Source organism: Streptomyces sp. 150FB (assembly GCF_000818195.1).
Taxonomy (GTDB): domain Bacteria; phylum Actinomycetota; class Actinomycetes; order Streptomycetales; family Streptomycetaceae; genus Streptomyces.
Map to the genome: position 1 here is coordinate 2935961 of NZ_JTHL01000001.1, position 51131 is coordinate 2987091.

At 70.6% G+C, this 51131-nt stretch carries 49 protein-coding genes, 2 tRNA genes and 3 pseudogenes; 31 read left to right on the top strand and 23 right to left on the bottom strand.

Translation table 11 applies throughout. The features are described 5' to 3' along the window. Positions 1 to 100 precede the first annotated feature (100 nt). The 5 genes and pseudogenes from QR77_RS12365 to QR77_RS42130 form a co-directional block, all read left to right on the top strand. A pseudogene (locus QR77_RS12365) lies at positions 101 to 1714 on the top strand (hypothetical protein); the annotation flags it as partial. Between the two features lie 163 nt (positions 1715 to 1877). Then, positions 1878 to 3230, top strand: a complete 1353-nt coding sequence (locus QR77_RS12370) for an AAA family ATPase (protein WP_040021671.1) — start codon at positions 1878 to 1880, stop codon at positions 3228 to 3230. Positions 3231 to 3399: 169 nt separating this feature from the next. Continuing rightward, the gene (locus tag QR77_RS12375; protein WP_040027780.1) at positions 3400 to 3942 is read left to right on the top strand and encodes a DUF6879 family protein; all 543 of its coding nucleotides are present in this window, start codon (positions 3400 to 3402) and stop codon (positions 3940 to 3942) included. A gap of 883 nt (positions 3943 to 4825) precedes the next feature. After that, positions 4826 to 5023 carry a hypothetical protein gene (locus tag QR77_RS12385; protein ID WP_236710614.1) on the top strand — a complete coding sequence of 66 codons (198 nt, stop codon included), beginning with the start codon at positions 4826 to 4828 and terminating at the stop codon, positions 5021 to 5023. A 4-nt stretch (positions 5024 to 5027) separates the two neighbouring features. After that, positions 5028 to 5704, top strand: a pseudogene (locus tag QR77_RS42130) (IS5 family transposase). Between the two features lie 19 nt (positions 5705 to 5723). Here the strand turns inward: QR77_RS42130 and QR77_RS12395 are convergent. After that, positions 5724 to 6533 (bottom strand): SDR family NAD(P)-dependent oxidoreductase, encoded by an 810-nt coding sequence (locus QR77_RS12395; protein WP_040027782.1) that lies wholly within the window; start codon positions 6531 to 6533, stop codon positions 5724 to 5726. A 76-nt stretch (positions 6534 to 6609) separates the two neighbouring features. On the opposite strand from QR77_RS12395, the gene QR77_RS12400 reads away from it, so the two are divergent. The 4 genes from QR77_RS12400 (at position 6610) to QR77_RS12415 (ending at position 8721) form a co-directional block, all read left to right on the top strand. Further along, positions 6610 to 6987 (top strand): MerR family transcriptional regulator, encoded by a 378-nt coding sequence (locus QR77_RS12400; protein ID WP_040021674.1) that lies wholly within the window; start codon positions 6610 to 6612, stop codon positions 6985 to 6987. A gap of 246 nt (positions 6988 to 7233) precedes the next feature. After that, entirely contained in the window at positions 7234 to 7581 is a 348-nt protein-coding gene (locus QR77_RS12405; RefSeq protein WP_040021682.1) for a hypothetical protein, read from the top strand. A gap of 260 nt (positions 7582 to 7841) precedes the next feature. Then, positions 7842 to 8540 carry a bifunctional DNA primase/polymerase gene (locus QR77_RS12410; protein ID WP_236710616.1) on the top strand — a complete coding sequence of 233 codons (699 nt, stop codon included), beginning with the start codon at positions 7842 to 7844 and terminating at the stop codon, positions 8538 to 8540. Positions 8541 to 8647: 107 nt separating this feature from the next. Beyond that, a tRNA-Lys gene (locus QR77_RS12415) sits at positions 8648 to 8721 on the top strand. A gap of 178 nt (positions 8722 to 8899) precedes the next feature. Here the strand turns inward: QR77_RS12415 and QR77_RS12420 are convergent. Further along, on the bottom strand, positions 8900 to 9229 hold the full coding sequence (locus tag QR77_RS12420) for an SDR family NAD(P)-dependent oxidoreductase (protein WP_201778803.1): 330 nt from the start codon (positions 9227 to 9229) through the stop codon (positions 8900 to 8902). A 329-nt stretch (positions 9230 to 9558) separates the two neighbouring features. Here QR77_RS12420 and QR77_RS12425 point away from each other — a divergent pair, with 329 nt between their 5' ends. From QR77_RS12425 to QR77_RS12435, 3 genes are all read left to right on the top strand, one after another. Continuing rightward, positions 9559 to 10590: a DUF4331 family protein gene (locus tag QR77_RS12425; RefSeq protein ID WP_040021683.1), complete on the top strand. Its 1032-nt coding sequence runs from the start codon at positions 9559 to 9561 to the stop codon at positions 10588 to 10590. A 126-nt stretch (positions 10591 to 10716) separates the two neighbouring features. Next, positions 10717 to 11628 (top strand): helix-turn-helix transcriptional regulator, encoded by a 912-nt coding sequence (locus QR77_RS12430; protein ID WP_040021684.1) that lies wholly within the window; start codon positions 10717 to 10719, stop codon positions 11626 to 11628. Between the two features lie 75 nt (positions 11629 to 11703). Beyond that, positions 11704 to 12678: a hypothetical protein gene (locus QR77_RS12435; RefSeq protein ID WP_040021685.1), complete on the top strand. Its 975-nt coding sequence runs from the start codon at positions 11704 to 11706 to the stop codon at positions 12676 to 12678. A 96-nt stretch (positions 12679 to 12774) separates the two neighbouring features. On the opposite strand, the gene QR77_RS12440 is transcribed toward QR77_RS12435, so the two are convergent. Further along, the gene (locus QR77_RS12440) at positions 12775 to 14043 is read right to left on the bottom strand and encodes a M6 family metalloprotease domain-containing protein (protein ID WP_040021686.1); all 1269 of its coding nucleotides are present in this window, start codon (positions 14041 to 14043) and stop codon (positions 12775 to 12777) included. A gap of 323 nt (positions 14044 to 14366) precedes the next feature. Here QR77_RS12440 and QR77_RS12445 point away from each other — a divergent pair, with 323 nt between their 5' ends. Continuing rightward, positions 14367 to 16325 carry an EAL domain-containing protein gene (locus QR77_RS12445; protein ID WP_040021688.1) on the top strand — a complete coding sequence of 653 codons (1959 nt, stop codon included), beginning with the start codon at positions 14367 to 14369 and terminating at the stop codon, positions 16323 to 16325. 57 nt (positions 16326 to 16382) lie between these two features. Here QR77_RS12445 and QR77_RS12450 read toward each other — a convergent pair whose 3' ends face one another. Beyond that, positions 16383 to 17351 (bottom strand): LysR family transcriptional regulator, encoded by a 969-nt coding sequence (locus QR77_RS12450; RefSeq protein ID WP_052488699.1) that lies wholly within the window; start codon positions 17349 to 17351, stop codon positions 16383 to 16385. A 138-nt stretch (positions 17352 to 17489) separates the two neighbouring features. On the opposite strand from QR77_RS12450, the gene QR77_RS12455 reads away from it, so the two are divergent. Together QR77_RS12455 and QR77_RS12460 are read left to right on the top strand one after the other, a co-directional pair. Next, entirely contained in the window at positions 17490 to 18923 is a 1434-nt protein-coding gene (locus QR77_RS12455; RefSeq protein ID WP_040021690.1) for an MFS transporter, read from the top strand. A gap of 138 nt (positions 18924 to 19061) precedes the next feature. Next, on the top strand, positions 19062 to 20645 hold the full coding sequence (locus QR77_RS12460; RefSeq protein ID WP_040021691.1) for an FAD-dependent monooxygenase: 1584 nt from the start codon (positions 19062 to 19064) through the stop codon (positions 20643 to 20645). 68 nt (positions 20646 to 20713) lie between these two features. Here QR77_RS12460 and QR77_RS12465 read toward each other — a convergent pair whose 3' ends face one another. Continuing rightward, positions 20714 to 21121, bottom strand: a complete 408-nt coding sequence (locus QR77_RS12465) for a nuclear transport factor 2 family protein (protein WP_040021692.1) — start codon at positions 21119 to 21121, stop codon at positions 20714 to 20716. 78 nt (positions 21122 to 21199) lie between these two features. On the opposite strand from QR77_RS12465, the gene QR77_RS12470 reads away from it, so the two are divergent. The 4 genes from QR77_RS12470 to QR77_RS12485 all read left to right on the top strand — a co-directional run bounded on the left by QR77_RS12470 (position 21200) and on the right by QR77_RS12485 (position 24724). Continuing rightward, entirely contained in the window at positions 21200 to 21592 is a 393-nt protein-coding gene (locus QR77_RS12470; RefSeq protein WP_040021693.1) for a VOC family protein, read from the top strand. 73 nt (positions 21593 to 21665) lie between these two features. Next, complete coding sequence (locus QR77_RS12475; protein WP_040021695.1) at positions 21666 to 23774, top strand: helix-turn-helix transcriptional regulator; 2109 nt, start codon at positions 21666 to 21668, stop codon at positions 23772 to 23774. After that, positions 23775 to 24332 carry a helix-turn-helix domain-containing protein gene (locus tag QR77_RS12480; protein WP_040021697.1) on the top strand — a complete coding sequence of 186 codons (558 nt, stop codon included), beginning with the start codon at positions 23775 to 23777 and terminating at the stop codon, positions 24330 to 24332. A 197-nt stretch (positions 24333 to 24529) separates the two neighbouring features. Continuing rightward, positions 24530 to 24724, top strand: a complete 195-nt coding sequence (locus QR77_RS12485) for a hypothetical protein (protein ID WP_173476298.1) — start codon at positions 24530 to 24532, stop codon at positions 24722 to 24724. Between the two features lie 207 nt (positions 24725 to 24931). Here the strand turns inward: QR77_RS12485 and QR77_RS12490 are convergent, their stop codons facing one another. Next, positions 24932 to 25339, bottom strand: coding sequence for an ATP-binding protein (locus QR77_RS12490; protein ID WP_063798024.1), 408 nt, complete (start codon positions 25337 to 25339; stop codon positions 24932 to 24934). Positions 25340 to 25633: 294 nt separating this feature from the next. Here QR77_RS12490 and QR77_RS43460 point away from each other — a divergent pair, with 294 nt between their 5' ends. From QR77_RS43460 to QR77_RS12510, 4 genes are read left to right on the top strand one after another with little or no spacing between them, the layout of a single operon-like run. Continuing rightward, on the top strand, positions 25634 to 25996 hold the full coding sequence (locus tag QR77_RS43460) for an STAS domain-containing protein (protein WP_160310900.1): 363 nt from the start codon (positions 25634 to 25636) through the stop codon (positions 25994 to 25996). Next, the gene (locus QR77_RS12500) at positions 25997 to 26680 is read left to right on the top strand and encodes a response regulator transcription factor (RefSeq protein WP_040021698.1); all 684 of its coding nucleotides are present in this window, start codon (positions 25997 to 25999) and stop codon (positions 26678 to 26680) included. Continuing rightward, positions 26677 to 27816, top strand: a complete 1140-nt coding sequence (locus QR77_RS12505) for a PAS domain S-box protein (protein ID WP_063798025.1) — start codon at positions 26677 to 26679, stop codon at positions 27814 to 27816. Before QR77_RS12500 ends, QR77_RS12505 begins: the two co-directional genes overlap by 4 nt. Then, positions 27813 to 28262: a response regulator transcription factor gene (locus QR77_RS12510; RefSeq protein WP_052488701.1), complete on the top strand. Its 450-nt coding sequence runs from the start codon at positions 27813 to 27815 to the stop codon at positions 28260 to 28262. Before QR77_RS12505 ends, QR77_RS12510 begins: the two co-directional genes overlap by 4 nt. Before the next feature lie 51 nt (positions 28263 to 28313). Here QR77_RS12510 and QR77_RS12515 read toward each other — a convergent pair whose 3' ends face one another. From QR77_RS12515 to QR77_RS12545, 7 genes are all read right to left on the bottom strand, one after another. Continuing rightward, complete coding sequence (locus QR77_RS12515; RefSeq protein ID WP_040021700.1) at positions 28314 to 29213, bottom strand: aminoglycoside phosphotransferase family protein; 900 nt, start codon at positions 29211 to 29213, stop codon at positions 28314 to 28316. 27 nt (positions 29214 to 29240) lie between these two features. After that, complete coding sequence (locus QR77_RS12520; RefSeq protein ID WP_052489590.1) at positions 29241 to 29579, bottom strand: hypothetical protein; 339 nt, start codon at positions 29577 to 29579, stop codon at positions 29241 to 29243. A 70-nt stretch (positions 29580 to 29649) separates the two neighbouring features. Further along, a complete protein-coding gene (locus QR77_RS12525; protein ID WP_040021702.1) occupies positions 29650 to 30240 on the bottom strand; it encodes a hypothetical protein in 591 nt (196 codons plus the stop codon). A 110-nt stretch (positions 30241 to 30350) separates the two neighbouring features. Beyond that, complete coding sequence (locus QR77_RS12530) at positions 30351 to 31238, bottom strand: MBL fold metallo-hydrolase (protein ID WP_040021703.1); 888 nt, start codon at positions 31236 to 31238, stop codon at positions 30351 to 30353. Positions 31239 to 31358: 120 nt separating this feature from the next. Next, a complete protein-coding gene (locus QR77_RS12535) occupies positions 31359 to 32438 on the bottom strand; it encodes an LLM class flavin-dependent oxidoreductase (protein ID WP_040021704.1) in 1080 nt (359 codons plus the stop codon). Positions 32439 to 32657: 219 nt separating this feature from the next. After that, complete coding sequence (locus tag QR77_RS12540) at positions 32658 to 33377, bottom strand: aspartate/glutamate racemase family protein (protein WP_040021705.1); 720 nt, start codon at positions 33375 to 33377, stop codon at positions 32658 to 32660. Beyond that, positions 33374 to 34393 (bottom strand): decarboxylase, encoded by a 1020-nt coding sequence (locus QR77_RS12545; protein WP_160310901.1) that lies wholly within the window; start codon positions 34391 to 34393, stop codon positions 33374 to 33376. The genes QR77_RS12540 and QR77_RS12545 overlap by 4 nt, the downstream gene beginning before the upstream one ends. 169 nt (positions 34394 to 34562) lie before the next feature. Between QR77_RS12545 and QR77_RS12550 the strand changes: the two genes are divergently transcribed. Both QR77_RS12550 and QR77_RS12555 read left to right on the top strand, forming a co-directional pair. Next, positions 34563 to 35513: a D-2-hydroxyacid dehydrogenase gene (locus QR77_RS12550; RefSeq protein WP_040021706.1), complete on the top strand. Its 951-nt coding sequence runs from the start codon at positions 34563 to 34565 to the stop codon at positions 35511 to 35513. Beyond that, positions 35506 to 36942 carry an amidase gene (locus QR77_RS12555; RefSeq protein ID WP_040021712.1) on the top strand — a complete coding sequence of 479 codons (1437 nt, stop codon included), beginning with the start codon at positions 35506 to 35508 and terminating at the stop codon, positions 36940 to 36942. The genes QR77_RS12550 and QR77_RS12555 overlap by 8 nt, the downstream gene beginning before the upstream one ends. Positions 36943 to 36990: 48 nt before the next feature. Here QR77_RS12555 and QR77_RS12560 read toward each other — a convergent pair whose 3' ends face one another. Beyond that, positions 36991 to 37488 carry a DUF3830 family protein gene (locus QR77_RS12560; RefSeq protein ID WP_040021722.1) on the bottom strand — a complete coding sequence of 166 codons (498 nt, stop codon included), beginning with the start codon at positions 37486 to 37488 and terminating at the stop codon, positions 36991 to 36993. A gap of 190 nt (positions 37489 to 37678) precedes the next feature. Here QR77_RS12560 and ehuB point away from each other — a divergent pair, with 190 nt between their 5' ends. The 6 genes from ehuB to QR77_RS12590 all read left to right on the top strand — a co-directional run bounded on the left by ehuB (position 37679) and on the right by QR77_RS12590 (position 42388). Continuing rightward, complete coding sequence (ehuB, locus tag QR77_RS12565) at positions 37679 to 38581, top strand: ectoine/hydroxyectoine ABC transporter substrate-binding protein EhuB (protein WP_040021724.1); 903 nt, start codon at positions 37679 to 37681, stop codon at positions 38579 to 38581. Positions 38582 to 38596: 15 nt separating this feature from the next. Beyond that, a complete protein-coding gene (gene ehuC / locus QR77_RS12570; protein ID WP_040021725.1) occupies positions 38597 to 39334 on the top strand; it encodes an ectoine/hydroxyectoine ABC transporter permease subunit EhuC in 738 nt (245 codons plus the stop codon). Then, a complete protein-coding gene (gene ehuD / locus QR77_RS12575; protein WP_040021726.1) occupies positions 39331 to 39972 on the top strand; it encodes an ectoine/hydroxyectoine ABC transporter permease subunit EhuD in 642 nt (213 codons plus the stop codon). Before ehuC ends, ehuD begins: the two co-directional genes overlap by 4 nt. Continuing rightward, positions 39962 to 40870 (top strand): ectoine/hydroxyectoine ABC transporter ATP-binding protein EhuA, encoded by a 909-nt coding sequence (gene ehuA / locus QR77_RS12580; RefSeq protein WP_236710618.1) that lies wholly within the window; start codon positions 39962 to 39964, stop codon positions 40868 to 40870. The genes ehuD and ehuA overlap by 11 nt, the downstream gene beginning before the upstream one ends. A gap of 598 nt (positions 40871 to 41468) precedes the next feature. Further along, positions 41469 to 42227 (top strand): IclR family transcriptional regulator C-terminal domain-containing protein, encoded by a 759-nt coding sequence (locus QR77_RS12585; protein WP_040021728.1) that lies wholly within the window; start codon positions 41469 to 41471, stop codon positions 42225 to 42227. A gap of 87 nt (positions 42228 to 42314) precedes the next feature. Continuing rightward, positions 42315 to 42388: transfer RNA gene (locus tag QR77_RS12590), tRNA-Lys, on the top strand. 108 nt (positions 42389 to 42496) lie between these two features. Here the strand turns inward: QR77_RS12590 and QR77_RS12595 are convergent. The 9 genes and pseudogenes from QR77_RS12595 to QR77_RS46595 form a co-directional block, all read right to left on the bottom strand. After that, positions 42497 to 42988, bottom strand: coding sequence for a phospholipase (locus tag QR77_RS12595; protein WP_040021730.1), 492 nt, complete (start codon positions 42986 to 42988; stop codon positions 42497 to 42499). 330 nt (positions 42989 to 43318) lie between these two features. After that, positions 43319 to 43906 (bottom strand): lytic polysaccharide monooxygenase, encoded by a 588-nt coding sequence (locus tag QR77_RS12600; protein ID WP_040021732.1) that lies wholly within the window; start codon positions 43904 to 43906, stop codon positions 43319 to 43321. A gap of 135 nt (positions 43907 to 44041) precedes the next feature. Beyond that, on the bottom strand, positions 44042 to 45784 hold the full coding sequence (locus QR77_RS12605) for an SPFH domain-containing protein (protein WP_052488702.1): 1743 nt from the start codon (positions 45782 to 45784) through the stop codon (positions 44042 to 44044). Between the two features lie 11 nt (positions 45785 to 45795). Continuing rightward, positions 45796 to 47175, bottom strand: coding sequence for a peptidoglycan-binding protein (locus tag QR77_RS12610; RefSeq protein ID WP_040021734.1), 1380 nt, complete (start codon positions 47173 to 47175; stop codon positions 45796 to 45798). Positions 47176 to 47444: 269 nt separating this feature from the next. Continuing rightward, on the bottom strand, positions 47445 to 48485 hold the full coding sequence (locus QR77_RS12615) for a glycoside hydrolase family 6 protein (protein WP_040021736.1): 1041 nt from the start codon (positions 48483 to 48485) through the stop codon (positions 47445 to 47447). Positions 48486 to 48521: 36 nt separating this feature from the next. Continuing rightward, positions 48522 to 49274, bottom strand: coding sequence for a class F sortase (locus QR77_RS12620; RefSeq protein ID WP_052488703.1), 753 nt, complete (start codon positions 49272 to 49274; stop codon positions 48522 to 48524). A 1-nt stretch (position 49275) separates the two neighbouring features. Beyond that, the gene (locus QR77_RS12625) at positions 49276 to 49863 is read right to left on the bottom strand and encodes a hypothetical protein (protein WP_040021738.1); all 588 of its coding nucleotides are present in this window, start codon (positions 49861 to 49863) and stop codon (positions 49276 to 49278) included. 93 nt (positions 49864 to 49956) lie between these two features. Next, on the bottom strand, positions 49957 to 50736 hold the full coding sequence (locus QR77_RS12630) for an HAD-IIA family hydrolase (protein ID WP_040021739.1): 780 nt from the start codon (positions 50734 to 50736) through the stop codon (positions 49957 to 49959). A 145-nt stretch (positions 50737 to 50881) separates the two neighbouring features. Next, a pseudogene (locus tag QR77_RS46595) lies at positions 50882 to 51131 on the bottom strand (sortase-dependent protein); the annotation flags it as partial.

The following is a 51131-nucleotide window of genomic DNA, read 5'->3' on the forward strand; positions in this document are numbered from 1 at the left end:
CGCTGCGGAGCGAGGCGCTGACAGAGGCGGGGCTGCCGGTGCCGGCCGCGCCATCGTCGACTCTTTCCTCAGTCGCGGACCGGACCGGGGCGGCGGCCGCATGTCGCTGATCAGTACGCTCGCGCGGCTCGAAGCGGTCGAGAGCGGGCATGCCCAGCCGCTGGTCACCGTGCGCCACCGGCGGGTCTCCGAGCGGCCGTTCGTGATCGTGCCCCTGACCACGGCGGGCGAGGCGGGCGCACCGCTCGGCGCGCTCGTCGGTACGGACAGGGAGGCGCCGCGCCTGCTCACGGTGGCGCAGCCGCGCGACCGGGATCTGCGGTTCGCCTTCCTCGCCGAGCTGGCGGAGGCGGTTCTTCCCTATATCGACGGGTACACCGGGGTGGTGGAGGCCGCCGAGCGCAACGAGACCGATCCCGCGACCGGGAAGCGCGTCAAGGTCGAGGTCGAGCTCTGCGCCGACGCCCCGCAGTTGATCGTGCCGAGCCGGCCGGGCATCGACCTCGTACGGCTGCTGGGCCGGTCGATGCGGTTCCGGCGTACGGTCGACGACGACCCGGACACGCCGTATCCGGCGCCGCCGCGCGTACCGCTCCTCGGGCGCTGGCTGACGCATTACGGCGAGCGCGCCCGGGTGCCGGGGTCCTCGCTGCTGCTCGCGACGACCGACCTGCTGAACAGGCACTGGGCGACCGGCCAGTCGAATCTGGAGGACCAGCACCTGGGGGCGCTGCTCGCCTGGATCGACCCGCCGGACGGGCTCCGGGGCGCGGAAGCGGCGCTGCGGGCCGAGGTGGAGCGGGACGGCGGCGGGCAGTTGCTGTGCCCGCCGGCCGGTCCGGCGACGGACCCGGCGTTCGACAACAGGCTGCTGTCCCCGGCGATCGACCGGTACGACGCGGCCCGCAACGGCCTGGCGGCCGCGGAGGACGGCCATGGCGCCGACGAGCAACTGGCGCTGCTGACGGCGGCCGAGCGGGAGATCCGCGAGCTGCTCGCCGGGGTGATGCGGCCGACCTGGGACGCGGTGTGGCACGGCCTGGACCTGCTGCGGGCGCTGCCCGAGGGGGCGAGGGTCACGGACCGGTGGACGCGCGACCGCTGGTCGTTCACCGGCCACCGCGACCGGGTCGCCGCCGGAGAGCCGCCGCAGCCGCGCAGGGACGACGCGGTGACGGCGGCGCAGAAACTGGCCTCACGCGAGACCGCGCAGGCGCAACTGGAGGCGCAGGAGGCCCTGGACGATCCGCTGGTGCTGGCGGGGCGGCGGCTCTCGGGGGAGGCGTTCCTGGGCGAGGTGACGGAGGTGGTCATGGCGTACAGCGAGAGCAAGCGGCCGTCGCCGCGCCCGCTGCTCACGGTCCGCACGGACGACCGGCCGCATCTCGGCGCGGGGGTGAAGGTGTACCGCTCGCTGGAGGGCAAGCCGCAGTCGGCGGAGTTCGTACGGGCGGTGGAGTCCGAGGACGGGGACGTTGTCAACGGGGAGGCGGGCGCGGCGGGCGGCGGGGGTCCGGGGGCGGACGGGGCGGCGGGCGGGGGGCTCCTGCTGCTGCGTCTCACGGACCGGATGGGCCGGAGCAAGGAGCCGGCGCCGGGGACGGTGCCGGAGAAGGGCGACCGGTTCGCCTGGACGCTCTTCGAGCACGACCAGCGCGGCGGCCCGAAGTTGCCCGACCCGGAGGAGACACCGTGGACCCACGGTGGCCCGCCGGTCAGGGACGACGCCGTGGGTGACGCGGCCCCGGACGTGGGTGCGGGGGCGGGGGCCGGGGCGCGTACCGAGGCGCGGGCGGGGGCGCGTGAGCGGCCGGACCCGGTGACCGAGGAGGACTTCCTGTGACCGTCAACTGTCCGCCGTCCGTACGGAGGCTCCGATGACCGCGCCCGCCACCACCCTGCCCGGCTTCGATCCGGGCGCCGAGGCCACCCGAGCCACGGACGCGATCCTGCGGGACACGCTGCACGGCTCGTACCGCGGTGTGGTCGTCGACTCGCCGCCGGGGGCCGGGAAGTCGACCCTCGTCGTCCGGGCGGCTCTCGAACTCGCCGCGGCCGGACGGCCGTTGATGGTCGTCGCGCAGACCAACGCGCAGGTCGACGATCTGGTGACGCGGCTCGCCGAGAAGCAGCCCGACCTGCCGGTCGGGCGGCTGCACAGCAACGACCCGGACCCGTACGACAAGGTGCTGGACGAGCTGCCGAACGTACGCAAGTCGGCCAAGGCCGCCGACCTCGCCGGTCTGGACGTGGTGATCTCGACGGCGGCGAAGTGGGCGCATGTCCAGGGCGTCGAGCAGTGGCAGCACGCCATTGTGGACGAGGCGTACCAGATGCGTTCCGACGCGCTGCTCGCCGTCGCCGGGCTCTTCGAGCGCGCGCTGTTCGTCGGCGATCCGGGGCAGCTCGACCCGTTCAGCATCGTGGGCGCCGACCAGTGGGCGGGCCTCTCCTACGACCCGTCGGCGAGCGCGGTGACCACGCTCCTCGCGCACAACCCCGAACTGCCCCAGCACCGGCTGCCGGTCTCGTGGCGGCTGCCCGCCACGGCGGCGCCGCTGGTGTCGGACGCGTTCTACCCGTACACCCGGTTCCGCAGCGGTACGGGCCCCGGCGACCGCCGTCTCACCTTCGGCGTCCCGTCCGACGGCTCGGGCCCCGACCGGGTGCTCGACGAGGCCGCCGAGGCGGGCTGGGGACTCCTGGAACTGCCGGCCCGCCGCACCCCGCGCACGGATCCCGAGGCGGTACGCGCCGTCGCCCTGGTGGTACGCCGGCTGCTGGACCGAGGGGGCGCGGCGCTCAGCGAGCGTTCCCCCGGCCCCGTACCGCTGACCGCCGACCGGATCGCGGTCGGCACGGCGCACCGCGACCAGGCGGCGGCGATCAGGGCGGCGCTCGGCGACCTGGGAGTGACCGGAGTCGCCGTGGACACGGCGAACCGCCTCCAGGGCCGCGAGTTCGACGTCACGGTCGTCCTGCACCCGCTGTCGGGGCGCCCGGACGCGACAGCGTTCCACCTGGAGACGGGCAGACTCTGCGTACTGGCGTCCCGCCACCGGCACGCATGCGTCGTGGTCTGCCGCGCGGGCGTGGCCGAACTGCTCGACGAACACCCGTCGACGGAACCGGTCCAGCTCGGGGTGGCGGTGAAGTTCCCCGACGGCTGGGAAGCCAACCACGCGGTCCTGTCCCACTTGTCGGAACACCGAGTGACCTGGCGCCCATAACCCGCGCGGCCCGACCAACCATCCCAACTGACCAGCCCAACTGACGACCCCGGCCGGTCTTTATGCGAAGACGCGCATAGTCGCGTTCCCGCATGGACGGCTCACCCGCCCCGCTCGTACTGTCATGACGACCGGCCCGCAAGGGGCCCGCATCAGGGGGTTCACGGCTATGGCTCGTGAGGAACTGACTCGACTGACCGGCAATGAGTGGAAAGCCAAGATTCAGGGCTTCAAGCGTGAGGCGTGGCGACTCGAAACCCTCCCCGTGTACCGGGTCCCAAGCGAAGACGGTGACATCCAGGACTTCCTGGCAGGGCAGCGAATCGACCCGCGGGACTACTCTTCCGGCTACACAGAGGGCCTACGGAGGATCAGGGAAGAGGGGAAGTGCAAAGGGCGCGTCCATATCATCAGGCAGCCGCTCACGGACTATCTCCGCTTTGAGTTCATGTACTACGACGCACATTCGCGAGCCGGAGACGACATCCGCATCCTGGACGTGACCGACCGACCCAACCCCCTTGAAGGGGTACCGGACTTCTGGCTCTTCGACCGGTCTGAAGTTGTCCTCATGATCTATGAGGCGGACGGTACACAGACCGGCCGGGACCTGTACGACGGCGATCCGGCACCGTACATCGAGTACCAGCGGATCGCGCTCGCGGAATCCGTACCGTTCAGGGAGTACGTCAACGGTGGCCATCGAGCCTGACGAGCTGGACCAGTCGGGGCGTGAACTCGCGGCCATGCTCAAGCGTCTCCGCAAGCAAGCCGGACTCTCTGGAGTCCTCAGCCGAAGACCTTGATCTTGCTGGTCGGTGTGACTGAGCGTTTTAGCGGGCGAATGACCGCTTGAGACAGTGAGACTTGTCAGCGCTATGCCTGTGGTCGTGAAGGCTGTTGCTGCCGGCGGCGACGGGCGGTCCACAACCATTTGTGGCGGCGGGTGCGACCAGCGATGTCAGCACTGTGCACGGCGGCCACCACTGTCATCACCGGCCATGCGAGCACGGTCGCCACCATCTCAAGGGGTCCCGTGTTCGTGCCCAGTGCGACGACCAAAATCTCCGCGGGGAACGCCACGGCCGCGAGTAGTGCCCCTACGAGGGCGAGCTCCCATGCGCGGCTATTGACCGCCGCCCTCTGCGATGCGAGAGCCAGCCCTCCACCGATGAACACTCCCACCAGGACCCCCGTCGCCGTACTCCCGACAAGGAGTATCCCGCCGTCGCGGAAAGCGGTCAGCGCCGCCTGCGCGTTGCCTCTTGCCATGAAGGCGAGCCCGGCCCCGAACGCGAAAGTGACCCAAATTCCCCCCGGAACCCCTGCCATCAGCATGCCTACCCTCACACCGCGGCCCAGCACATCCCGCCTGCTCATAGGCAAACGTCTACCAGCAGCGGTCGACGCATGCCCAGGGGGTAGCCACTAGACCCTGTCTGACAAATGATCATCGCTCTGATGAGCCGGGGGTTGCCGGGGCTGTGCAGCCCAGCAATGCTGGGCCGATGTCAGGGCAGCGGAAGAGGCGTCAGCGACAAGACCAGGGACGCCGGGCCACCGGTTCACCGGCTTTTGAGGTCGGCCGTTGGGAGGTGCTCTTCGAGACTCAGGAGGAGTCGGAATACCGGGCTCACCTACGTGGCCTGCGCGCCGCCGGCGGCCAGATCGACTGGGCGATGACCCGGATCGACATGTTGTGTGGTCGGTTGAGCCAGCCGACCACCTATCGGTTGAGCCTGTTCGTGCCGGATCCAGAGGACGGTCCGGGCCGAAGCGGCCCCGATAGTTGATCTGGTGTCTGGTCGTGGAGAGTTGACGGATTGGGCGTGGGAGCGGATAGCGCCACTGTTGCCGGTGCTGGATGGCCGGGGGCGGCCCTGGCGTGACCACCGGCAGATGATCGACGGGGTGCTGTGGCGCTTGCGGACGGGGGCTCCGTGGCGGGATCTGCCGGAGCGGTATGGGCCGTGGCAGGCGGTTTACGAGCGGTTCGCCCGGTGGGAGTCAGACGGTACGTGGGCCCGGTTGCTGGAACAGGTTCAGGTCCGTGACGACGCGGTCGGCCACGTGGAGTGGACGGTTTCGGTGGACTCCGCCATCAACCGGGCTCACCAACATGCCGCCGGTGCTCGGAGAAAGGGGACCCGGTCCCGCGGCGGGCTGACCACGAAGGTCCACCTGGCGGCGGACGGCTGTGGCCTGCCCCTGTCGTTGGTCGACGCGGTATCAGGGCCATCACCCCCGAACGCTCCGACCAGGTGGCCAACCGCAAGCGACGCGGCGCACGCGGCGGCCGGCCACCGGCCTTCGACAAAAAGCAGTAAAAGGGCCGCAACGTGGTCGAGCGCTGCTTCAACCGCCTCAAGCGATTCCGCGCGATCGCGATTCGCTTCGACAAGCTCGCCGTTCGCTACCAGTCGGGACTGCACCTGGCCTCGCTCATCTTGTGGCTTCGCGACACCACAGCATGATCATTTATCAGAACACTGCCTAGGCGTGCGTGCGCTGGGCCGCTTTGCGGAAGAAGTTTCCGGTGAGCCTGGCCGCGGTCCGCGACGGGAGTACTCGGCTGAATACGAAGGTCTGGAGCACGTAGGCCCGGCCGTCGACGACCGCGGGGGCGTGGCCGCGCAGGGCTGTCATGACGGTTTCCGCGACCTGCTCGGGCCGGCGTTTGCCTCGAGCGCGGCCGGGATTCATCGGGGTCTCGATCGCGCCGGGGCTGACCGCCACCACCCGGACGCCCGTACCGCGGGTCTCGTGCCAGAGCGCCTGGGTGAAGGAGAGAACGAACGCCTTCGATGCCGCGTACGCGGCGTTGTAGGGCGCGGGCGCGTACGCGGCGGTGCTCGCGATGTTCACGATCGCGCCCCGTCCTCGGGCGAGCATGGCGGGCAGGAAGAGCGCGGTCGTTTCCGCGACCGCACCGGCGTTCAGATCGACCAGCCCCCGTATCCGCGCCGGACCGATGTCACCGACCGGCCCGACGACGGCAACACCCGCGTTGTTGACCAGGATGTCGACCTCGACCCCCGAACTCTTCAGGTGCTCGGCCAGGTGTGCGGGCGCGTCCGGCAGCGACAGGTCCAGCGGTACGGTCAGCACGTCGACCCGGTGCTCGGCGCGCAGCCGCACGGCCGCTGCCTCCAGCCGTACGGAGTCGCGCGCCACCAGCACCAGATCCCTGCCCCGCGCCGCCAGTCTTTCCGTGATCGCGGCCCCAATACCCGTTCCGGCCCCGGTGACGAGCGCCGCGCCCCGGTCGGTCGCCCGCTGTCCGCTTCGTTCAGTCGATGTCATGCCCGTCACGCTAAACTTTCACGTTGACGTCAATGTCAAGCCGACGAGTCGGGGTGGATGGAGGAGGTGGCGGAAGGTGCGGATCGGGGAGCTTGCCGAGGCGGCCGGAATCAGCACACGCGCACTGCGGTACTACGAGGAACAGGGACTGCTGCGGGCCGAACGCCGTGCCAACGGATATCGGGAGTACGACAAGCAGGCGGTGCTCCAGGTCGCCTTCATCCAGGACCTGTACCGGGCGGGCCTGTCGTCCGAGATCATCCGGGAAATCATCCCGTGTGCGGGGTCGAAGCGGCCGGAGGGTGACTGCGACGCACTTGTCGGCCGCGTCCGGCAGGTCCGCGACCAACTCGCCCAGCAGGAGAAGCAGCTCGCCGAGCGGCGCGAAATGCTGGAGCGCTACCTCTCCGGCGCCGCGATCCCGGCCGGCCTCGACTCCCACCTGCAGGACTAGTTTTCGCACGGCTGTGCGAATCTGTCCTCCCTGTCGGAACATCGGGTGAGCCGAGGGCCGTAAAGGGGAAGTCATCAGGGGAGCCATGGGTGGCGGCTCTGTGCGAGGCCCGGTTTTACGGGCCCCCGGCAGGGCTCCGAGCGGGTGTGCACTCCGTTCACGGGCGCCCCCTGAGGCCCACTTGCGGGGCGCGGGACAATGGTCGGTGGCCCGATGGCCTCACACAGATCAGCAGGAGGAACAGAGATGGCGGATCCCGAGCGGAGTCAGCGGCGGCTACGGCCGGCACCGCTGCTCTTCGAGCCCTCGGAGGCGGTCACCGACCCCGAGCACTTCTTCGACCTCGAGTCGATCGACGACCCGGCGGCGCTCCTGGACAGGGCCACGGAGCTGACGCTGGCGTTCCGCGCGGCGACGGACCGGGCGCTGGAGTTCCAGGCCGTCGCCGCCGCCCAGCTCGCCGATCCGCGGCGCTTCGACCGGCTCACGGCCGCGGACATCGCCGAGCGGGCCGAGTGGACCGAGGACTACGCGAAGAAGATGGTCGAATTCGGGCGGGATCTGCTGCGGGGCGACGGTCTGGCCGGGAAGTAGGCCCCCGGTCGGGCGGACGGACGGACGTGGCGCGGCGTGGCGCGGAGGTGACGCGGCGCGGACGGGGTGCGGACGCGGCCCGGCGCAGACGCGGCGCAGGAAGCACGCCGGAGGCCGCCGGGAGCCCGCCCGGGGTCCGCCGCCATACGCGGCCTGTTTGGCATATGCCGGGCGGCAGGCTACCCCTTACCGCCCCACCCTGTCCCGGTTTCTGCGAACTCTGCGGGACAGGATCGTTACTGCCGGTAGACCTTGACGTCATGAGCCCTTGGCCGCGAGATGAATCCCCGCTGATCCCCGACACGGACGACGACGAAATCCGCACCGACATCTTCGGCCTCCTCGGCGCTGCGGGAGCCCGCCGGATCGCGCAGGTGACCCCGGCCGGCGCCGACTGGCTCGCCTCCGCCGTGCCCCATCCGCGCTCCACGCTCACGCTCTGGGCCGCCAGGCCCACCGCGCCGAGCGTGCTCCCCTGCGGCTCCGCCTTCGACGTGGTGAACGCGCCGGCGATCTTCGGCCGCCGGATGCTGGACCGGCTGTGGGAGGAAGGTCCCGGCTCGGGTCCGGTCGCCGCCTACCGGGGCAGGACGCTGCTCTTCGCCGCGCCCGGTACGGCCCAGCGGTTACCGGCCCTCCTCTCGTGGGAGGAGTGGGGTGCCACCGGCTCCGACAGGGCCGAGGAGGACGGCGACGGCGAAGCGGGCGCCTGCGGCGAGGGCGCCGTACCGCCGCCGCTGCTCTGTCATGGCGCGGGCGACGCGGTGACCGTACCGCCGCTGACGCCCGGAGCCGCTTCAGGGCCGCGCTGGGTGGTCGCGCCCGACACCCGCCACCCGTGGCTGCCGGGTCCCGAGGTGCTTCTGTGGGCCTGCGTACGGGCGGCGAGGGCGACCGTACGGGCGGCCAGGCAGGCCGCCGCCGCGCCGGTCGGCATGCTGCCGCGGCCGTGCTCCTGACCACGGGATACCCGCCGGATACGGATCGGGAGGGCCTCTCGCGCCCGGTCCCGTATATCGATTTTTCTTCGCACCGATCCGGATGCTAATGTCTACGACGTCAGCAGGCGCCGCTAGCTCAGTTGGTTAGAGCAGCTGACTCTTAATCAGCGGGTCCGGGGTTCGAGTCCCTGGCGGCGCACAGACAGAAAAAGCCCCTCGCTCACGCGAGGGGCTTTTTCGTTGGCCGGGCTCGGGGCCGCCGGGATCAGCGTCAGGACCGGTCGATCGGGCCCGTACGGTCGATGAAGCGCCCCGAGCCGGTGCCGGGCCCCTCGGTCAGGTCACTGACTTGCTGACCGCGTTCAGCCCGCCCTTGGTCAGGGACGCGAGGCCCCGGCCACCGGTGCGTCGTCGTCGTTGTCGTTGTCGTTGTCGTTGTCGTTGTCGACCATGCTCGTGGAGATGTTCACGACATGCCCACCTCCGTCGCGGGAGAGCATCGCGGCGATCGCGCCGCGCGACATCTCGAAGAAACCGCGCGCATTCACCCCCACCACCGACTCGTAGTCCTCGTCGGTGTACTCGATGAACGGCTTGGAGACGAGCAGCCCAGCGCCGTAGATCAACGTATCGACGCGGCCGAAGCGGTCCATGGTGGCCCCGACCACCCGTGCGCCGGTGCCGGGTCCGGCCACGTCTCCGGACACGGCCGGCACCTCGTGGTCGCTCGGCGACTCGATGGAGCGCCGGCGTGGGAGGCGCGTCAACCGCGATGACAGCCTCATCGTGGACGCGTTCGCGGCCGGCCGATCAGGGCGTGGGTGCCAGAGGACTGCTGTGCGCTCACCAAGGCGGAGCCGTACCGTTGTCAGTACGAGTGGATCCGGCCAGGGCCGCAGGCTCTGACTCGGGCACCAGGCGCCATGAGTGCGCGCACGGCATGCGACCGTCAGGCCTGCCTCGGCAATCAGCGAGGTGTGGCGGGCGTCAAAGGTGTCGCTGCGTCTGCCCGCCGCAACGTTCTGGAGCAAGCGCTATGTCCCATCACCTCGATTCGCCTGCGGCCAGGGCCGATGCCCGGCTGAACATCACGGATATGTACGTTTTCCATGGTGAAGTAGGCACCGTTTTCGTAATGAACGTAAGTTCGGATGCTGCCGGACCGGACGCCCCGAAGGGGTTCCACCCGGAAGCAAGGTACGAGTTCAAGATCGACGTTTCAGGTGACGCCGTCGAGGACCTGGTGTACCGCCTCACGTTCGCAGTGCCGGACAGTGCTGGGGAACAGCACGTGAAGTTGAGTCAGGTCGTCGGACCGGAGGCAGGCGACGACAGGGTCTCCGGCATCGAACTCCTCAATGGGGATACGAATAAAATACTTACCGCCAGCAGCGGCCTGCGATTGTGGGCAGGCCGGGCGAGTGACCCGTTCTGGATGAATCCCGAGGTTGTGGAGGCCGTAGGCCAGGCATTTCGACATGGCATGGACGTCACCGTTCCAGAACAGGACCCTTCACAGGTCAAGAGCCTGTTCTCAGGGCAGAAGGTGTATTCCATCGTGCTTGAGGTACCAGACTTCGAACTCCTGGCGTTGACCGGTGCCCGACATATAAACGTATGGGGCGTCACAGCATTGGCCACTGACGCCGGAGGCTGGCGGCGTATCAATCGGTTTGGGCTGCCCATGGTCTCGCCGATCTTTGCCCAGTTCGACGACGACCTGGCCGAGAGGCTGAACCAGACGCCCCCCGCCGAGGACGCCCGTACCTTCAACAGGGAGATCACCGGCCTGGTGACCTCGGTCATCGCCGCCGGCGCCACAGCCGCCGATCCACCTGCCTACGGGTGGGACGTAGCCCAACGCGTTCTGCCCAATGTCCTGCCCTACATGATCGGCACACCCGGAGGGTTCGGCTTCGCCAGGTTCAACGGCCGAACCCTCACGGACAATGCGGGCGAAGTTATGTTCTCCCTCGTCACCAACAGCGCGTTGAGCGTCGGTCTGACCAACGAAGCGGCAGACGCGGCCCCCACCGCGTCCTTCCCGTACGTGCCCGCTGCAGCCTGACCGCAAGGGGCCGGGGCCGTCCTACAGTCCGCCCGCGCCCGCCTTCTGACGCCTGCCCTCTGACAGCGGCTGCCTATCCCCCGCAGGGAGAGGCTGCGCGGATCCCGTCGGACCATACTCGGATTCATGAACGCACAGGTGCGGCTAGGGGACTTCCTCCACTCACGGCGCTCCCAACTGCGCCCCGAGGACGTCGGGGTGCCGACCTACGGGGAGCGGCGGCGGGTGCCAGGGCTACGGCGCGAGGAGTTGGCGCTGCTGGCGGGTGTGAGTGCTTCCTACTACGCACGGTTGGAGCAGGGGCATTCGATGAACGCCTCGCCGGAGGTGCTGGACGCGATAGCCCGCGCTCTGCAACTGAACGACCCCGAGCGGCTGCACCTGCACGCGCTGGCCCGCTCGACCAAGCACCGCAGCCGGGGGCGGCGGCCCGCGCCCGAGCAAGTGCCTTCCGCAGCGCGCCAGTTGCTGGACTCGCTGACGGACGTCCCGGCGATCGTGGTCGGCCGCCGGAGTGACGTACTGGCGTGGAACCGCCCGGGACACGCGCTGTTCGCCGGACACCTCGACCCCACAAGCCCCGAACGGCCCCCGGAGCGGCCCAACTTGGCGAGGCTGGTGTTCCTCGACGCCCATACGCGCGATCTGTACGCGGACTGGCCGAGCAAGGCCCGCGCGGTGGTGGGGAATCTGCGCCTGGTGGCCGGTCAGTACCCGGACGACGCCGCGCTGCACGAACTCGTCGGCGAACTGAGCGCGAAGAGCGGGGACTTCGCATCGATGTGGGCCGACCATCGCGTCAAGAACCACACCGTCGCCGTCTACGAGATGCGGCACCCGCTGGTCGGCTCGCTGACCGTCACCCAGCAGACCCTGAGCTACGGGCCGGGCCCCGGCGTCGTGGTCGCCACCGCCGGGACCGGCTCGCCCTCGCGGACCGCGCTGGCCCTGCTCGCCCAGGCCATCGCTCAGCCCAGCGCCGAGGCCATCGCCCCCGCAGCTCCGGTACGGCCGGAGGCCCAGGCCGGCGTCAACTGACCCACCCCACCACACGATCCACCCCTACGTGCGTCGGCGTACCGCTGCCGCACGCCCGAAAACAGTGAGGCAACCATGTTCAAGAAGCTGTCCAGAACCGCCGTGTCCGCAGCCGTCCTGACCGTCGCAGCCGTCGTCGCGATCGGTCCGGTTCCGGCGTCGGCCGCCTCCACCCCCGTGAGCAACGCCGGCGACGCCCGGATCGCCGTGCATTTCGACCTGGCCAAGGGCCAGTTGCCGGAGAACATCGCCCTGGCCCCGAGCGGGGGCGCGTACGTCACCCTCGCCGCCGCCCGCCAGGTGGCACAGATCACCCCCGGCGGCGCCACCCGTATCCTCGCCACGCTTCCCGCGCCAGCCGACGGCGGCGTCCACACGCCGGTCCTGGGCTTCGCGCTGACCACCGGCATCGTCCGCGCCGACGACGGCACCCTGTACTTCCTGTACGCCACCGGCACCGACGACCTCACCGGGCTGTGGAGCCTGCGCCCCGGCGGCGTACCGCGGCGCATCGCCGCGCTGCCCGGCACCGGTCTGCCCAACGGCCTTGCCCTGGACGAGCGCACCCGTACCTTCTACGTCACCGACTCCGTACTCGGCACCATCTGGAGCGTGCCCGCCGCCGGCGGCGCCCCCGCCGCCTGGTCCACCGCCCCCGAACTGGCCTCCACCGGCTTCCTCGGCGCCAACGGCCTGAAGATCCACAACGGCGCGGTATGGGCCACCAACCTCGACCGGGGCACCGTCCTGCGCATCCCCGTCCTCCCGGGTGGGCGCGCCGGCCAGGTCAGGACCCGGGCCACCGGCCTGACCGGCATCGACGACTTCGCCTTCACCGGCCGTGGCGACCGGATCGTGGCCGCGCTCAACGGCCCCAGCGAGGTCGCGCTCATCCAGCCCGACGGCACCCACTCCACCGTCCTGACCGCCGACGACGGCCTCCAGAACCCCACCTCCGTCGCCCTGCGCGGCGACACCCTCTACGTCCCGAGCGCGGCCTACACCACCGCCACCGACCCCAACCTGGTCCTCGCCCACCTGCACCACTGACCACAACGTCCCGACGCCGCCCCTGCGATGCTCCCCGAGACTCCAAGGCTCCGATGCTCCCCGAGGCCCACCCGCCCCGGGGAGCATCGGGGAGCATCACCCCGTGCCCGCCTCCTTCATGTCCCCGCTCCCCGTCGTGATCTTGACCGTCCACGCCCCCGCCGGAGTCCGGTCGGCCACCTCCACCCGCGTACGCTCTCCCGGCACCGTGAACGTCTCCCCGACCCCCAACGGCGCGTCGGCCAGCGGCGGGTAGACCGAGTTGTCGTCGCAGGCCTCCGTGTGCGGATGTGTGTCGATCACGTCGACCGGGCCGCCGCCCGAGGCCGTGTCGTTGCGCACCCGGTAGATCAGCACACCCTCCGTACAGGTCCGGTCGTCGTTGCCGGTCGCGCCGCGCGCCTCCATGGCGAGTACGGAGTCCTTGCCCGTCCGTACAACGGCGAGCCGCGTCCCCGCCTCCCCGCCCACGTCCTGCGCGGCGGCGATCGGCTCCAGCGTGAGCAGCGTGGTGCCCGTGGTCGACACGCACCGCACCTGCCGCCGGTCGATCCAGCCCAGCTTCCACTTGTGCCAGCCGAAGAAGTCCGGTGAGAGCCCGAACTGGCTTCCCATCACATCCCAGTCACCGACGTACGTGTCCCAGTCGCCCTTGCCGTCGGCCGGCCGGTGGTAGAGGTCGGCCAGGTCGAACACGTGCCCGGTCTCGTGGGCCAGTACGTTGCGGTCCGGCGGGTGGTGCTCGAAGACCGTGACGACGCGCTTGATGTCCGTACCGTCCGCCCTCATCGGGTGCTCGAAGTTGACGACCTTCGTGGCGTCGGAGTCGACGCCCGGCGCGTCCGGGTCGGCGACGAAGTAGACGACGTCGTAGCGCGAGAAGTCGACCACCGGGTCGGCGACACCCAGCGCGTCGCGCAGGTAGTCCGTGCGGCGGCCCGGGTTCCAGTCGCGCCGTATCCCGTACGAGGTGGAGGCGCGCGGCATCGGGAGCCACCGGTGCAGTGGGTGGGCGCGCAGGGTGAACTTTCCGTACGAGGCCCGCCGGTAGAAGTCGGTGGTGGACGGGAAGTGGTCGGCGGCGAGTTCGGCGGGGTCGGCGCGCGGCACGGAGTCCGGGAAGGACAGGAAGATCATGACCGCGTTGAGCGCCCGCTTCGGACGCGCGTAGTCGCCGTTCCAGGTGTCGAGGCCGAGCGAGTGATGTGCGGCCGTACGGGGCAGCGCGCAGGGGTCCTGGGGGTGGGCCGCCACAGCCGGTCCGGCGACCAGCGACGTCGCAGCGAACGCCACGAGCGAGGTGAAGGCCGCCGCTGTCGAGCGCAGGCGTCGGTCCACTCCCCCGGGTGTCTGCTGACGCTCCACGTGGACCTCCGGCCGGTAATGCGGGACACGTCACCACCCTGTGCTGTTTTGTAGTGAAATGCCCTGTTCCGCTGCCCCACCTGGGTGAGAGGCCCGACACCCCGATGGATCACAGAAAGTCACAACCGATCAGGACGGAGTCGCCCGAGGCCAGAGGCGTGCAGAAACGATCGTCCCGCGACACACCATCAGCCCCCGCCGCACCATTCCGTGCGACAGAGCTGGAACGGCCACCCGGACAGCCTCTATGATCGGCACACTTTCCCTGGCAGACCCGTCCCCACCACCCCTTGTACGACACGACTGCACCGCGGGAGCGAGCCGTGAGCGGAACCTCCGAAGGACCGCGGCCTGCGGCACTCGCAGCGCCCGACAGCGCCCGCCCACCGATCACGGAGAGTCAGCCTGTCGGCAGAACTATCGCCGATACGCCCGACTACCGCGCCGCGTTCCACATCGCCCAACTCGCCATGGCCGTCCTCGACCACGAGGGCGGCATCGTCGCCGCCAACGAGTCCCTGGCCGAGCTGCTCGGCACCGACCCCGCCGCGTTACGCGAACAGCCGGCGGCCGACCTCGTCGACCTCGCGTCCGACACCCGCACCTGGCACGCCTACCGCGAGGTGCTGCGCGGCCGGCGCGCCCGCTTCCGCTGCACGCGCCGCCTCAAACACTCCGACGGCCGCGCGCTGTGGGCCGAGGTGACCGTGGCCCCCGTGCCGGAGAGCGGGAACGTCCTGCTCTCCATCACCGACATCAGCGACCGGCGCGAGCTCCAGGCGCGGCTGCGCCACCTCCAGATGCACGACCCGGTGACCCGGCTGCCCAACCGCACCCTGTTCTTCGAGCGGCTGTCGTCGGCGCTGGAGACGTCGGCGTACAGCCAGGCGTACGACCGGCCGTACGACGATCCGTACGAGCCGTACGACCCGGCCCCCGACCAGCCGCACGGCTTGCGCGACGACCCCGGCACCGACCGCGCCGGGGTTCCCGGCCGCCGTACCCTCCCGTCCTACGGGCATGGCAGAACAGGGCGGATCGGTCTCTGCTACCTGGATCTCGACGGCTTCAAGGCCGTCAACGACACCCTCGGCCACCGCACGGGGGACCGGCTGCTCGCCGCCGTCGCGAGCCGGCTCACCGAGTGCGCCGACCGCGACGGCTACACCCGTAACGGCGGTCATCTCGTGGCGCGGCTCGGCGGCGACGAGTTCGCGATCCTGGTCGAGGACTCCATCGGTACGGAGCAACTCACCGATCTCGCACGGTCCGTGCTCGCCGCGCTCCAGCTCCCCTTCGACCTCGCCGGGCAGCGGCTCTCGGTCTCGGCGTCGATCGGGGTGGTCGAGCGGTCGGCCGCCGGCACCAGCCCCACCGAGCTGATGCAGGCCGCCGACACCACGCTGTACTGGGCGAAGGCCGACGGCAAGGCGCGCTGGACCCTCTTCGACCCGGAGCGCAACGCGCACCGCATGACGCGGCAGGCGCTCTCGTCGACGCTCCGACCGGCCGTGGAGCGCGAGGAGTTCGTACTCCAGTACCAGCCGCTGGTGGGCATGGCGGACGGGACGGTGCGGGGCGTCGAGGCACTGGTGCGCTGGCAGCACCCGCAGTTCGGCATGCTCGCGCCGAACCGGTTCATCGGGATCGCCGAGGAGGACGGCTCGATCGTGCAGCTCGGGCGGTGGGTGCTGCGTACGGCGTGCCTCCAGGCGAGCCGGTGGCAGCGCGAACACCCGCACGAGCGGCCGCTGTTCGTCAGCGTCAATGTCGCCGTACGCCAGGTCTGGGACTCCGACCTGGTGGCCGACGTGGCGGAGATCCTCGCCGAGACCGGTCTCGCACCGTGCCTGCTGCAACTGGAGTTGACCGAATCCGCCGTGATGGGCTCGGCGGGCCGGCCGCTCCAGGCGCTCCAGGCGCTGAGCGACATGGGCGTACGGATCGCCATCGACGACTTCGGCACCGGCTACTCGAACCTGGCCTACCTCAGCAGGCTGCCGGTGTCCGTGCTGAAGCTGGACGGCTCGTTCGTACGGGGGTTCAGGTACGACGAGGGCGTCCACCCCAGCCCGGCCGACGAGATGATCGTCGAGGCCCTGGTCCAGCTCGCGCACCGGCTCGGCCTCACGGTCACGGCGGAGTGCGTGGAGACGGCGGGGCAGGCCGAACGGCTGGGGCGGATCGGGTGCGACACGGGGCAGGGGTGGCTGTACTCGCGGCCGGTGGCGCCGGAGCGGATCGCGGAGATGATCGCGGGGGGCGGGCGGGGAGGGGCGTGACGGGGACGGCGCGTCGTGGTGCGGCCGTCAGCCGGTTCGCGATCCGCTGGGTGACTGTCAGCCGGTTGGCTGTCTGCCGGTCGGCTCTCCGCCCGTTTCCTGTCCGCCGGTTGGCTCTCCGCCGGTCCCTTCGCCGCCGGTTCTGACGGCGACGCAGGCGCGTACGAACTCCTGCACGGCGTCCGGTACTTGGTTCGCCTTGGGCCACGCCACCCCGACCCGCGACGGGCCCACGCCGGTCACCGGGCGGTAGACCACGTCCGGGCGACGGTAGAAGCGGGCGGTGGCCTCGGGGGTGAGGCTGATGCCGTAGCCGTTGGCGATGGCGTTGAGCCACTCGTCGGGGTTGTGCGCCACCGCGCCGATCGTGACCGGACGGCCCTCGCGCTCGTCCTTCGCCAGCCAGAAGTCGCGCCACCAGCCTGACGATTCGGGAGTGGCGACGTACGGCTCGTCGAGCAGCTCGTCGAACGCGATGATCTCGTGATCCGCGAGGCGGTGGGAGGCCGGCAGGCAGACCCAGCGGTCCTCGGTGATGAGCACCTCGATCCCGAAGGCGTCCTGCCCCGGGCAGGGCAGCCGCAACAGCGCGGCGTCCGCCTCGCCGGACGCGAGACCGGCCGTCGGGTCGTCCCAGGCGGTCTGCCGCATCTGCACCCGCCAGCCGGGCCGGCGCCGGGTGAACTCCGCGATGATGAGCTGCGTCAGCTCGTTGGCCGCGCTCGCGACAAAGCCGACGCGCAGCACCTGCGCCGAGCGCGCGGCCGCACCCTTCGTACCGCGCAGGGCCCAGTCCCAGGTGTCCAGTACGGCGGGAGCGCACCCGGCGAGAGCCGTGCCGGCCTCGGTGAGCGCCATGCCCGTACGGGACCTCACGAACAGCGGCACCCCGACCTGCGCCTCAAGTTGCTTGATCTGCTTGGTCAGCGCGGGCTGTGAGATGAACAACCGCTCGGCGGCGCGCGTGAGATGGCCCTCGTCGGCGACCGCGACGAAGTAGCGGAGCAGCCGGGTGTCGATGTCCATGCCGTCAGGTTATGGAAACGGGTATTGGACCGGGGCGCCGGGGCGGTCGCAGGCTCGGAACATACCCCCCTCGCATCACCGACCTCTCGCCTCCGTCTGTCACTTCTCGCCTGCTGGGCGGCCTACCGAAAGACACCGATGAACGGATCGACGAACACCCGGACACCCGACCGGCCGGCCGCCGCATCCCCGGAAGACTCGTCCGGGCTCGGCGCGCGCGGCCGGCTGATCCTGATCACCCTGTGCGGCGCGACCTTCATGACCGGCGTGGACTACTCGATCGTGACGGTCGCGCTCCCCGAGATCGGCCGCGATCTGCGCTTCGCCTCCGCCGCCGACCTCCAATGGGTCGCCACCGCCTGCCTGTTGCCGACCGCCGGACTGCTGCCGCTCTTCGGCCGGCTCTCCGATCTGGTCGGCAGGCGGCGGCTGTTCACCCTGGGCGCCGCGCTGTTCGGGGCCCTGTCGCTCCTCGCCGGGCTGGCACCGACGCCCGGTGTGCTGATCGCCGCACGTGCCGGGCAGGGCGTCGCCGCCGCGATGGTCGGGCCGACCGCGCTCGCGCTGATGACCGCCGCGTTCCCCGAAGGCCCCAGGCGCACCAAGGCACTTGGCATCAACGGCGCACTGCTCTCGCTCGGCTTCGTCGTCGGCACCATCGGCGGCGGGCTGATCACCAGTGGCCTGAGCTGGCGCTGGACGATGCTGCTGCTGGCGCTGTTCGGCGCGGTCGTCCTGGTCGGCGCGCTGACGCTGCTGCCGGGGACCGGGGACGTACGGACCGCGAAGCGCCTCGACGTACCGGGCGCCCTGCTCTCCAGCGCGGGGCTGTTCGCCCTGGTGTACGGGATCTCGACGGGCGGCGCCGCCGGCTGGGCCTCGGCTCCGACGCTCGGGGCGCTGATCGGCGCGGCGGTCCTGCTGGCCGCGTTCCTGGTGGCGGAGTCGCGCCATGCCGACCCGCTGCTGCCGCTCGGGCTGCTGAACCGCCGTACGGTCAAGTGGAGTGCGCTGACCGGGCTGATCACCTTCTCGATGTGCGGCGGTACGACGCTGCTGCTCAGCCTCTACACACAGGACGTGCTGGGCTGGTCGCCGCTGGCCACCGGCTTCGGTTTCCTGGCCGAAGGCGCGCTGGCCCTGGCCGGCGGGACGGTGGCGGCGCGGGTGATCGCCCGGCGCGGTACGACCGCCACGATCGCGACCGGTCTGCTGATCCAGGCCGTGGGCACGGCGGGGATGGTGCTGCTGCCCGCCCACGGCGACCTGCCGCTGCTGCTGGTGACTTCGGGGTTGATGGGACTGGGTCATGTCCTCGCCGTGGTCGCCTTTGTCACCACGCTGACCTCGGGACTGCGGGACGACGAGCAGGGAGTCGCGGGCAGCATCGCGCAGATGCCGCAGTTCGTCGGGGCGATCGGGGTGGCGGGGCTGACGGCCGTTGCCTCGGCGAACGGTTCGCTGCTCGACGGGCTCCACACGGCGATGGGTGCGGCGGCCGTTGTCGTCCTGGCGGGGATCGCGGTGGCGGTGGTGGGGCTGCGCGCACCGGCTGGGGCGCGTACGGCCTGAGCGCCCGCCCCACCCTTGTGGAAAACATTACCGAGTTGCTATCTTTACTCAGTAACGTTTCCTGATGGCTCGCGCCGCGCCGCACCACACCGCGCCGAGCCGCACCGCACAGAAACAACGAGGGGATGAGGGCTGCTCATGACCGACAGGACCAGCGTGCTGATCGTGGGTTCGGGACCGACCGGGCTGACCCTGGCGTGCGATCTCGCCAGGAGGGGTATCGCGGTGAGGATCATCGAGAAGTCCCCGCGGTTCCCGCGCAGTTCGCGGGCGAAGGGGCCCAACAGCCGCAGTCTTGAGGTCTTCGCGGACCTGGGAATCGTCGACGCCGTTCTGGCGGCGGGCTCGGAGCCTCCGGTCATGCGCAAGTACCGGGACGGGCGGCCGATCGCCGACGCCCGTCCGTACGCGGGATCGAAACCCACGCCCGGTGCCCCGTACGACCGTGCCTGCCTCATCGCGCAGTGGCAGTTGGAGGAGATCCTGCGGGATCGGCTCGCCGAGTACGGCGTACGGGTGGAACTGGGCACCGAAATGGCGGAGTTGACCCAGGACGACGGCACGGGCGTGACCGCCACGCTCGCCGACGGCGGTCTGATCGAGGCGAGTTACCTGGTGGGCTGCGACGGCGGCCACAGCACGACCCGCAAGCTGCTCGGGATCCCCTTCGAGGGGAGGACCGCCGAGTCGCCGCCGGCTGCCGAACAGGCGGCTGCCGAACAGGCGGCCGCGGCGCGGGCAGCCGCCGAGCAGCCGATGGTCTGTGGTGACGTCGAGCTGACCGGGCCCGACCGGGCCTACTGGCACCAGTGGTTCGACGAGGACGGGGGTGTGATGCTCTGCCCGATCCCCGGGACGCCGACGGGGTGGTGGTTCCAGGCGGCCATCGAGAAGGACGCCGACGGCCGGCTCGTCGAACCGTCGCTCGACAGCTTCCAGCGGCTCTTCGACCGGCACGCCAGGATGCCGGGCGTCCAACTGCGCGACGCCACCGCGCTGTCGACGTACCGGGTCAACGCGCGGATGGCCGACCGGTTCCGCGTGGGCCGCACGTTCCTGGCGGGCGACGCGGCGCACGTCCATCCGATCGCCGGCGGGCTCGGCATGAACTCCGGTATCCAGGACGCGTTCAACCTGGGCTGGAAGCTCGCCCTCGTCCTGGCGGGGCAGGCAGGGGACGGGCTGCTCGACACGTACGAGGAGGAGCGCCTCCCGGTCGCCGCCTGGACCCTGGACATCACCTCGGGCCTGCTGACCACCGTGATGGAAGCGACGAGGAAGCCCGGCGGCGGGCTCGATGCGGTGATCACGCCCGAGACGACGACGCTGGGGCTCGGCTACCGGTGGAGCTCGCTCTCCCGCGAGCGCGACGGCCGGACCGTGCACGACGCCCCGCTGCGCGCGGGCGACCGCGCCCCGGACGCGCCGACCCCCGTACGCCTCTTCGAGGTCTTCGCAGGACCGCACTTCACCCTGCTCGGCCTCGGCGCCGACACGGCCGACGCGCTGCGGCGGGTGGCGTCGGCCGCGGGCGGCACCGTACGCGCGCACGCGGTGCCCGAGGAGGCGGAGGAGGCCCGAAGGATGTACGGGACAGGAACAGGGGCCGGGGCGGGCGGAGTTGGCGGGTCGCTCGTCCTGATCCGCCCGGACAACCATGTGGCCGTGACGGCGCGGGCCGACGACGCGCGGGGGGTGCTCGACTACCTGAGGGACCTTTGAGCGGACGGCCGGACCACGCCTGATCACGCCTGATCACGGCCACCGCGGCGGGTCCCTCCGGGCGGATGTCACACCTTTCCGCCCAGCGGCGCCCGCCGCGCGAGGACCTTCCGCCGGCTGATGCGCCACCCCCGCACGGTGCGCGAGACGGTGTCCTCGTAGACGACGCTTCCGCTCGTACCGTCCGCCCTGATCCCGATGCCCTTGGACCGGGCGCGCACCTCGTCGTCGGAGATCTGGCTGAGGATCACGTTCGTGACGTGGTGGCCGACGGGGTTCAGCTCGCCCATCGCGATCGACGCGTCCCGGATCGCGGCCACCCCCTCCAGCGATCCACCGCCCAGGTCACTGACGTCGTACACGATGTCGGCGGTGAACAGCTCGTCGAGCCGGTCCAGTTCGCCGTCGTCGATGAGATGCCCGTGGAGCGAGATCAGCTCCGTAACGGCCGTACGGTCCTCGGCGCTCAGTGTCATGTCGGTCCCCGTGGAAGAAGCGGCGCAACCGGGGAACTCCCCACTTACGCTTACGCGCCGGGAACTTACCATCACGCCATGACCGGCACCCGTATGACGATCAGGGATCTCATCATCGACTGCCAGGACCCCGAGCGCCTGGCTTCGTTCTGGGCCGAGCTTCTCGGCCGGCCGATCGGGGCCAGGACGGGCCCGTACGTCTGGCTCGTCCGGGACGACGGCCCGGGCCTGGGCTTCCAGCGGGTCGAGGGCCCGAGAGCCGGCAAGAACCGCGTCCACTTCGACCTCGCCTCGCCGGACCCCGCTGCCGAGCAGCAGCGGATCGAGGCGCTGGGCGGGCGGCGGCTGCCGGAGTACGCGGCCGGGGGCTTTCTCGTCATGGCCGATCCTGAGGGGAACGAGTTCTGTGTCATCCCGGAGGGATCGTTCGAACTCGACGACGACGGACGCGCGGATTACCTCAACCGCTGAGGAACCGCTGAGGAACCGCTGAGGCGCCTTTCGCGCTGCCGGCTCCGGATAGGCTCGGGAAGGGAGGTGTTCCATGTCCGAGCTGTTCGACGCGGTGGACGCGTTGATCGCCAAGAGGTCTGCGCTGCCGGCCCCCTCCGAGCGGGAACGGCTGCGGAAGGCGCACGGTCTGACCCAGACCGAGCTGGCCGACGCGCTGCGGATCCGGCGGGCGACCGTCGTCTCGTGGGAGAAGGGGCTGACGGAGCCTCGTCCGCCCCAGCGGGAGGCATACGCCCGGCTGCTGGACAAGCTGGCGGAGCTGTATCCGGCCGACGAAGCGCCGGCGGAGGAGCCGGCGACGCAGTCCGTCGCGGAGCCGGTTACGGAGCCCGCGCCCGTACAGCCCGAGCCGCCCGTACGGCAGGAGCCGCCCGTACGGGAGCAACGCGCGCCGAAACGCCCGGCCGGCGCCCCCGCGCGTACCCCCGCGCCCGCAGCCACCACCTCCGCCTCCACTCCCACCCCCACGCCCACGCCCCCCGACCCGCGCTTCGCGAACGGCCCGCTCGCCGTGCTGGACGCCGACGGGTCGGCGTACTGCGCGGGCGGCCTGGTCCTGGACTGCCCCGCCAAGGACATCCCCTCCGTGGTCGAGTGGACGTTGGCGGAAGCGCACCTGGGCGCGCCCCGGCTCCACCGTTCCGGCAGGGACTCCGACCCGCTGGTCGTGCTCACCGCCGGAGCCGCCGAACGGCTCGGTCTCCCCGCCGAGTTGGACGACCGGCGCGGTCTGCGGCTGTCCGAGGACCACAAGGTCGTCAAGCAGATCACCCGGGCCAAGTGGAAGCTGACCCGGCGCGGCTTCGGGCCCTGGGCCCGGATCTACCGGCCGGCGCAGAGCGGACGCCGCCACTGCGTCCAGTTCGCGATCCTGCCCTGGGGCGCGCTCGACACCCGCGCCTGGGGCGGCGCCGACCAACTGGCGCCGCCCGAACTGGCCCGCGCCCTCAGCGACTACGCCACCCGCGTCCTCACCCCGCGCGGCTCGACCGCCGTATCGGGCCTGGAGCTGATGACGGCGCTGCGCCCGCCGACCAGAGCCGTGAAGGACGAGGCCACCGACGCCTGGGTGTCGGGACCGGTGCCCGGATCGCTCACCGAGGCGGTGGACCCGGCGCCGCCCGAGGCCCCGGACGAACACCCCGTCGTCGCCCGGCTGTACCCGCGCCACCACCAGCGCACGCCGGACCAGGTCATCGACGAAGAGGCGTACGACTGGATCCGCGACCCCGAGCTGCTCACCGACGAGGAGTGCGCGCACCGCTTCGCTGTGGGCATCGACGTCAACATGGCGTTCGCGGCGGCGGCGAACCGGCTGATCGTCGGTACCGGTCCCGCCGTGCACAGGACCGCGCCCGCCTTCGACAAGAAACTGCCCGGCTCATGGCTGGTCGACCTGTCCCACATCGACATGGACCCGCGCCTGCCCAACCCGTTCACCCCGGGGGGCGGGCGCCCGGCGGGCCCGGCCTGGTACGCGACGCCGACCGTCGCCTACGCCGTGGAGCTGGGCCACGAGGTGCGGCCGGCCGAGGCGTACGTACGGCCGGTGAACGGCCCGTACCTGGACGCCTGGTACACCCGGCTGCGCGACGCCTACGTGGCCACGATGGACGAACTCGGCGTCCGGACCGGCACGAGCGAGGAGGAGTTCCTCGCCGCGATGGAGCGCCACAAGCAGGACGACCCCGTGCGGGTCGCCGTACTCTCGGCCATCAAGTCCACGGTCAAGGGCGGCATCGGCAAGCTGCGCGAACGCCCGCAGGGAGCCTCGTACACCTACGGCGAGCCCTGGCCGGCCCTCGAACGCCCCACCTGGCGGCCCGACATCCGCGCCGCGGTGATCTCCAGCGCCCGGATCAACATGCACCGCAAGATGCTCAAGCTGTCGACGGCGGGCCTCTTCCCGGTCGCCGTACTCTCCGACTGCGCGGTCTACCTCTCCGACGGCCCGGGGCCGCTGGACTTCCTGCCGCGTACGCCGGAGGGCAAGCCGCTGCCCGGAGGATTCCGGCTCGGGGTGTCGCCCGGCATGGTCAAGCACGAAGGCACGCAGGATCTGATGTGGACCGTGCGGATGCTCGACGAGGGGCACAATCCCGCTCGTCACATCAAGGGCACCGACAGTACGGGGGAGTAGATGGGCATCCTGGGCGACAGCCTCGACCACGCCGAGGAGCAGACGTTCACGCGCCCGATCCCCAAGTCGGCGCGGGCGCGGGTGAAGTTCCTCGTGAAGCACGAGCGGGGGTCGACGCGCGCGGTGGCGGAGCGGCTGGGTGTCTCGCGGCGCACGGTGGAGCGCTACCTCACGGGCCAGCTCAAACGCCCGCGCCGCGATCTCGCGTCGCGGATGGAGACGGAGGTACGCCGGGACTGGCAGCCGCGCGTACGCGACCGCGCCAAGAAGCGGGCGGCGAGCAGCGGCGGGATCGTCATCGAGACCCGCGCCCGCTTCGGCTTCACGGCGGCGCCGGGCAGCACCGACGACAGCCGTGTACGACGCATCACCCAGCACCTGGCCCCGGCGTACGCGGCCCGGCTCTTCGACGCCCAGGCGCGCGGCGCGAGTGAGGCGGAACTCAGGGGCATCGCCGCCGAGGGACTCCAGGAGCAGTACTTCAAGGACGGCGGCCGGCGCGCCCCCGACCTCGCCGTGGAGTTCACGGACATCGACTACGTCGAACTCGACTTCTAGGCGCTGTCCGGCGCTTGATCGTCACGTGGCTGTGACGGTGCGCGGAGGTGCCGGGCCGGGTCGCTGGGCATGCGTTTCGTGAGGCCTGTCGGGAGAAGCGCGAGATGAGGCTGCCGATCGCGGTGGGGGATTCTCGAAAGAACGCCCTTCCCGACCTGAGGCGATCAGCGGAGCGAGTGAATGCAGAGGTGGGAAACATGATCATTCTGGTACTGCTCGGCGTCCTGGTGCTCGCGGTCGGCGGGTGCGTGTGTGTGGTGTGGGCGGAGCGTGGCGGTCCCCGCTGGGTCCGCGCCGTGGCGACCATGACGCTCGTCGCGGGCAAGGTGGTGCGCCACTCCACGAAGAACAGGCGCCGGGATCTGAACGGGAGCAGCGGTGACGACGGGTAGGTCCTGTCCGGCGGATCTCCGTGGATCAGCCCGGGGCGTCTGGTGCGGTGGATCGCAAGGCGGAGGATCGTCCTCGTACTGGACGTACTTGGATGAGTCCGACAACGCGGCGAGGTGCCGTGCCGGGCGTTCCGGGCCCGCGAAGATCCGCCGGACAGGGTCTAGGAACGAACGAGCCGGGCCGGTCCGTCACCCGGCACGGCGGGACTACCAGGCCAGCTCCACATGAACCGTCTTGCCGTGCGGGCCCGGGACGACGTTCACCAGGTGGGCGAGGCTCTGGACGATGGGCCAGCCTCGTCCGCCCGTCCGGTCGGGGGTTCGGGGGCGCGGGAGGCTGGGGCTGGTGTCCAGCACGGTGATCCCGATGCCGCCGGGAAGCAGGCGGAGCTTCAGGGTGAGGGGGCCGGGAGCGTGGCGGACGGAGTTGGTCACCAGTTCGGAGATGACCAGCAGGACGTCGTCGCGAAAAGTGGTGCGGGCGTGCGGGACGTGGAGGCGGAGGAAAGCGACAGCGGCTGCCCGTGACTCGGCGATGCAGCCGGTGACGCCGTCGAAGTCCACGCACGCCTCCGGAAGACGGGCGTCGTGCGGAGTGGCCGGCGGGAGGTCCATCCCGGCTCCCTTTCCACTGGGGGTACCTCACCGCTGCCGGTGGCACCGTCGTGCTCCCGGGGCGCCTTCCCCTCGGCCATTCCCCCACACAGCAGAGTACTCAGCCGACGTCCACGGGTTCGCGTCCCCCACGTCACCCGGGTCCGCTGCGGGCCGTCGTGCGCTGACGCCGTACAGGACGCCGTAAAGACCGCCATGCGTAGTGGCCATCCGTTCGGGGAACCCTCGCTGTTCCCTTCTAGTGCAGATTCACTATTCTGTCCTAGTGCCCACCACCCAGGCAGGGACCTGCACATGAGAGACGACGTAACGGTGACCGATCCGTTGTTCCAGGTCAGCACCACACTCGACGGCGACATGCCCAGCCTCTGGCTCAGCGGCGAGCTGGATCTGGACGGTACCGGGAAGTTGCGTGCCGCCCTCGCCGACTGCTTCGCGCGGCGGTCCGAGTGTGTCGTGCTCAACCTGCGGGGCCTGAGCTTCTGCGACTGCGCGGGGTTGAACGTACTGCTGGAGGCCAAACTCACGGCGGATAGAATCGGCACCGAGCTGTGCGTGGAGGGGACCCGTCGGCAGGTGGCCCGGCTGCTCGCCCTCACCGGCGCCGACGAACTGTTCGCCGACAGTGCGCGGCGTCAACCACCAAGGACCGTCTGAATGCCTTCTCCTCCGCACACCGCAGCGGATACCGTGCCGCGCACCGCCGGTACGCACATCACCATCCTGCTCGTCGAGGACCACGACATGGTCGCCGAGGCGATCCGGCTCGCCCTGGACCGTACCGACGACCTGGAGGTGGTCGGCCGCAGCCTGTCCGTGAAGGACGCGCTGGCCGACGCCGCCCGGCTGCGCCCCGCCGTTATGGTGCTGGACCGGCGACTGCCCGATGGTGACGGCATCACCGCCATCCCCGCGCTCAGGGCCGCCGCGCCCGGCACCCGGGTGCTGGTGCTGACCGGCGAGGCGACCCCGGCGGTCGCCGCCGACGTCGCCGAGGCCGGCGGTTCGGGACTCATCCTCAAGGTCGGCAACCTGGGCGAACTCCAGGACGGGGTACGCCTGGTGGCGGCGGGCGAAGTGGCGTACAGCAAGGGCCTGCTCAGCGGGGCGCTGGACCGGCTGACCGGCCGGACCGTCGACCTGGGCGCCACCCTCACCCCGCGCGAGCGCGAGACCCTCGGCCTGCTCGGCGACGGCCTGGGCACCGCCGAGATCAGCCGACGGCTCGGTGTCGCCCTCAACACCGCGAGGAACCACGTCCAGCGGGTCCTGGAGAAGCTCGGCGCCCGCTCCCAACTGGAGGCGGTCGCCGTGGCCCGCCGCGCCGGCCTTCTCCGGTGACCGGGAACAGCCCCGGCGAACAGGGCCGTACCCCCGCCCCGACCGAGACGGCGTTCACCCTGCTGGTCAAGAGCGTTCTCGACTACGGCATCTTCATGCTCGACCCCAAGGGCTACGTCTCCACCTGGAACGCCGGCGCCGAGCGGATCAAGGGCTACCGCGCCGAGGACATCATCGGCAAGCACTTCTCGGTCTTCTACCCACCCGAGGACATCGCCGCCCGCAAACCCCACCTGGAGCTGGAGGCGGCCATCGCCGACGGCCGGCTGGAGGACGAGGGCTGGCGCATCCGCAAGGACGGCACCCGCTTCTGGGCGAACGTGGTGATCACCGCGCTCTTCGACGAGACCGGCGAACTGCGCGGCTTCGGCAAGGTCACCCGGGACATGACCGAGCGCCGCGCCGCCGAGCAGGCGCTCACCGAGCGCCGCCGCCTGTTCGCCCACCTGGTGCAGGCCCAGGAGCTGGAACGCCGGCGTATCGCCTGGGACGTGCACGACGACTCCATCCAGGCCATGGTGGCTGTCGGCATGCGGCTGGAGCTTCTCGCCGACCGGGCGAGCGAGCCGTACGCGAGTGAACTCTCCACGCTCGACGCGTCGGTGCGCGAGGCGGTGGGCCGCCTGCGCAACCTCTCCTTCCGGCTCCAGCCGCCCGGCATCGACCGGCACGGGCTGGTCGAGTCGCTGTCCCAGCACCTCAACGACGTGGTCACGGGCTGGGGTCTTGAGCCGTCGCTGGAACACACCCTGGAGAAGGAACCCGCCCCCGAGACCGCGATCACCATCTTCCGCATCGTCCAGGAGGCGCTGCTGAACGTACGCAAGCACGCCCGGGCACGCACCGTACGAGTCAGCGTCGCCGCCGGGAACGGCGGCCTGCTGGTCCGGGTGGCCGACGACGGCACCGGGCGCCCGGCGGTCGCCCCGACGGCACACGAGCACTTCGGGCTGATGGAGATGCGCGAGCGGGCCGAGACCGCCGGCGGCTGGTGGACGCTGCGCAGCGAGCCGGGCACCGGCAGCACCGTCGAGTTCTGGCTGCCCGACCTGCCGGCCGGCCGGCTGGACGAACCGCTGCCCGGCGCACCCGGCGGCAGCTTCGACTCCCGGACCGCCGCTGAGGGAACCCCGTGACCCGGCCCGCCACACCCGGCGGCCCCCTGCGGGTGCTGATCTGCGACGACAACGACATGCTGCGCGCGGTGCTGGCGGAGGTCGTCGACGCGCAGCCCGACCTCACCCTGGCCGGCAGCGCGGCCGACGCCGGCGAGGCGATCCAGCTCGCTGTCGCCCGACGGCCGCACGTCGTGGTGCTCGACCTGCGCTTCCCCGGCGGCGGCCCGTACACCGCTCAGCAGATCATCCAAGCGGTCCCCGGCGTACGCGTCCTGGTATTCTCGGCCTACGGCGACCGGGGCGCACGCTCCGAGATGGCCGCGGTCGGCATCGCGGGATACCTGGTCAAGGGCGTCAGCAACGCCCAACTGCTGGCCGAGGTCCGGGCCTTGGGCGCCGAGGCTCTCGCATCCACGGCCGCCGTCGCCGTCGCCGTCGCCGTCGCCGAGGAGAATCCGGCGTAACCGGCGTAACCGGCGGCCCGGGGGACCTGGCGGCCCGGCGGCCCGGCTTCCTCAGGCGAACGTCTCCGCGATCAGATCGCTGAGTTGGACGATCTCGGGCGGGTCGCCGTACCGCCGCCCCCAGAGCGCGGCCTCCGTCGCGCGGGCCTGCGCCCAGCGGCCGGCCCGCTCGATGTCCACCTCCGCCGCCTCGGCGAAGACGGCCAGGCGGCGGAGGAGGGCCGACACCGGGTCGGCGGCGGCCCGGTACTCCTCGGGGCGGGTACGCAGCAGGGTGACGCCGTCGTACGCGGAGTCCCCCACGTACCCCTTGGCGTCGATCGCGAGCCAGGGCTCACGCCCGGACGGCAGGATGTTGGTGTCGTGCAGATCGCCGTGGATGAGCGTGTCGGGCTGGTCGGGGGCGAGTTCCCGGAAGGTCGCGATCGCCGCGCCCATCACCCGCCCGCTCAGGGGATCGGCCAGGTGCGCGGCGTCGGCGCGGAGGGCGGCCTCCCACCCCGGCGCCTGGTCCCGCAGCCGGGGAAGACCCGCGGGGGCGGGTACGGCGAGGCGCCGCGCGAGCCGGGCCGCGGTGGTCACGGCCTGTTCGGTGTCGGCGACATCCGCCAGGGTGCCGGGTTCGGCGCGCTCCAGCAGCATCGCGAAGCGGGCGTCGTCGCGCCGGTACAGCGTTACGGCTCCGCGCCCGGCCCAGGCCGCGAACGCGTCGGGCTCATGGACGTTGCCCGGGTGCGGGAACGACACCTTGAGCACGGCCGGCGGCAGATCCGTACCCGTCACGGGAAGGACGACGCCCACCGCGCCGTGCCAAACGGGCCCCGCCGGGGCGCAGTTCCAGCGCTCCAACAGATCGTCGACGGTGCGCGGCAGGCCGTCGATCCACTCGCGTCCGCGCTGTCCCTCCCGCGCGACGGTGCTCCGCGCGAAGGCTTCCGGTACGTCGATCACAGGGAGACCCCGGCCAGTTGTCGTGTCTTACGGCCGCGCCGCGAACTTCGCCGCGAGCTCCGCCGTGAACTCCACGTACTCGATCGTCGCGCCGCCCGGATGCCGCACGGTCAGATTGCGGCCCGTCGGCACGTCGTTGGGGCCGCTGAGCACCTCTCCCCCGTGCTCGCCGGCGAGGGCGAGGGCCTCGTCGATCGACTCCACGACGGTGGTCGCGTGGGTCCCGCGAAACGGCGCGAGCGCCTCTTCCGTGCCCGCGATCAGCAAGTAGCCGCCGATCGCGGCCAGTTCCAGGTCGCCGTACGCGAATCGCAGCTTCGGCTGCGCCCCGGTCAGCGCCAGGAACGTGGGCAGCGCGGTGTCCATGGCGTCGACGTAGACACGAGCGAATGTGGTGAGCGTACGCACAGATCCCCCCTGGTCATTTCGATCGTACCTAGTGGGCGCCGTGATCCGGGGGACGGGTGATCGGCAGGCTGGTGATGCCCAGGTCCTTGCGCATCGTCTGGCGCGCCTCGTACAGCCCCTCCGACGTACCCAGCAGCCGCTCGTGCAGCGCGTCCAGATCCTCGTCGGCGGGCTCTCCCGCGTGGTGCTGCATCAGTATCCTGTAGACGAGATGGAGGCGGTGCGTGAGAGCGCCCACCACGATCAGCACGTCGTCGGACACCAGCATCTGGGCCTCGGCGTACGCCTCGCTCATCCCCTGCCGCGCCCGCCCCGCCCGGTCCGCCTGCTCCTGGCGCGCCTCTCCGGACCCGCCGCCCGTCCGCAGCATGGGCGCGAGATCCCACAGGGCGGAGTGGTAGTTGCGCAGGCCCTGGTTGAGCGTGACGTACGTCGCCCTGCGCGCCGCCAGATACGCCTGACGGTCCGACTCCCGCCGCTCCTCCCTCACTTGGAGTTCGGCATGGTCCAACTCGATCCGCTTGGTGCGCAGTGCGCCGCGGTGGGCGAGCAGACCGGAGGCAAGCGTGCCGGCGACACCGACGATGCCGATGATGAGGGCGGTGAAGGAGGCGCTCATATCGCTTGAATCTACGGGCAGTTGGCCGAGCCGGCACAGAAGATCCGCCCAGCGGGCCCGGCGATCCGGCCATCCGGCGCGGCGGGAGACGGCGCGGCGCGAGACTGCGGCTACGGCAACGGCCGCCACTCCAGCCCTCGCGCGCTCTGCCGTACCTGCCCGAACACGGCGTCGGCGAAGTGCGCGCCGAAGCCGATGGTGTCGGTGTCGCCGAGCCGGCCGAGCATGCGCCGGCGCGAGCGGGCGGCGGACTCCGGGTCCGGTTCCTTGGCGGCGTTCCAGTCGGGGTCGCCGACCTGGATCGCCGAGTGCAGGACGTCGCCGAACGCGATCAGGCTCTCGCCGCCGGACTCGATCACGTACGCCGTGTGCCCCGGTGTGTGTCCGGGCGTGAGCAGCACGCGGACGCCGGGGAAGATCTCCTGCCCGTCGGCCACCACTCGGACCCGGGGCGCCAGGGCGTCCAGCATCATGTCCGTCACACCGAAATCGGCCCGCCGCTGCGACCACTCCGCCTCGGAGATCAGGATGTCGGCAGCCGGGAACGTCGGGGTCTGCTCGCCGTTCGGGACCGGGTACCAGGCCCAGCCGATGTGCTCGACATGCAGGTGCGTGACGGCGACGGCCTCGATGTCGGCCGGGCTCCGCCCCAGCGTCGCGAGGCCGTCGAGGAGCGATCCGCCCTGCATGCTCACGAACACCGGATGATCCGCCGGGATCGGGGCCGAGAAGGGCCCGAACCCCGCGTCGATCAGTACGGCCCGCTCATCGCGCTCGACGAGCAGGCCGCCGTGTCCGGCCGTCAGCAGACCGGAGTCGTCCAGGTACGCGGAGTGGGCCTTCCAGTCGTCCTCGGTCGTCGACGGGAACAGGCCGCGCGGCTTGACCTTGATGAATCCGTCGGGGACGAAACTGACCTTCAGGTCCCCCACCTGAACGGACCGGATCTCCGGCACCTGGCGCAGCCGCTCCCGCGCGGTTTCGGGAAGAGTCGTCATCTCGACACCACCGAATCACTGGGCACTATGTCCATGTTCGCACAGGTATAGAACGTTCAACGACGCCCTCCGCGCACACGTCTCGGTGCCCCGCCCAGTGCACCGCTCGGTGCCCCGCGCCTACAGCGTCGGCAGCCCGTACGCGTCAGCGATCAACTCGTAGCTCCGCAGCCGCGCCGCCCCGCCGTGCGCGTTCGCCGTGATCATCAACTCGTCGGCGCCCGTGCGCTTCTGGAGGTCGTCGAGGCCCGAGCGCACCGCGTCCGGCGTGCCGTGGACGATGTTGGTGAGCCAGCCGTCCACGAACTCCTTCTCCATCGGGCTGAATTGGTGCGCCTCGGCCTCTTCGGGCGTCGGCACGAGCCCGGGCCGTCCCGTGCGCAGCCGCACCATCGACAGTGCTCCTGACAGGACTTGGCGGCGCGCCTCGGCCTCCTCGTCGCTCGCCAGCGCCGCGACGCCGATCAGGGCGTACGGGGCGTCGAGCACCTCGGACGGCCGGAAGGACTCGCGGTAGAGGTCCAGGGCGGGAATGGTGTTCTGCGCCGAGAAGTGGTGCGCGAAGGCGAAAGGCAGACCGAGTACGCCGGCCAGCCGCGCGCTGAAGCCGGACGAGCCGAGCAGCCAGACCGGCGGCCGGCCCGCCGGACCCTGCACCGGTCCTGGGACCGCGTGGATACGCGAGTACGGGTGGCCGTCGGGGAAGTCGTCGTCCAGGAACCGCGTCAGCTCGGCGAGCTGCTGCGGGAAGTCGTCGGCGCCCTCGTTCAGCCGGTCGGTGCGGCGCAGCGCGGCCGCCGTGGCGCCGTCCGTCCCGGGCGCGCGGCCGAGGCCGAGGTCGACGCGGCCGGGGGCGAGCGCCTCCAGCGTGCCGAACTGCTCGGCGATGACCAGCGGGGCGTGGTTGGGCAGCATCACGCCGCCCGAGCCGAGCCTGATGCGCTCGGTGTGGGCGGCGAGGTGGGAGAGGATCACCGCCGGGGACGAGGAGGCCACGCCCGGCATGGAGTGGTGCTCGGCGACCCAGTGCCGGTGGTATCCCCTGCGCTCGGCGAGCCGCGCGATCTCGACACTCGTACGCAGGGCCTCGGTCGCCGTACTGCCGCTGCCCACCGTGACCAGGTCGAGTACCGACAGGGGGACGGGCGCGCTGCCGATCGCCGTGCCTCGGATCGCGTCGCCCGAATTCGCGTCTACCACCGGTCAGACCCTCCTGCTTCGAAAAGATTCCGTGCTGTCCACACAGCACACAACCAACAGGAGAGGCTCCCCGGTTATTCCCGGACAGGGCCTGTCCGGGACGCCTGTCCGGGACCTGCCCCCCCGGGCTCCGACCAGCCCGGGTCAGGCCCCGGGCGGTCCCACGCGGACCCGCTCAGGTCCACCCGGGATCCACTCAGGCCCAGGGACGCGTCGGTCCTAGTGACGCGTCGCGAACAGCGTCCCCAGCTTCGGCGCCCGGGCCTTGCGTTCCACCAGCCGCAGCCCTTCCCAGACCGTGACCTGGTTGGCTGTGAGGACCGGCTTTCCGAGTGCCTCCTCCAGCTCCGGCAGCCAGGCCACCGTGTGCAGGGCCGTGTCCGGCATGAGCACGACCTCCGCGTCCGGATGGTCGCCCGCCCGCGCGAGCGCGAGCACCTCGTCCCGGCCCCAGGTCCCGACCTCCGCCGCCGTGATGATCCCGCTGGCGCGGTCGGCCACGACCTCGATCCCCGCCGCCTTGAGGAAGGTGGTGAAGTACCCGGTGACGTCCTCGGGGTACGTGGCGGCCACCGCGACGCGCCGGGCGCCGAGCGCCTGCACCGCGTGGGCGAAGGCGAACGACGTACTCGAAGCCGGCAGGCCCGCCGAGCCCGCCAGGCTGCGGGTCTGCTCCTTGGCGCCGTCCCAGCCGTACACGAAGCTGCCGCTCGTACACGCCCAGACGACGGCCTCGGCGCCCGCGAGGCGCAGCTCTCCCACACCGTCGGCGAGCCGCTCGTCCGCGCCCATCCGCAGCAGCGCGTCGACGCGGTGCGCGTCCTCGCCGATGTCCGTGTGGACGACGGGCAGCCTGATGTCGGTGTCGATCATCATCTCGATGCGCGGGTAGTCGTCCTCCGCTGAATATCCGGGGTAGAGGAATCCGACGGTCGTCATGTCCACCCTTCCTGTTCGTCCGTCCGAGCCTCCGGGAGCGGCAGGATCTGCGCCGAATCCACCGGGTCCGACACCGATTCCAGGACCGGCTCCGGTTCCGCCGACGGAGCTGAGGCCGGTTCCATCGGCCGCATCGGATCCAGTGGCACCGACGGGACCGACGGCCCCGGGAAATCCTGTGACACGGGGAAGTCCTGTGCCACGGAGAAGTCCTGGAACAGCGGTACCACCGGCGTCGCCGGCAACGTCGGCAGACTCGGCAGGATCACCGGCCGCGCGGGGGCTGTCTCGATCAGCAGCCGTTGGTACGGGCCGACGGCCTGCGCGCCGAGCCTGCGGAGCGCGGCCCACATGGTGACCTGGTTCGCGGACAGGACCGGCATGCGCAGCTCGGCTTCGAGCTGCGGAATCGCGTCATAGGTGGCGAGATTCGTGCAACTGATGAAGAGCGCGTCGGCCGCCCCTACGACGGCCTGCCGCGCCATATCCATGACCGACCGGTAGGGCACCTTCCAGATGTCCCTGGTCAGCCCCAGAAAAGCGCGACCACTGACGGATACCCCGACCTCCCCGAGATAGTCCTCCAGCGACTGGGTGACGGACTCCGTGTACGGGGTGACCAGCGCGAGCCTGCTGATCCCGAGCTCCTCCAGGGCCTCTGTCAGCGCCCCCGTCGTGGTGACCGAGGGCACCTCGCCGGCCCGGGTCATGGCCTCGCACATCGCGCGCTCGCCGATGGGGCCGCCGACGAAGCTGCCGGACGTGCAGGCGTAGGCGATGACCTCCGGTTCGGAGGCCGCGAGCGCCTGGACCGCCTCGCTCAGCGTTTCGTGTTCGCTGACCAGCCGGGCGAGGTCGAGGGAGACCTCCACCGGTACGTACGGGGTCCTGGTCAGGCGCAACGAGATCTCGTCGGGCACCCAGCGCCACAGCTCGCGGTCGAGCGCGAAATCGAAGGGAGCTACCACGCCGACACCACGCTGCGGCTGTGGTCCACCCAGAAAGGAGACTTCCAACACTGGCCCCCAGAAAACGCTTTTCACGTCGGACGCTTTCAGCGTCTTGTTGACGAAGGTAGGAGCACGATGCGAGCGTGGTCAATCCGTACAAGTGAGCCGTTTCATCGAGTTTTCCTGGCTGAAACTCAACCCTCTCCGCGCACCCCCCGCAGAAGGGCTTCATTCCATGACCGCACCGATCTTGCTCGTCCTCGAAGCCGACCCGCCTCCCCGGCTCGGCCGGCTGGCGGGCCGGGCCACGGTCCGGTACGCCGACGAGCACAACCTCGCAGCTCAGCTACCCTCTGCCGATGTTCTGCTGGTCTGGGACTTCCTCTCGGACGCGGTACGTCTCGCCTGGCCGGGCGAGGGTCCGCGGCCCCGCTGGGTGCATACGGCGAGCGCCGGAGTGGACCGGCTGCTCTCCCCCGAGCTGATCAATTCGGAAACATGTGTGACAAACGCCCGGGGCATCTTCGAGAAGCCGATCGCCGAATATGTGGCCGGACTGGTTCTCGCCATGGCAAAGGATCTTCCTGGAACGCTGGAGTTGCAGCGCCAGCGCCGCTGGCGGCACCGCGAAGGGCTCCAGGTCGCCGGCAGCCGGGCGACCGTGGTCGGGGCCGGGCCGATCGGCCGGGCGGTCGCCGAGACGCTCAGGACGCTCGGCGTGCACGTGGCGGTCACCGGCCGTACGGCGCGCCCCGGCGTGCACGGCGCCGACCAGCTCGACCGGCTGCTGACCGGGGCCGACTGGGTGATCAGTGCCGCGCCACTCACGGATGCGACACGCGGCATGTTCGACGCGCGGCTCTTCGGTCTGATGCAGCCGTCGGCGCACTTCATCAACGTGGGACGCGGGCAGCTCGTCGTCGAGGACGACCTGGTCGCCGCCGTCTCCAAGCGCTGGATCGCGGGCGCCGCACTGGATGTCTTCGAGCATGAGCCGCTGCGTCCGGAGAGCCGCCTGTGGGACGTACCCGGCCTGATCGTGTCCCCGCACATGAGCGGCGACACGGTCGGCTGGCGCGACCGCCTCGGCGCACAGTTCGTTGACTTGTATGAACTTTGGTCGGCCGGAAAGCCCCTGCCGAACGTGGTCGACAAGAAACGTGGGTACGTCCCCATGCATGACTGATCCAATTTTCCTCACGGACCTGACCGCACGGCAGCTCCTCACCGGCTACCGGAGCGGCGATTTCTCCCCCGTCGACGCGACCCGCGCCGTCCTGGAGCGGATCGAGGCGGTCCAGCCGCTGGTCAACGCCTTCGTACGGGTGGACGCCGAGCCGGCGCTCGCCCAGGCCGAGGCGTCGGCGGAGCGGTGGCGCAGGAAGGAGCCGCGCGGGCTGCTCGACGGCGTACCGGTCTCGGTCAAGGACATCTTCCTCCAGCGCGGCAGCCCCACGCTGCGCGGATCGAGGACCGTACGCGCCGAGGCGGCCTGGGACGAGGACGCCCCAGCGGTGGCCGGACTGCGGGAGCACGGCGCTGTCCTGGTCGGGAAGACGACCACGCCCGAGTTCGGCTGGAAGGGCGTCACCGACTCGCCGCTGAACGGGGTGACGCGCAACCCGTACGACCTGTCCAGGACGTCCGGGGGGTCCAGCGGTGGCAGCGCGGCCGCCGTGGCGCTGGGCGCGGCGCCGCTGTCGATCGGTACGGACGGCGGCGGCTCGGTCCGTATCCCGGCGTCGTTCTGCGGGATCTTCGGACTGAAACCGACGTACGGCCGGATCCCGCTCTATCCGTCGAGCCCCTTCGGCACGCTGGCGCACGCCGGGCCCATGGCGCGGGACGCCGCCGACGCCGCGCTGCTGCTGGATGTGATCAGCGGCGCCGACCCGCGGGACTGGTCGCAGCTCGCGCCGACGGCCGGGATGAGCGCGGAGCTGGCGCGGGGCACGGAGGGCGTACGGGGGCTGCGCGTCGCGTACTCCCCGTCCTTCGGCGGCCAGGTCGCCGTCCGGCCCTCGGTGGCCTCAGCCGTACGCGGCGCTGTGGCCAGGCTGGCCGAGCTGGGCGCGTACGTCGAGGAGGCCGATCCGGACATCACCGATCCGGTGGAGGCGTTCCACACCCTGTGGTTCAGCGGCGCCGCCCGGCTGGTGCAGTCGTACAGCAGGGAGCAGCGCGCGCTGCTCGATCCCGGGCTGCGGGAGATCGTCGCCGAGGGTGAGCGGATGAGCGCGCTGGACTATCTGGCGGCGGTCGACGCGCGGATGGAGCTGGGGCGGCGGCTGGGCCGCTTCCACAGCTCGTACGACCTGCTGGTCACGCCGACGCTGCCGATCACCGCGTTCGAGGCGGGCGCCGAGACGCCTGCGGGGGCGGGGTACCGGCGCTGGACAGGGTGGACGCCGTTCACCTATCCGTTCAATCTGACGCAGCAGCCGGCGGCGACCGTGCCCTGCGGGGTGGACGAGGACGGGCTGCCGATCGGGGTGCAGATCGTGGCGGCCCGGCACGCGGACACGCTGGTGATGCGCGCGGCGCACGCGCTGTACGAGTCGGGCACGGCGCGGATTCCCGCACCGGCGGGCAGCCCGATGCCCGCCGGAAGCTGAGAGCCCGGCCCGCCCGGCGGAGGCGGGTTCACATCTGGCAAGCCCGGGTCACACCCGGCGGAAGTTGAGGGTCTCGCCGATCGCGCCGGCCCGCCACAGGTCCTGGCAGGCCTCGGCCATCTGGTCGAGGCCGTCGACCACGGTGCCCCAGACGATGCCGGGGATCCAGCCCATGTCGCCGTTGATCAGCAGGTTGTTGCGCTCGTAGAAGAGGGCGAGGTCGACAACGGTCCGCCGACCGCTGAAGGCCTCTTCCTCGTAGCCGTACGAGGTGTTCGCCAACTCCGTCTCGGGGAAGGTGAAATAACACAGATCACCCGGAATGGGGGTGATGGTGGGGTTCTCCAGCGGCGGTTCCTTCTCCGCGAACGCGGGGAAGAGCGCGTAGATCTCATTCCGCGCGTACTTCGCGTGATAGACGTCCGAGCCCAGCGGCAGCGCGTCCCACACCGCCGCACAGGTGACCGGAGCCCGGTCGTCGAGGAGTTTCGCGGTGCACCGCACGCCGCGCTTGTCTAGCGATACCTGCACATAACGCTCTGTCATTCTCGCAGCCTGCCCGGGTCGGAGACACCACACACCCCCCGGCGCCGACAATCGATTCAGGCCACGGGAAGGTCACCCTCCGGACACCGTTCTATTACACCCGCCGCTGGGACGGCATAGAACATCCCGATCGGGCAGGCGCGTCCCATTGCCCACTCGTTCAAACACCCACCGAGGAGATTGCGAATCCATGGCTGACTTCCCGAACCTGTCCCGCCGGGGCTTCCTCAGCCGCTCCGCGGCCGTCGGTGGCCTGCTGGTCGTACCGGGTCTCCTCTCCGCGTGCAGCAAAACCGACAGCGGCACGACCACCGGCACCGGAGCGCTCGACAAACTGCGCAAACAGGGCTTCGTACGGGTCGCGTACGCCAACGAGGCCCCGTACGGCTACACCGAGGGCGGCAAGCTCAAGGGCGAGGCGCCCACCCTCCACCAGCAGATATTCAAGGCGCTCGGCGTCGACACGCTGAAGCCGACCCTCGCCGAGTTCGACGGCCTGATCCCGGGCCTCCAGGCCGGGAAGTACGACGTGGTCAGCGCGGGAATGGCGATCACGCCCGACCGCTGCGCCAACGCCCTGTTCTCCGAGCCCGAGTTCATCTCGCCCACCGCGATGATGGTGAAGAAGGGCAACCCCAAGAACATCACCGACCTCGCGTCGGCCAAGAAGGCCGGCGTGGTCATCGGCGTGATGGCGGGTGCGGTCGAGGGCTCGTACGCCGAGGGCGCCGGCATCGCCAAGGACAAGATCAAGACACTCCAGAAGCCGCAGGACGGCGCCGACGCCGTCACCGGCGGCCGTATCGACGCGTTCCTGCTCACCGGCATCTCGCTGCGCTGGCTGGCCAAGACCAACAGCGGCACCGAGGTCACCGAAGCGTTCGTGCCCGAGCTGAAGGGCAAGCCGCAGTACAGCCCCGGCGGCGCCGTCTTCAAGAAGGGCAACGAAGCGCTGCGTGACGCCTTCAACACCCAGCTCAAGAAGATCACGGCCGACAAGGCGCGCTATGTGAGGCTGCTCCAGCCGTACGGCTTCGGTGCGACCGAGATCCCGCCGACGACGCTGAAGACCGCAGATCTGTGCAAGGCCTGACGGGGAAACGCCGTCATGGGTGACTTCTTCTCGACCTTCTCGGACGAACTGCCCCAGGTCCTCTCGGGACTCTGGGTGACAGTCCAGGCCACGCTGCTCGGCGCGGCCCTCGCCCTGGTCCTGTCCTTCGTGCTCGGCCTGATGGCGGGCAGCGACGTGTCCTTCGTGCGCGTGGTCTCGCGGATCGTCGTCGAGTTCTTCCGGGGGACCTCGCTGTACGTCCAGCTCTTCTGGCTCTACTACGCCATGCCCCAGCTCACCGGGTACGAACTCACCCCGTTGATCTGCGGTGTCGTGGCCTTCGGGCTGAACTTCGGCGCGTACGGCTCCGAGGTCGTGCGCGGCGGCATCAACGCCGTACCGGCCGCGCAGTGGGAGGCCGCGATCGCGCTGAACATGACCCCGTACAAGCGGATGACGCGGGTGATCATGCCGCAGGCGTGGGTCCAGATGATCCCGTCCTTCACCAACCTGCTGATCCAGCTCCTCAAGGCGACCCCGCTGCTCTGGCTGATCTCGGCGGCCGACCTGATGACGGTGATCCAGCAGATCAGGGACCGCACGGGTGAGTCCCTCACCGCGTACGCGTCCCTGCTGGTCTTCTACTTCGTCCTGGCCTACGCCCTGACCATGCTGATGAATCTGCTCGAACGGACGGCGAAGGCCAGGCTCGGGCAACACACCGGGACCCGGAGCCTGCTGCGCAGCCGCAGCGCCGCCGATCCCGTGGTCACCGGAGGTGCCGCTCAGTGAGCGTATTCAACTGGGGCGCGGCGGGGGATGTCCTGCCGCTGCTGCTCAAGGGATTCGAGACCACGCTGCTCGCCACCGTGCTCGGCACGGTGGTCGCCGCCGTGCTCGGGCTGGCCATCGCGGTGGCCGGCCGGGCGCCCACGCGGTTCGTGACGGTGCCGGTGCGGGTCGTGATGGAGTTCATCCGGTCCACCCCGCTGCTGGTCCAACTGGTGGGCGCGGCCGCGGTGTTCTCCACCGTCGAGCCGCTGACGATCGGCATCGTGGTGCTCGGCATCCACTACGCCACCTACACCTCGGAGGTGTACAGGGCCGGGATCGACGGGGTGCCGAAGGGTCAGTGGGAGGCCTGCCGCGCGCTGTCGATGTCGCCCAGGCGGACCTGGCAGGCGGTGATCCTGCCGCAGGCCGTACGCAATGTGCTGCCCGCCCTGGGCAACTACGCGATCTCCATGTTCAAGGAGACGCCGTTCCTCGCCGTGATCACGGTCCAGGAAATGGTCTTCGAGGCACGGCAGTACGCGGACGCCCACTTCCTGTACACCGAAGCCTTCACGCTCGCCGGAGTGATCTTCCTGATCGCGAGCTACCCGACCTCGCTGCTGATGAGAAAGCTGGAGAAGAGCCTTGGCCACTGACCCCCTGCGGAAGACGCCTGCCGAGGACGCGGTCCCCGTATCCGTATCCGCCTCCGCTTCCCTTTCCGCCTCCGCTTCCCCTTCCGCTTCGACGGCGGCCACTCCCGTCGCCGATCCGGCCGACGCCGGCGCTCAGCCGCTCGTCCGCTTCGACAAGGTCGTCAAGCGCTACGGCGACCATGTCGTCCTCGACGAGCTGGACTTCGCCGTACGGCGCGGCGAGCACGTCACCCTCATCGGGCCGAGCGGCTCCGGCAAGACCACCATCCTGCGGCTGCTGATGACGCTGGAGAAGGTGAGCGACGGGGTCATATGGGTGGACGGCGAACCGCTGTCGCACATGCGTACGCCGAACGGCGGCCTCAAGCAGGCCGGCGAGAAGCAACTCCGGCAGTCCCGCAAGAAGATCGGGATGGTCTTCCAGCAGTTCAACCTTTTCCCGAACATGAAGGTGCTCCAGAACATCACCGAGGCACCGGTCAACGTCCTCGGTCTTGAGCGCGACGAGGCCGAGACGCGCGCCCGCGAACTCCTCGACATGGTCGGTCTCGCCGACAAGGTCGACGCGCATCCCTCCCAGCTCTCCGGCGGCCAGCAGCAGCGCGTGGCGATCGCCCGCGCACTTGCGATGCGGCCCGAGATCCTGCTCCTGGACGAAGTGACGTCGGCGCTCGACCCCGAGTTGGTGGCCGGCGTGCTCGATCTGCTGCGCGAGATCGTGCGGACGACGAACATCACCATGCTCTGCGTCACCCATGAGATGAATTTCGCCCGGGACGTCTCGGACCAGGTACTGATGTTCGACTCTGGGCGAATTGTCGAGTCCGGATCGCCGGAGAAAATATTCACCGCGCCCGAGAACAAACGGACTCAGGAATTCCTGAGCGCCGTCCTTTAAAGAGGCTCGAATCGGCTCTGGCGCGACGCCTGAGCCGCTGGTACCTTCCTGCCGCAAGAGACCAGGAGATACCGCGAGAGCTGCGGGAGAAGGTGCCCGCCGGGGGCGCGCCTGCGGGGATGCGGACGCGTGAAGAACGCGCGCACCGGCGGCCGTGCGCCGCCCGGGCAGTCGCATGAACGGGGAGAACCCGGTGCTGGGAGGGCGGCGGACCGGCGGCGGCCTGGCAGAAGCGCACATCCTTCGCCCCGCGCATTCCGGAAAAGAGCACGGATGCGATTGCCTATTCCGTGAATATCATGGAAGGCGCCATGTGCCTCAACACCACAGTGCGGCTCGGACCCACGAATGAGTCGCCAATTTCGGCGGCGACCGCCCGGCGGACCGGGGAAAAGCAAAGGGCCCACGGAATTCTCGGTATGACGTGAGGACCGCACACAGCAGGACCAAGTATGACTGTGGCATATGCCACGGGTGGCGCGGCCCAGTCCCCAGGCCTGGGCCGCGCCGTCGTTTCCCCCAACAGCCGTCCCGCAGGGCTGCTTTGGCGGCTATCGTGAAGACAAAAGCTTGCGGTCACAACCTGCTAGGGGGAACCGTGGCGCTGAAGCCGGAGCCGACAGCACCTTTCCACTCGGTGCATTACGTCTTGCGTGTCCTGGAGGCCATCTCCCGGCACCCGGGCGGCGTTACGGATGCCCAGATCGCCCGCGAGACAGGACTGCCCACCGGACACCTCGCGCCGATGCTGATCATGCTGCGCCGCGAGGGGTATGTGGAGCAGATCTCGGAGGGCGCCTATGCCGTCGGGGACTCGCTCGTCCTCCTCGGGTCCGGCACGACGCGGCAGCAGGCACTGGAGACCAAGCTCCAGGAAACGCTGAGCGATCTGCGCGACTCGGTGGGCGCCGCCGTCTACCTCAGCCGGTACATCGACGGCGAGGTCAAGATCACTCAGATCGCCGACGGACCGCGCACGCCCGCGGTGAAGGAGTGGGTGGACTTCCGCTCCTCGGCCCACGCCAGCGCGATCGGCAAGTGCCTGCTCACCCAGCTCGACCAGAACGGCCGCAGGGACCATCTCGCCCGGCACAAGATCGCCCGCCTCACCTCGCGCACCATCACGAGCCAGAGCCTGCTGTTCTCCCGGCTGGACAGCCAGCCGGCCACCGTCCCGGTGCTGGACCTCCAGGAGTACGCCGTCGGCACGGTCTGCGCCGCGGTCCCGCTGACGGCGGGCTCGGCGGTGGGCTGCCTGGCCCTGTCACTCCCGGTCGAGCACGCGTACCGGCTGCGCGAGGCGGCGGCCACGCTGAACCGCAGGGCGGCGCCCATGGCGCTGTCACTGACGCTGTAACCGCGACGGCTCACACCGTAACGACGACGGCCCCGGGACGTGGTCCTGAGCACCCCCGAGGACCGGGTATTATTTTCGAGTCAGCAGGCGCCGCTAGCTCAGTTGGTTAGAGCAGCTGACTCTTAATCAGCGGGTCCGGGGTTCGAGTCCCTGGCGGCGCACCGACAGGGGAAGGGCCCCTCGCGAGAGCGAGGGGCCCTTCTTCGTGCGCCGGGAGGGGGACGGAGCACGAGCGTCCGGACTCCGTGGTGCCCGGTCGTGCCCCGGGGTCAGGCCGCGGACTTGTGCCCGTCCACCGCCGGCGAGAAGCCGAAGATGTCGACCGCGTGGTAGTACGTCCACGCCGTGCCGTCGCAGGCCGTCTTCGAAGCGCCCGAGTAGCCGTTGCAGACGCGCTTCAGGTCCTCGTACAGCATCGAGTCCAGCCGCGCCTTGTTCGCGTCGAACGTGCCGGCGTTCTTGTAGTTGCGGTAGCCGAAGTCGTGGCGGGCGCACGCCGTCTTGAACGGGAAGCCCAGCGGGTTGTCCGGAGACGTGGAGCAGTAGTCCGTGGTCCAGTCGAAGGTGTACGCGGACCACGCGCCCTGGTTGTTGCGGGCGGCGAGCCAGGAGTTGTAGCTCGCGGCGCTCGTCTGGGTCCAGCCACTGAGGACCTGAGCCTTGTCGGCCGGGGCGGCCGCGCTGGCCTGTCCGGCGGTCAGAAGTGCTGCGGGGAGGGTGAGTACGGCTGCTGCGAGCGGAAGTGCCAGGCGTCTGCGCATGGGGAAATCCTCCGGAGGGGAGCGGTCGGTCGCCCATACCTGGTGGCAGGGATCACCCTCAGGCTGACGGCCTGTACTGTCGCGCGGGTCTACGCGCGATGACTGACGGCCGAAGCGTGCCCAACGTCCCGGGGCCACCATGCCTCCGACGCCGAACAGCCACCCGAACAGCCCTGGTTGACCACAATCGGAGCCTGCTGTTCGCACGGATTCTCCGGGTGTGACACCACTCCGCCCGTTCTCTTCTCCCGCCCGGGCGGGCGCGAGCCACGTACCCCGGGGAGCGGGATCCACGCCCCCCGAGGCCCAGAGTTCAGTTCCTGCGGTGCGTCAGAACTGAACGTCGGAGCACGCGTAGAACGCGTTCGACGTGTCCGCGATCGTCCAGACAGCCAGAATCATGTGCCGGCCGGTCCGCTGGGGCAGGACGCCCGAGTGGGAGAGCGTGGCCGGCGGCTGCTGGTTGTTGTACGGCACCGTCAGGAACGGCTGGGTGTCCAGGGCCGCGCGGGTGAGCGGCTGGGACGAGTTCCATCCGTTCTTGGTGATGTAGTACTTGAAGTCGGTCGTCGCGTGTCTGGCCGTGAACTGCCAGCGGAAGTTGTAACTCTGCCCGCCGGAGACCTTGGTGGTGGGCCAGGCGCCGCCGCGCGGGTCGTCGAGCTGCGCGAACTGGCTGAGCCCGCCCGAGCAGAGCTTGCCGTCGGCCGGACCCGCCGCCGGGAAGCCCTTGGGCCCCTCGACGCTCTGCGGCTCCCACTGGATGTTGCCGCAGTTGGCGACCGTGCCGTTGGCACAGAGCTTCTGACGGCTGATGGGTGAGTCGGTGTAGCCATGACTGCTGGCGCTGCCGCCGGCGATCACGGAAACAGCGGCGATCGCGAGGCCGACCACGGCCGCGCCTATCTTCTTTCGCATGCTTGGCTCCAGAGAACGTGGGGAGTTCGGTGAGCTGTGCTGCACGCGTGCAGGTAGAGCAATCGGCGGTCTAGACCAAGTCCCAGAGTATTAACGGAACTTGACCGTGTCCATAACAAGTGCGGTACAGACCAATCAGAATCTTGCTCCACCACCGGGCCGACCTGTGTAAAAGGCCACGGTGAGGTCTTTGACCAGGGCTTTACGCTCGTAGTCGTCCAGTTCGACAAGGCCACGCGACGTAAGCCGATGCACGGTGTCGTCCACCGCGTCCACCAGAGCGGTCAGCACGCTGTCCCGGTGCCGGGCGTCGAGCGCCGCGATCTGGCTGCGCTGCATCGCCTCGGCGATCTCGGGTGCGTACTCGATACGTGTCGGCTGCGCCGAGAAGATGTCCAGGCCCACGGGCCTGCACTCCGCCGACAGCATGCGGGTCAGCGCGTCGCCCACGGCCTCGGCGTCGCGCAGGGTGGGCGCGGTCTCGTGGAAGGCGTCGGCGGGCAACTGCGAGACCACCCGCGCCATCGCCGCCTCGACCTGCTCGCGCAGGTACTCCTCGTGGTCCGGGACCCCGAGAACGGCGCGCGCGCTGTCCCTGACCCGCCACACCACCAGCACGACGACCCGCAGCGCGGTGCCCTGCGCGTCGACGGCGGGGATCGGCTCGCTGCGCCAGTGCCGCAGCCGTACGTCGACCCTGCGCCGCAGCAGCAGCGGGCTCACCCAGAGCAGTCCCGTACGGCGCACACTGCCCCGGTAGTCGCCGCAGAGCGTCAGCACCCAGGCATGGCCCACCCGGCCACGGCCGAGGCCGCCCACGGCGAAGAGCAGGACCATCACGCCGAGAGCGAGCAGGGCCCACTGTCCGAGCGCGATGCCGAGGTACGGGTGGGACGGCACGCGCAGCATCTCGCTCAGTTGGTCCGGCACAGCCCCGACCCACCACAGCAGCGTCAGGCACCCGAGGAGCGCGCAGACCCCGACGACCGCAGCGGCCCACCCGGGCAGCGCGGGTCCTGGCCGCTCTGCGAACTTCTCGTCGACGGGCGGGGCCGAACGGGGGGCCGGTCGCGATCCACTCCGTACGGAGGGCGCGGGCGAGGGCGAGAGCGAGGGTACGGGCGCGGTGGCGGAAGTGGGGGCGGGCGCGGCGGGCTTGGTCAGCCGCGTGGACAACGGCACCGGCATGGAGACCCGGCGGGCCGCCGGGGACGACTCGGTCTCGTCCCTGAAGAGCAGATGGACGGGGATTTCCTGGGTGCTCTCGCCGACGATGAGGGGGCTCCAGCGCGGAGCGCCGGAGCCGGCGGCGGAAGCGTTACGGCCGTACCGCACGGGCGCGGAGCCGCCGACCCGGTACGGGGCGGGGGCCGGAGTGGGGACGGGACCCGAGGCCAGGGCGGGCCGATGGTCCGACTCCGTTTCTGACTCCGTTTCTGATTCCGCTTCAGCTTCCGTTTCCGCTTCTGTGTCCGCTCCGGCGGCAACTTCCGCGTCCTTCGCGCCTTCGGCCCGCGCCTCCCCCTCGTCTTCGTCCTCGGCCGTCTCCGGTACCGGCGCTTCTTCGCGTGGATGGACGTGCTGAGACGGCACTTCGGCGACCTCGGTGACCTCCGCGATCTCCTCCGCCGCGCGTTCCGCCTCGACGTCGCGAGCGGCCTCCGGGGATTCCACGGCCACTTCTGCGGAGGCTTCCACGGCCGCTTCCGTGGCCTCGGGTGCCTCGGGGGCAGCCTCGCGCTCGTTCTCGCGCGGCCAGCCGGTCAGGGCCGCCACCCAGGGCGCCCCCGGGTCGACGGCAGGCCGCGGCCGCCCGTCCCCGCCGTCCGGGTCGTGCGGAACCCCCTCGGCGTTCTCCTGCGAAGTCGTCGTTGTCATCCTTGCCTCCGTCATGCGAAGAGTCGCCGCCACGTCTCAGGACCCGGGTATCCGTTGGCCGAACTGCCGCGCCAGCCCAGGGAGAGCTGGAACGCCTGGACATTGCGCCTGTCGGCCTCGGTCCAGCGCGGTCCCGGGCCTGAGGCGTAGTACTTGCCGTAGTGCTTGCGCACGAGCTGCCTGCCGAGCTGCTCGACGTACTTGTTGGACTGGCCCGGCCGGAAGTACTGCGACCCCGGGAACGCGGGGGCCTTTGCCGCAGCGCTCGCCGGTGATCCGCTGCTTCCGCCGGCGCCCGCCGCCGGGATGTTCTTCCCGAGGCCGTCCACCAGGTACTCCCAGGTGTCGGGCCCTGGCAGCCCGTCAGCCTCCGCGCCCCGCCAGCCCTGTGCCTGCTGGAACGCCTGGGTGGCGCGCCGGTCCGCGTCGCTCCAGCGGGGCCCGGGGCCGTCCGCGTAGAAGCGCTTGCCGCCGCGCTGGATGAGCATCTCGCCGAGCCGGGTCACGTACTTGTTGTTGGCGCCCGGCCCGAACGACTTCGTACCGGGGTACGAGGTCACCCCGACGGGCGCGCTCCCGCCGCTGCCCTCGTCGACCAGGCCCCTGTAGCGGTAGGGCACATAACGGTCGGAGTTCTTCCAGTACGCCATGGGGGTCGGCTGCGCGCGGGTGGTCGGCGGAGTCTGCTCGTAGGCCATGTAGCGGGAGTGCGAGTCGTCGGTCCAGCCGCCGAAGATCGTGACGTGCGATCCCTTGTTCGGACTGCTGGGGTTGTGGAAGAGCAGGATGTCGCCGGGTTGGAGGTCGTCCCGGGCGATCCGCACGCCGTACTGCGCGAGGCTGCCCGTCCACTCGTTGCCCGCCAGGTTCCAGGCCATGGAGACGAAGCCCGAACAGTCCTGCCGGTAACCGTCCGACCAGTACCTGCTCATGCTGTACGGCACCCGCGCGCCCACCCACTGCTTGGCGCGCTCGATGATGTCGCCTCGGGTGGTCTCGCGCAGGGAAGAACCAGAATTGCCCGGCCCGGGGCCGGCTGACGGTCCGCCATGCAGCGGACCGCTGCCCCCTTGGGGCGTGGCGGGTACGGGGACGGGGTCGGCGGTCAGGGACCGAACGGCGCCCGTACCTCCGCCGACGGCCGCGGTCGCCGCTCCCGCTGACGCCGCCGCCACTGATGCTGATGCCGCTGACGCCGCCGCCGCGCCCGTACCGCCGAGGGCGACGCCCGCGGCGGTGAACAGGACCAGCGCCCGACGGGCGCCGTGAGCGGCCGGGTGACCACCGGCGCGCAACGGCAGGCCTCTCGCCAGCTCACGCCGTTGTGCGGCGCATCCGACGCATGGGCAGTCGTGAGCGGGCTTGTACTCCTCGAAGACCGGAACGGTCATGCGAATCCCCTCCACACTCATCAAGATCCTTCGACGCTGGTGCACGGGCGTCAGTGTCTCAACTGTCTGGACAAATCGCATTTTGACGGATCAAAGGTATTAATCGACCATTCGACAGGCCGCAACGCCTCGCAAATGAGCCGGACAAACGAGGCGATCGGGTAAAGTTCGCCGAGTCCGTGGGTGCCGGTACGGCTGACGCCTCATCAGCGGGCGTGGATTCGCCTCTCCCCCGAACGTTCCTGACGGCGCGTCACCGCGCCGCCCCCCTACTTCGTGTTGCGCGCCAGTTCGAGCGCGTACTCCGGATACCACTCGCCCGCCTCGGGGCCGCCCCGGCAGGTGCCGTCCGACTCGCCCGGCCGCTTGATCCAGAGGTACGCCTTGACCAGCGGGTCGTTCGTCCTGGTGGTCGGCGGCTCGCCCAGGGCGCGGCCCGGCGGGTTGCACCAGTTCTCGCCCGGGTCGCTGCCTTCGGTGTAGGGACCGTTGCCGTTCCGGCTGGTGTCGATCACGAAGGGCTTGTTGCTGACCTTCGCCGACAGTCGCTCGCCGAAGTCCAGGCTCCGCGCCGTCGGGTAGAAGTTCGACACATTGACCGAGAAGCCGTCCGCCTCAGCGATGCCCGCCCGCTGGAGCGGTTCGAAGAGCGCGTCCGGTGAGTGCCAGCCGGCGTTGCCCGCGTCCAGATAGACCGTCGTCGACGGTTGTCGTGTCAGCCGTCGGACAGCGCCTCTGAGCAGGCCGAACCGTTCCTCGCGGAATGCGGCGGGCGTGCAGCCGTCCACCAGGTGCAGCAGTGCGTCCGGTTCGAGGATCACCGTGGCCCGGCGGTCGCCGATGCCCCGGGCCACCCGGTCGATCCACTCCCGGTACGCGTCGCCGTCCGCCGCGCCGCCCCTGGAGTACTGGCCGCAGTCGCGGTGCGGAATGTTGTAGAGCACCAACAGCGCTTCCCGGTCCGCGGAGGTGGCGGCCACCGTGAGGCTCTCGGTCTGCCCCAGCGGGTTGTCCGTTCCGATCCATTCGGCCGTGGGCTGCTCGGCGATCCGCCTGAGCAGTCCGGCGCTCTTCGCGTCGCCCTTCCTGGCGTACTCGGCGGCCTGCCGCGCGGCGCCGCCGTCGGGGTTCACCCAGTACGGGACGTCAGTCATCGCCCGCTGACGCGTGGGCGGTTGGTCTCGGGAGCCGATGCGGCCGCTGCGCCCGGCGCCCTCGTCGTCGGACGAACAGCCCGTCAGCAGCACCACGGCCAGCGACAGCGCCACGGTCGCGGCGCCCGGCCGACGGGCGCGGTAACTCCCGTACATCCACGTCCCCTTGGCCTCAGCCGGACTCAACGTGCCTCAACTGGCCCTGGTTTCCTTCTTCGCCGCCGGTGCCGGCGCCGCTTCCGCGACACCCGTCAGGTACGCCGAGACCACCACGTTCGCCGTGTACGACCGCGTCTTCCGGTCGAACGTGCCGCCGCAGGTGATCAGCCGCAGTTCGGCGCGCGATCCGTCGCGCGTCCCGTACACCTTCCGGGCGTCGAAGCGGTCGCGGGTGATGACCTGCACGTCGTCGACGGTGAACACCGCCACCGAGCCGTCCTCCCTGGTCACCCGGATCCGCGCGCCCGGCCGCGTGGCGCTCAGCCCGTAGAAGACGGCCGGTCTGGTCTCGGTGTCGACGTGGCCGACGAACAGCGCCGTGCCCGGGGCGCCCGGCTCGACGCCGCCGCCGTACCAGCCCACCGTCTGCGGCCTGTCGTACGGCGGTGGGTCCACCGCTCCCCCGGTGTCCAGGCCACGCGCCACCACCGGCGCCGTGACACCTATCGACGGCACATCCACCCGCCGTGGCTCCGCCGGCTTCATCGGGTCGTGCGCGCTCGGCAGCGCCACGCCCAGCGGGCGCCCCACCGCGGACACATCGCCCACTGTCGGCGCGGAGTTGGGGGCGCCCGTGCCTCCCATACCGCTGGTGCCGTCCGTGAGGTGGCGGCCCCAGAGCCACAGGCCGAACAGCAGCACGGCCCAGGCAACCGCCGTCGTCAGCCGCCCTGTTCCGGTGCGTTCCGGGTCGTCCGTACGCCGTGCGCGGTTCTCCTGCGACATGTCAGTCGGAGTCCCGCGCCGCGCGCTGCCGCCGTACGCTCCGGCACGCCACCGCCACAGCGGCGACTCCCGCCAGGACAAGGCCGATCACCGCGTGCGGGGTGCCGGGGCCCGACTCGTCGGCCCGCTCCCGCTGTTCGGCGGCCAGCGCCGCCGTACCGCCACCGCCCGCCCGGACCGGTGCGATCGGCGACTCGGCCGCGTGCGGGTGGTGGGACTTGTGGACGACCTGGAAGGTGCCGGTGCCCTTGCGGTGGTGGTGGCCGCCGCACCGGACGTCGATGGTGTAACTGCCCGCCTTGACGGACGACTTGACCCTCGTATCGCCGAAGAGCGGCGACTTCGAGTGGCCGCCCTCGCCGCCCGACAGCCCCGCCTTGGTGACAAAGGCGTTGGACGTGGCCAGGCCGTCGGCGCTGTCGCAGCCGTCGACCCTGAGTTCGACCTCCCCACCGGGGGCGATGGCCGACGGTGTGACGGTGACCCGCACCGAATCGTGGGCGTGGGCGGCGGCGACGCCGACGGCCGGCGTCACCACCAGTACAGCGACCGCGCCGACGGCACGGTATGCGAGCAGCCTTGAACGCATCGTGAAACCTCCTGATAAAGGAAGAGTCACTCGTACGTCAGGATCTCGCATCCGCAGCAGCGGGCCAGGGCCGCTCCGTGCCGCCTGACCTGCTCAGATGCGATCGACCAGATCGGCGATCGAGTCAACGACGCTGGACGGGCGGAAGGGGTAGCGGTCGATGTCGGCGGGGGTCGTCAGGCCGGTCAGGACGAGGAATGTCTCCATGCCCGCCTCAAGCCCGGCCAGCACGTCGGTGTCCATCCGGTCGCCGATCATCGCGCTGGTCTCGGAGTGCGCGCCGATGGCGTTCAGGCCGGTCCGCATCATCAGCGGGTTCGGCTTGCCCGCGAAGTACGGCTCCTTGCCGGTGGCCTTGGTGATCAGCGCGGCGACAGCGCCGGTGGCCGGCAGCGGCCCCTCGGCCGAGGGGCCGGTCTCGTCCGGATTGGTGCAGATGAAGCGCGCGCCGCCGTTGATCAGGCGGATCGCCCTGGTCAGCGCCTCGAAGCTGTACGTACGGGTCTCGCCGAGCACCACGTAGTCCGGCTCGTGGTCGGTGAGGACGTACCCGATGTCGTGCAGCGCCGTGGTGAGGCCGGCCTCGCCGATGACGTACGCCGTACCGTCGGGCCGCTGGTCCTCCAGGAACTTGGCGGTGGCGAGCGCCGACGTCCAGATGTTCGCCGCCGGTACGTGGAGTCCCATCCTGGCCAGCCTGGCCTGGAGGTCGCGCGGGGTGTAGATGGAGTTGTTCGTGAGGACCAGGAAGGGCTTGCCCGAATCCCTCAGTCGCTTGATGAACTCGGCGGCGCCCGGGATCGGAACCCCCTCGTGGATGAGGACACCGTCCATGTCGGTGAGCCAGGATTCGACCGGCTTGCGCTCTGCCACTGGATTGTTCTCCGCTCTGCGGTGGGCCACTGGTCGTGCCCGTACGTACGCGCTGTACGTACCGGCCGTCCGACCACGCTGTCCGACACGACCAGCCTAACCAGGGCCGGGCCCTGGCCGCGCGGAGCGGTGGACCTCGCCCCGCTCAGGGGCGCAGCCCGCGGAACACGGCGGTCAGGGCGACTCCGGCGGCGAGCAGTGCGGCGATGGCTGCCGACCATCCCAGGAGGTCGGCGGAGCCGGTGTTGGCGAGTTCGGGGGCGGCGGACTTCGCCGGGGAGGCGCTGGGCGACGGGGAGCCGGAGGGCTTGTCCTTGGCGGCCGCGCTCCGGCTCGCGTCGGGCTCGGGGAGGGGGTGGGCGCTGGTGCGCGGGGCGGGCGCGGGGGCGGGGCTG

Bases quoted from the DNA above. Each gene is read 5' to 3' on its own strand.
- ehuB (WP_040021724.1), top strand. From the start codon at position 37,679: ATGGCTGACTTCCCGAACCTGTCCCGCCGGGGCTTCCTCAGCCGCTCC.
- QR77_RS12455 (WP_040021690.1), top strand. From the start codon at position 17,490: ATGAACGGATCGACGAACACCCGGACACCCGACCGGCCGGCCGCCGCA.
- QR77_RS12555 (WP_040021712.1), top strand. From the start codon at position 35,506: ATGACTGATCCAATTTTCCTCACGGACCTGACCGCACGGCAGCTCCTC.
- QR77_RS12625 (WP_040021738.1), bottom strand. From the start codon at position 49,863: ATGCGTTCAAGGCTGCTCGCATACCGTGCCGTCGGCGCGGTCGCTGTA.
- QR77_RS12605 (WP_052488702.1), bottom strand. From the start codon at position 45,784: ATGACAACGACGACTTCGCAGGAGAACGCCGAGGGGGTTCCGCACGAC.
- QR77_RS12525 (WP_040021702.1), bottom strand. From the start codon at position 30,240: ATGAGCGCCTCCTTCACCGCCCTCATCATCGGCATCGTCGGTGTCGCC.
- QR77_RS12475 (WP_040021695.1), top strand. From the start codon at position 21,666: ATGTCCGAGCTGTTCGACGCGGTGGACGCGTTGATCGCCAAGAGGTCT.
- QR77_RS12470 (WP_040021693.1), top strand. From the start codon at position 21,200: ATGACCGGCACCCGTATGACGATCAGGGATCTCATCATCGACTGCCAG.
- QR77_RS12600 (WP_040021732.1), bottom strand. From the start codon at position 43,906: ATGCGAAAGAAGATAGGCGCGGCCGTGGTCGGCCTCGCGATCGCCGCT.
- QR77_RS12520 (WP_052489590.1), bottom strand. From the start codon at position 29,579: ATGGACACCGCGCTGCCCACGTTCCTGGCGCTGACCGGGGCGCAGCCG.
- QR77_RS12460 (WP_040021691.1), top strand. From the start codon at position 19,062: ATGACCGACAGGACCAGCGTGCTGATCGTGGGTTCGGGACCGACCGGG.
- QR77_RS12530 (WP_040021703.1), bottom strand. From the start codon at position 31,238: ATGACGACTCTTCCCGAAACCGCGCGGGAGCGGCTGCGCCAGGTGCCG.
- QR77_RS12465 (WP_040021692.1), bottom strand. From the start codon at position 21,121: ATGACACTGAGCGCCGAGGACCGTACGGCCGTTACGGAGCTGATCTCG.
- QR77_RS12490 (WP_063798024.1), bottom strand. From the start codon at position 25,339: ATGGACCTCCCGCCGGCCACTCCGCACGACGCCCGTCTTCCGGAGGCG.
- QR77_RS12405 (WP_040021682.1), top strand. From the start codon at position 7,234: ATGGCGGATCCCGAGCGGAGTCAGCGGCGGCTACGGCCGGCACCGCTG.
- QR77_RS12410 (WP_236710616.1), top strand. From the start codon at position 7,842: ATGAGCCCTTGGCCGCGAGATGAATCCCCGCTGATCCCCGACACGGAC.
- QR77_RS12550 (WP_040021706.1), top strand. From the start codon at position 34,563: ATGACCGCACCGATCTTGCTCGTCCTCGAAGCCGACCCGCCTCCCCGG.
- QR77_RS12485 (WP_173476298.1), top strand. From the start codon at position 24,530: ATGATCATTCTGGTACTGCTCGGCGTCCTGGTGCTCGCGGTCGGCGGG.
- QR77_RS43460 (WP_160310900.1), top strand. From the start codon at position 25,634: ATGAGAGACGACGTAACGGTGACCGATCCGTTGTTCCAGGTCAGCACC.
- ehuC (WP_040021725.1), top strand. From the start codon at position 38,597: ATGGGTGACTTCTTCTCGACCTTCTCGGACGAACTGCCCCAGGTCCTC.
- QR77_RS12425 (WP_040021683.1), top strand. From the start codon at position 9,559: ATGTCCCATCACCTCGATTCGCCTGCGGCCAGGGCCGATGCCCGGCTG.
- QR77_RS12395 (WP_040027782.1), bottom strand. From the start codon at position 6,533: ATGACATCGACTGAACGAAGCGGACAGCGGGCGACCGACCGGGGCGCG.
- QR77_RS12620 (WP_052488703.1), bottom strand. From the start codon at position 49,274: ATGTCGCAGGAGAACCGCGCACGGCGTACGGACGACCCGGAACGCACC.
- QR77_RS12560 (WP_040021722.1), bottom strand. From the start codon at position 37,488: ATGACAGAGCGTTATGTGCAGGTATCGCTAGACAAGCGCGGCGTGCGG.
- QR77_RS12430 (WP_040021684.1), top strand. From the start codon at position 10,717: ATGAACGCACAGGTGCGGCTAGGGGACTTCCTCCACTCACGGCGCTCC.
- QR77_RS12540 (WP_040021705.1), bottom strand. From the start codon at position 33,377: ATGACGACCGTCGGATTCCTCTACCCCGGATATTCAGCGGAGGACGAC.
- QR77_RS12595 (WP_040021730.1), bottom strand. From the start codon at position 42,988: ATGCGCAGACGCCTGGCACTTCCGCTCGCAGCAGCCGTACTCACCCTC.
- QR77_RS12610 (WP_040021734.1), bottom strand. From the start codon at position 47,175: ATGACCGTTCCGGTCTTCGAGGAGTACAAGCCCGCTCACGACTGCCCA.
- QR77_RS12370 (WP_040021671.1), top strand. From the start codon at position 1,878: ATGACCGCGCCCGCCACCACCCTGCCCGGCTTCGATCCGGGCGCCGAG.
- QR77_RS12615 (WP_040021736.1), bottom strand. From the start codon at position 48,485: ATGTACGGGAGTTACCGCGCCCGTCGGCCGGGCGCCGCGACCGTGGCG.
- QR77_RS12480 (WP_040021697.1), top strand. From the start codon at position 23,775: ATGGGCATCCTGGGCGACAGCCTCGACCACGCCGAGGAGCAGACGTTC.
- QR77_RS12435 (WP_040021685.1), top strand. From the start codon at position 11,704: ATGTTCAAGAAGCTGTCCAGAACCGCCGTGTCCGCAGCCGTCCTGACC.
- QR77_RS12500 (WP_040021698.1), top strand. From the start codon at position 25,997: ATGCCTTCTCCTCCGCACACCGCAGCGGATACCGTGCCGCGCACCGCC.
- QR77_RS12450 (WP_052488699.1), bottom strand. From the start codon at position 17,351: ATGGACATCGACACCCGGCTGCTCCGCTACTTCGTCGCGGTCGCCGAC.
- QR77_RS12375 (WP_040027780.1), top strand. From the start codon at position 3,400: ATGGCTCGTGAGGAACTGACTCGACTGACCGGCAATGAGTGGAAAGCC.